Below are 55,478 nucleotides of genomic sequence, written 5' to 3' on the forward strand. Positions count from 1 at the left end.
TAGATGTCTTTAGCCCAGACATAGCCATTTTTTTGATAAGGGTTAGTCAGTGAATTCCAATCTGTTTCATTCAAATAATAATCATCCGTGCCAAGCTCACCCATGATTAATAGAGCATTAGCATTGAGCAAAGTAGTATTGTCCATTAAAGCATCTAAGTCTTTTAAAGTACTCGGTACCGCCAGCTTACGATTGGGTTCAATTTCCAAAAAATCCCCATAGCAGGCATTCATCAAGAGACTGAGTACACAGTAGCCAACCCAATATAGAATCGAATATATCTTTTTCATGTTGATAAATTTTACGTTTAAATTTTTCAAGTGTTACATGTCCATTTTAAATCCCAAAGAATAAGTTCTGATAGGAGGGAAGTCTGAGGTCGGGAAATCTGGGTCTAAACCTTGTTTATTGGCACGCCACAGTATCCCAACATTATTGACATACATGAAAACAGAAACATTGCTGAGTCCTAGTTTAGGAGCAGACAACTTATAACTAAGATTGATGTCTTTTAACCTAAGATGCGCTCCGTTTTCAATGAGTCTTTCATTGCTTAAATAAATATTATCCCGAGTAGTATTAGCAGTAAGCGTAACTGCTGGAACGGAAGTCTGTAATTCATCCCCAGGAGACCTCCATCTTGCTTCATAATCCCGATGACCCCCACCATAATTAATCAGATTGGAATAATTGATACTAGTTCTTCTGAACTGATAGCCAGTTTTATAAACCAGATTAACACTAGCAGTCAATCCTTTCCATGTAAAGGTATTTCGAAAACTACCAAAAAATACTGGTACAGTAACCCCCATTTCCTTGAGATTACTTTGCTGTAATGAAGCCCAGTAAGCCGCATAATTTTCGCCTAGTCCACCACTACCAGCTTTGCTATCATACACCTGCATAGCACCAGTGGTAGGATTTAGCCCATACCAAGGCAAAGCATAGAGTATATCCACAGACTTACCTTGGGTTGCAGGCGCACGCCCAGCGTTTGAGGCAGGAAGAAAGGAAAGCAAGGTAGGCGCTTCCGCCGCATTGTACTTGGTTACCTTGTTCTGTGTCCAAGAGGCAAGCAGCACTGCTGACCATTTAAACTTACCATTGGTAATAGCCCCATTGATTTCCAAATCTGCTCCTTTGGTAAGCAGATTGGCATAATTGATTCGGTTGTCAATGGTATATAAACCAGAAGAAGATTGGAAAATACCCGTCGTAGGATCCAGAAAATCATAGCCGATGAGGTCTATCCCAGCTTTCTCATAATACTCCAAACTTCCTCGAATTCTGTTATGAAAGAAAGAAAAGTCAGTAGCCATGTTCCAGACTACTACTTTTTCCCAGCGTAAATTAGGATTACCTGTAGTGGTTATACGTGCATAAGGATAATTGGTAATGACACCAGAAGAAAGAGAAATATTGGGAAGCGCACTTACTTGCTTGTTGATATTTCCATTAACCCCATACGTAGCCCTTAATTTAAGCAAGTCAACAGATTCAATGTCTGGCAACCATTCCTCTTTGATATTCCAAAGCAAACCCACCGACCAGAGAGGAACACCCTTTTGGTTAGTGGCTACCCCAAAAATATTAGAAGCATCCCAGCGACCACTGAGAGAAAGCGTATACTTCTTATCGTAAGTGTAAGCCAGATTAGCAAAGTAAGAGAGATAACGGTCAGTCAAATATCCAATATCGTTGATAGGAGAGGGGATTCTCCCCGAGGAAATAGGGCGTAATTGATAACTCGTCTCATAATTGAGATAAGGAGCACTGGTGAGTAGTTGGTCATCATAACCATATAGCAAGTATCCAGGGCCAGATTGAGAGCGGTCTTGTCTGACTTCTGCCCCAGCCAAGGCATCCAATTGGTGCAGCGGCTGAAAAAGCCCACTTTTCCCACTATGCCCACTATAACTATAATTGAGCTGTACTCTTCCATAATGACTATCTCCACTGCTTTGATTCCCCGATAGAATTCCACCCACAGGTATCACACTAGTGCCATTTGCTTGGGTGAATCGGTTCACAAGATCTCTGACATAATAGCTTTGTGGAGCGTAATGTTGGCGGGATGCTCCTTGCGCAAGACGAAACTGATATTTTACTTCTAAGGCTAGCGCTGGAATCAGTGCATAACGAATTCCTGCATTGATTCTTGTTTCATTATTTTTGGAAGTTTTATCAGCAAGAGCAAGTTCATCAAGGGGATTAAAAGCCCAATTGAGTAATCCTTGAGATTCTGCCGAAGCGATGTAAGGTTGGCGGTATTTATAAGGAATATATGTCGGCATTCCAGAATCATCTCTAAGACTTGTATAAGACTGAATGGCACCACCTTCCCTAGGAATGAGGTCTGTTCTCTCCAGTCCGTTATTGCTAAAATGCTGAAGGGCATAATACAGACTTGTAAAGAGTTCTAGTTTTTGATTGAATCGGTAAGTAAACTGATTATTGAGGGTTATTCTGGAAGAACTAAACCCAACGTTCCCAGAAAGATTTTTGTCAAAGCCAATAGCGGTAACATATTTCAGGCTATTATTTCCTCCAGCAATATTGAAAGCATACTGCTGATTCAGGCTGTTTTGATAAAGGTTAGCGAGCATGTCTTTTCTAATGTCTTTCGAGGCTAGCCCTTTCAATTGCCGCTCCATTTCTTCAGCTGAAAGCTTTCCTTCTTGTCTAGCAATCTGTATCTCAATCGCCTCAGGCAATAATGTCCAGTTATTTTGTTGAAAACCTCCCTGTGCAAATCGCAATCGCTGGAAATCAATCAGCTCCTGTGAAGCCAAGAAGTTAGGATTATAGAACAAATTCGGCTTTTCACCAATAGTGATATTCGACTGAAAGCTAACCGAAGTTTTTTGATTGTATTTTCCTTGTTTAGTGTTAATGACGATGACCCCGTTTCCTGCCCGAACACCCCAAATGGACGCCGCTGCGGCATCTTTCAAGATCGTAATATCCGCTATATCATTCGGATTGATGCTATTAATGTCTCCCTCATAGGGAAAGTTATCCACCACGATTAGGGGAGCCGTATCGGAGAAAATGCTACTCACTCCTCTGATTCTAAGCTCCAAAGTGGTTCCTCTGGGTGTGACAGTGCTTCTGTAAAACTGAAGAGCGGGAGTAACCCCTTCTAATCGACTGATGATGTCGGGGCTTACACTCCTGTTGATCAGCTCATTGCTGATGTGAGTGAAAGAACCAGTGGCACGCTCACGACTGATTTTAGCATATCCCGTAGAAACAACCACTTCATCAAGGGCAAGAGATTGCCTGTTCATCAACAGACTTTCAGGTTGTGAACGGTTATCAACCGCAATAACTATAGTCTTAAAACCGATACTAGAAATGACAAGGGTATCAACTGGGTATTTACTAAGTCTGAGTATCTCAAAAGAGCCATTGGCATCTGTGATAGTACCAGTGGCAGCCCGCAACAGCCTGACTGAGGCTCCTTGTATCGGGTGAGCGTCTGTAGCGTCCAGCACCCTGCTTTTTAATCGTTGGGCATAAAGCATGGCGCAATTTCCCATCAATAACAATAAGAAGAGTTTTTTCATTAGCTTGAAGATTAAGTGATAAGGATTAGATGAATGAATTAAAGATTAGCATATTTGACGATGATGACTGGTATTTCCTGCTGCTGCAATACCAAATCAAGCCCAATCTTATTAAGCTCCTGTTTGATAGCGGGGATGGTCAAGTTTGCTTTGTTTAGCCGAATAGATACCTTTTGCTTAACGGTAGTCCTGTCAATGATAGGATATGGCTGTTGTGCCAGTACAGCGATGATGTAATTAGTGAGTTGCTCAATGGCTTGGTTCTCCATCACAAAGTAGTTTTCAGCCTTTAAGTTTTCCTCCTTATCAGATGAGACGGAAACAGATAGAGAACTATCTCGATTGATAATCGCATAGCAAGGCAATTTCTTTTTTCCCAATACGGCGATGATTCCCTTTTCAAGCTTGAAATAGCGGTTGATGTCTTCTTCCATCAACTGATAGAGTGCTTTTCTTGAAATATTCAGGGAAGAGTCAATGGCTAGTTCGTAACAGTAGGAATGTTCTTTTAGCCATTGATAGTAAGCAAGATCCTTTTCATAAATACCTGTTTTCTGCTGCTGTGTGCCAATCAATTCTTCTTTGAGGGAATCGCTTATCTCCCAAACGATTCGGTTAAATCTACCAGCGTAAGGAATATCGAGTCTGTACATTTCATAAATAAGACTACGAAATGGTACATTATAAGCCCGAATATTAGTAGCACTTCTAGTGATTCCTCCGATATTGACGTTGATGCGTTTGGAGAGCAAAGACCTGATTCGAGTATCCTTTAGACTACCCCCGTTTCCATCCAAAAAGAGGGGAATATCACGGTTAAAACTGACAGGCGGAGTGATGTGTGAGAGTACAAAAGCTTCTCCGTTTAATGCACGGTGTAGATTATAGGTATTGGTATATTCTAAGGAAGCAGACGCTCCAAAAAACAGACCATTTCGAATCCATATTTGATGGGGGATACCTGTATGGGGGAAATAGCTTTTCAGTAAAGTATCTTCCACCACAGTAGGGAGGCTCCAGCCCCTTTTACGAAATAGAGGAAGAGCTTTACTACTGTTTTCGTAGGTTATGGGCAGGATTACCACGGCCGAGCCAAACTGCTTTTGCAAAGAATCCAGCTTACTAAGTGATTTAATACAAGGAGCACACCAAGTAGCCCAGAAGTCTAGGATGATTAGTTTATCCTTATAGTCACTTAGTTTCAGGTTTTGTTTGTCTTGGGGGTGGTTAGTGACTTTGAGGGACAAGTTCCAAAGCTCAGGTGGGATAGTGTCTCCCACCTTGAGTGCTTGGGCGGTTAGGAAATGTACAGATATGAAAAAGTAAAGGCATAGCAATGCCCTTACGCAGATTGTTGCGTTCATGGGTTTAGTTTTTAGATGAATGTATTAAAACATTAAAATAATAGCGTGAAAGCTACCTTATACAGGTGTTTTGATGATGTTCTTGTAGCGCTGTTTAGGGCATGCGCTGACATCAAGGCAAACTACAGCCTTAACATGATTGGGATAAAAAAAGGAATGTTTCATAACTCGCACCTATTTTACGAGTCTCTTTGCAGAAGGCTATAAAAGCAATGTAGCACAGGGAGAGCTACCGACCGCACAGCACGCTTCCGACGGCGACAAGGACGGTAAAACGGTAGAACCCGTGTGCTACACTGCTAAAATTACGCAAAAGTAGTCACACAGGCATCAAATCTACCGTCTCGCCTTATCAAATTGTCGGAATTTGCTGTCGAGACTCTTTAGTTTAATGCCAAAAAAATAATGAAATAGCTATTAGCTATAACTTACTCAAATATAAAATATATTTTTCGAAAAAAGTAAATATATGATAATTATTAGCGTAAATATTTTCATCCATTTACTGGATGAAAGAAGAAAATATTGAATATTCCGAAAAAATAGCCAATAAATTACGAAGGCTTATGGAAATCATAGATTTGGAAGTTCCGGGTTTTGCAGAATTTTTAGATAAATCTCCCTCACATTTATATGGTATTTTGAATGGCTCTAGATTTCTAAGTGAATCCTTTGCTAGAGAAATAGGTGATAAATTAGGGTTTGACGGAATGAAAATATTCAACTTAAATTCAAATATTCCCAATTATGTTAATAAATCGGAAGCTCTTATAAGATTCAAAAATGATAACAAAAAGAACGTTGAATATTTTTTAAGTGCTAAATCTAAACGAAGTATTGATTCATTTATTAATGAAGTTTTACTGAATTCAGGTCTTTTTAATGACGGTTACAAATACTTAAAAGAGATTACGAATTATTGTAAGGAAGAATTGAATAGAGAATTTCAACAAGACGAACTCTCAAAAGGGCTCAGATATGCTGTTTCTAAAGGTGTTCTAAAATCAATGAAAAGACCTATTTTATTAAATGATGGAAGCTTAGGGAGTAGGATGGTGGATGTGTATTTTAGATAACGGTATTAATGTGATTTTAATCCTAAGATAGGGTTGGGTATATCTTGAGAAAAATCCTCAAAGCAATCTAGCCTTTAACCATACCAAATAGGTAGAATATACATTTCTGATTTTGTATTGTTATTAGACAGAATTACCAAGATTATTAATATAATTGTTTGAAAATAAATAACTTATAAATTGTTGATAGCTAATAATAGCTTTGTTTATATCTATTACTTAGCTTTAGAGAAAAGTAGCAAACATGGGTATATTTACGAGTTAGCAATAATTGTATGACCGAGACAATAGACATATCACAAGAGAACACATTTGCAGTGATTATTGCAATTGAAGATTACCGTTTTAATGATGGCTCAATAGGAATTACACCAGTTAAGTATGCCAGAAACGATGCAACAAAATTCAAAAAAATGCTTCGTGAAGAATTTCAAATTCCCGAAGACAATATCACAATGTGGTTAGACAAAGATACTACAAAAAGTGCTTTTGAAAATGAATTACCATATAGCATCAGACAACTTTCAAAAGGCCAAAAATTTATTTTTTATTACGCAGGACACGGTTTCTTTTCTTCATCGCAGAACAAGTTAACTTGTTGGGATACTCACCCGGATAACCTTGTTGGTACAACTGTATCAATAAATGAAGTTCTACTAAAACCTCTTGAAGAAACCGAATGTCAGCAATCCATAATTTTTTTAGATTGTTGTTCAAATTATATCAAAGATAAGCTTTCGAGTAGGGACATAATTTCAAACTTTAATGACCGAGAATTTGAAGCATTTCTGAAATCTAAGGAATATAATGCTGTTTTTATGTCTTGCTCACCAGGTGAAAAGTCTTACTCAAATGATATTTTAAAACATGGGATTTGGACTTATCACCTTATTGAAGCTCTAAAAGGAAATATACCTGATGTCATTTTAAGAAAACAGTTTATTACAGATAATTCTATAAAAAACTATTTAGCGATTGCAGTACCTAGGTTCATTACAGAAAAGACAGAACATCGTGGTACACAGAGACCATATGCCAAGATTAATTCAACTGGAGATTTTCTAATTCGTAAGCTTCCTGTAGTTGAAGAAAAATTGAATAACGAATTTCCCAAGTTAAATCTAAAATTTGACAATGCATCTTTTAGAAAAGTGACATTTGTTCCAATTAAAAGAGCTAAAGGTTTTCAAAGAGGACATTTTATACCAGACAAAGTAAGTGCATCAGGAAACTTATTTATTCAAAGGGTGTTTAACGATAATCTTGAGGAAGAAATTCAAGAGATTTACCAAAATACTAAAGAAGTACTCTCTTTACGAAAAAGACACATTCAGATAGTTTCAGAAGTAGGCGGTGGTTCGGTGGAGTGTGACACTTACAGATATTTTATTGAAGTTGAGCAAAGTTCCGATAATCCTGCCGAAGCAAAGATGGTAAGACGATTAATTATTAGGGTTAGAAGAGAAGAACTAGTTGAAAACTTTGATGATATTTTTCCTCAGCAAATAGATGAAATTGTAATTCCTTATGAAGGTAAAATTGACTTTGATGAACTAGTTGAAAAGTTTGAAAACCTCAAAGATGAAGATAGGGGAAAATTGTATGATAATGAAATGAAAGGAGAGATTGAATACACAACGTACAGTGGACTGACAATTAAAGTTGATGTGGAAGATTTGGAAATTACAATTACACCGAACAAAACAATGAAGTGTCTTGAATTAATTGACACTACAATCGAGGGTCTAAAAAAAATAAGTATTGGAAAAGTAAATCTTCTAAAATGAGAACAACTACTGCTAATAATTAAGCATTCGCCATGGCTGCAAGCCATGCGATGAAGGAATGAGGGGCGCTTAGTCTTGAACTTACTTAAACTGCGCAGTCAGCTTCGGTGGTTTCTTTTATAGAGGTGTTCTTCAACTTGAAGATTTTGGAAGAGTAGGTTTTCGCCTGCTTTTTTTAAAGGCTTGTTTCTCATTTATAGTTATACCTATGTTCTAAAGTAAGTCTTTTCAAAATTGTTAGTCCATTTGATTAATTAATTTAAAATAGGTGAATTGTTTAGAATTGCAAGGAAAACAACTATTTTAGGAATTACAAAACTGACAGGACAATACAAAAAGTATTACAAATACTTTCGCATATTAGGGATTTAGCACCAAGTAACACGATACCCAAAAAATGGCATAAAATGATAAATAAAATAATCAGCATCAAAACTAAGAAGCAGAAAATTACTATGCTATTAGGATGGATTTTAATAGTGGTATTTACTTTAACCATTTTGGCGTATTTTATTTTATTAACAAGTTCAACAGAGTACTCATTAGTTACACTTGAGTACAACTTATGGTCAATTCCAAGAATTATCAGGAGAACAGTACAAATCTACATCCTTTTCTTGCTACTCGTTTTAGCATTTTGTTTGTCAGCAGACAAAAAAAATGTTGTGCTATACCTAAGAAAATTTCGTTTGAACACAAATGTTATATCACCTGATAATAAAGGAGGGTTGGGAAAAAAAATTCGTATTGTAACATTGCAAGATGAGTCATTTCCTTCTATGTCTTCAACACGAAAGGATAAACTCTTCGCTTATGTAATAACTTTTATAATTTTCATTTCAGCTATTTTGATTATTTACTATTTAGAGATTGTGAGTATTCCTGTCGTATCAGAAGGTAACAGCCACCTCATTGTAGTCATAGCCTTTATTATTGGATATATAATGTGGTTGTGTATAACACTATTAATTTTTATTTTATTCTATATAATTGTACACAATAAGAATAAGGTAATTCAAATAACAAAAACTCAAGACATCAAAATTGCAAGTAGTAAGGTTGCTTCGCTAAATTTTTTCATTAAACGACTCTCTTTATTAGGAACGAGATCCACCATTGTTGAAACACAAAACTACTTATGGCAGGAAACAGTTTCTTCACTAATTAGCGAATGTGATGTTGCAATAATTGATATAACTCAATTAACGGACAACATCACTTGGGAGATTAAAAAATGCTTATCTAATAATATTCCAATTGTTTTGATTTACTCAGCAGAAATCAAAACACAACTAATAGCAATTCTAAATCATCTGTCATTGCACTTGAATGTAGAAACTTTATCAAATATTCCTGCTTTAGAATTTCCTGCTAATGACAAAAGTCAATTGTCTGATTTTAGAATTAATCTTGTTAAGATTATAACTGAAAGTTATAGCTTTTCTAGACAACATGTGTCAATCAATGCTTATCATTTTAGGCGATTATTTATTTATCTATTTTTATTTTTATTAGCAATAGTTTTTGCCACTCTACTTACCTTAACTGTCGGGTTCCATATTGAGACTTTGATTCATCAACAATGTTATTATTTCATTCTTAATAATACCTAAAGCGACATTTTGATTGATTTGATAGGCATATTTGTTGGAAACTTTTTGTTCTTGGTCAAGTTGACTTTGAGCATCAGCAATCAGTAAAGAAGCGATATTGGAGGTTAATATTTTTACAAAAAAGTCCTGTTTTACTCCCTCTACTGTTTTAGAGGAAAAGTTTTCGAGTTGCATTTTTTCTTTTAATACACAATAATAACCCTCTACTCGCCATCGTAATTGATATAAATAAGCCAGTTCTTCAATGGTAAAATCAGTGTTAGTAAGTAGATATTCATACTCCCTCGTTGGGAATAATATACGGACTACCCTTGTTTGTACTTCATCTGGCACTTTAGAAAGTGTTTTAAAGAAAGTATTATGAATACGTTTATTGGTTATCTTTAGAGTAAGTATAGCATCTTCTTCATTGGGGTTTACAAAGTCAACAACTTCTGGGCAAAACACTGATTTACAACGAATAACATAAGAATTACCTGCCAATGGAATATCTATCATTTTTTTTAAAGAAGGATAGTTCCTATCCATTAAATAAATCGTGGGAGCGATTGAATATTTTGAAAACATATTGCTTCGATGTCAAGATGAGATTCATAGAGTTCGTGTTTGCAGACTTTACAAGGAGAAATATCAGAGGCAATCACTATTTTATTGAGTAAATCATAAGCCACAGAACAACGAGCCATAGGCATAGCTTTATCTGTTTGGTTTTTCCATGTGCCAAAAAAGTATGTACTGCCTCTGGTAATTGTAGTAGGCTTCCATCTACTGCGACCAATAAGTATTTCTCTTTATAGGTTTTAAAAGGAGGTCTTTGATAGAAGTTTTTGACTAAATCATTATTCAAAGCTATAAAGGCTCTGTATTTAAGCTTTTTACGTCCTTGACTAAATGCCTGTTTAGAATAAAAATTGCTACAAGATAACAACAAAAGAGCTTTATCTATCTCAACACTAAGGTTCTTAATGAGCATACTAACTTGGATAATAATGAAATCAGAAAAACCTAAGATTCTGTCTCGGACAAAACTTTTAGGGCTAATTCTATGGGTATCTTTAAAGTTTTTGCTCATGATAAGACTATGGATACTTGTAATAATTGCTTGGTTTTTTGCTAGCATAATATACAAAAATACCCGCATACCCTTAAATTGACGACATTACGACCAGTGGCAAATCGAAAAATGCTGTCCGCATAAACTCTTCCGTCAGAAGAAATATTCGAAGTCGTCTGGAAAGTGATTACTACTTTTATTGTTAGCATTTCAATGCAGTCCGGTTTATTTAATTCTTCTGTAAGTCGTATGAGTGTATTAGAGAATTGGAACGAAGATTTTTTTAACTAGTAAGTAAAGTTGAAATTCGCCATTTTCTTCGAGTTTAATATTCCCACCGGAGTATAGTAGATCTCTAAAGATCCAGACTCTCCTACAAAGTAAAAATAATGATCATTAGCAAAAAAGCCAATAGACCCAATAAGTCCGGTCCTGCCTTGGAAAGTTATTATGGAAGCACCTGATGAGTCATATAAATCAATACTTCCACTCTCGTTTACTTTTAGCTTATATAAGCCTGTTGAGGAGGTCAACAACGTTTTTTTAAAACCATACATTTGCTGAATTCCCACTGCTTTAGTTTGTTTTAACTCACTGGTAAAATTAAATTCAGATTTCATAACAGGGAACTTTTTGAAATCATGAAATCCCTGTTCCCAGAGTGAACCGACACAATCAATAATCAAGGATCTTGATTTTGTATTATACAAAACATTTTGAATCCTTACTAGGCCTTTATTTCGTACATCAATATCGATAAGTTTATTATTGAAAACTTCCCATTTATGCACTTGACTGTCTCCTAAGGTGTATACTATCCCACCTGTTACACAAAAATCGTGAATGCGTCCAGGACCCAGAAACTGGCTTAATTTAACTCCTGCAGTGTTAAACAAGTATAGCTTATCATCGTAATCTAAAGCAAGTACCTGGTCGTCATTCAAAAATTTTACTTTGTAAAAATTGCCATAAATAACTCCTAACTCTTGACCACTCGTTTCCCAAATCCTTGTGGTGCGGTCAGATAATGAACCGATAATTAAATATCCATTCGGGGCTATAGAAACATCATAAAAATGTGTTCCTCCTTCAAATTCACCTTGATAATCCTTGTAATTATATTTTTCGGGTTTAAGTACAAAAAAATCAAACAAATTCGAATTCTTAGTTGATATCTTGCCCTCGGACGCATCAGAACTATTTCTAACCCATCCATGAACCTCTCCTATTTGGTCAATACCCTTCACAATTAAATGATTGTTAGCCGAAATATCACATTGAAAGTAATCAGTTTTCCATGAAGTGTCGACTGGAAAATTTTTTACTTCATTAAGCTGAAGCAATTGGTTTAATTTATAAAGTTTAATCTCAAATCTGTTGTCATTAAAAAACGCACCTAATTGTATATAATTATTACCCCTGATTTTGATTTCCCCAATTCCATCAATGAGTCCCTTGCCATCAAAGACCTTTTTGATTTCATTTCCTTTATTATCATATAATTTAAGCATTCTGCTATCGCCTCCAATAATATAATTTCCAATAAATGCAAGGTGTAAAATAGTATCTGAAGTAACCTTTTTATTATTTATAACTTTCCCCTGTGGATTTAGAAGTGTAAAAGTTCCATTCTTATTACCGACTAAAATATTTCCGTTATGTTCTGATACATAGATACTATTGGCTTTTTCTTCAATATTAATGGCCATTGAATAAAAATTGAAATTGCCTTTATAGATTCCTTTTATTATTTCAGCGAAATTTTTGGTTTTGTGGCCAAATTTTAAGTTAAAATATTGAGCAAATCTAAATGCTTTTGTAGGATCGACTTTTTCTAATTTAAGATTTTCGAATGATAGCTCATTCATCTTCTTTTCTTCTTTAGCTGTATCACGTTGTCGGTTGGTTTCTTGTATTTGTGTCGTAAGTTGCATATTTTTAACTTTAACTTCCTCTTTTTGCAGGAACGCATAAAATGCAGCAAAACTGGCAGTTAAAAGAAGCAAGCAAAGCACAGTAATAGCAGAATTCCTGAGTATAATAACTTTTTTGTATTGTGTGACTTCTTCGCTAATTACATCAGCAACTTCCATTTTTTTTATTGTTGCGACTATGACTGCAATTTTTTCCTTAAAGAAAGGATTTCTTAAAGATTGATTTGCTTCATTTTTTGTCTCTTTAAAATCAATATAAAGTGGTTCATCAGTAAAAGCCTTGTACTTCATTTTAGGTAATGAAGTAGTTGCAGTCCAATCAAAATCATTTTGATTATTATCCCAAGTTATATTCCCCTTTGTAAGTATAATTATAAGATTTGTTACCCCTTTGTTTTCTAACCAAAATGTTAATTCACGCTTTACCCACTTGGAATCAGCAGCTTCAGGCGAAGCCAACAGAATGAAATAGTCAGATTCTTTCAAAGCATTTTTGATATTGTTCCATAATTGAGGACTTGCGCTCAAATTGGTTTGGTCTCTAAATACTTTCAATCCACGTATCTTATTCCAAGGTTTTCCAAGTTGTTGTATAGATTTTTGTATAGATTTTCCAAGACTTATATCTTCTTTGTGTGAGTAAGATATAAAGGCATTATATTTTTTATCCTGCATAATAATTTCATCTTTTTGTTTTCAAAAAATTCTCCTTTGTTAGCCTTCCGATTCGGTACGAGTACTCTCAAATTCAAGGTATGAGAAAACCGGAAATTAAATATATTAAAGCAAATATCTTAATCCAGACTGGTCACGACTTTTCCCCAGGAATAATATTTTCATTCAAAAATAAAAAAGAAAGAATATCAGGTAGATTTTTGTCAGTTATGTCTAGTTTCACTTGCTAAATAAACTGCCAGATAGTATCGGAGTTTTAATTTAAAATTGCTGGCAATGTTCGTATTGGCGAAGTAGTTAGCATCGCTGTTTATTTCGCAAATACATGTTGAACTAAACCTGTAGTAGCTTTTGCTTCTCAAGGTTCTATCTTTGCATAAATTACAAACTATTTCTAAGTTGACAAAAAAAGAATGTTGATGAATTACGAGTTGATACACTCATTCATAGTGCAAAAGTAGAAGTGGCTGACTTCGAAGCTCTTCTTTATCGTTTCAAGCGTAATATTTCTATTTTAGGTAGAAGTAAAAGCACTTTTGAGAATTACGCTCGCCATGTTGACGCCATTGCCCTTCACTATGGTTAAATCCCGACCCTGTTAGACCAGACCAAGAACAGATACATGAATACCTGTTTATGTTTCAAAAGCGGTCTCAAACTCCTTCACAAACCTAGACTAGGAGTCTTTTAGTAGAAGCTGTTTAAACTTTTGTTTTTTTAGCGACTTTACGTAATAAAATAACTGAGAATGCCATAAGATGCAATGAAATCCAATTTTGTACTAAAAATTCGAACCTGACAAGAAGTGCCTTGAAGCTATCAATCCAAGCATTGGTTCGTTCAATTACGTAACGTCCTTTGTAGAGTTCATCATCAAATATCTCCTGTCCTGTTTCTGGCACTTTGTTCTCTTGTTTATTTCTTGGATTCGGTTTGATATTAGCAATGATACCCTCTTTAGAGCAAGCTTCTTTTAATACTGTGGAATCAAAGCCTCCATCAGCATTTAAAAACAAGCCATCTAAGCTAATTTTTGCTTCTTTTAACATATCACAAAGTTCACCAAATAGTATGTTAATTTCATATAAATCATGATGATTACCATCTTGAGGTGTACTCATAGATAATGGAATACCCTGATTATCAACAACAAACAAAGCGTTGGTCGTCTTGCAAGATTTTCTACCTTGATAGGCAACCGCTTCACCACCATTTTTTGAAGGGGTGTGTGAACCGTCTAAGGAAAGTCTTGATAAGTCAAGATATTGCCGATTTTCTCTGAGTAAATTAACAAAAATCTTTTGCCAACAACCTGCCTTATTCCACTTATTAAAGTGGTAATAGACACTATTCCAAGACAAAATAGTTCCTCTAAAAAATCTCTCAGTTGGTAACTCTCTCCATTGACAGCCTGTTTTCAAGCGGTATAAAATAGCTTCTACAAGCTCGACTAAAGGTACTTTCGGCTCAAAACCTCGACTTCCAACGGATAAATTTGGGATAATCCACTTCTCTATTGTATTTTTACTTAGCATTCCCGGTAAGTGATATTTTATGATTAGACACCACGAAATTCGCACTTATTTGGGAATGTTTTGCATTTGTTTAAACAGCTTCGTAGTGAAATGACATACAATTCATAATTTTTTTGGTCAATTATACCATCTTGGATCACAATTTTTTGCCAGTTATTACTCACAAAATTCATGGGAGCATCTTGTGGAAACTTTTTCTTTTTACCGCTTTGCAAGTCTTTCACCAAAGTCAAAGCAGTTTCAAAATTATCTTTAGTAAATGCTACTTTAAAAGCTAATCGGGTCAATAAATTAGGCGCAAATTGCTTCATTAATGAATAATTATTTTTTAAAAACGATAAGTAAGAGGTGGTTTTTAGGGCTTTATTTGTCAATATTTGTAGAACTTGCTGAATATGTTCTTTGGGTAAATTCTCATAAATGGTATCTCTTAATTGTTCTTTTCCAATCGTTTCATCAATGACTATTTTGCCCATTTTGGTGAGTATTTTGATGGCTCGCTGTTGAGATTTTACTGTTTCTAATAAATATCCAAAGATTTTTTAGCTTTATTGATCATCTGTTGCCAATAATCGCAGAACATAGCCAAAATAATATCAGTAATATCTAACAAACTTTCTCTTAGAAAACATACCAACATGGGATAAAGTCTAACGGGATTTAGCCTTTTCAAATGAGTATTAGAATCAGGTCTTACGGCATTGGCTAAACGCTTTTGTCTATTTGATGAAATTACTGATAGCTCCCACGTTTTAGCTCCCAATTTTTCCAAATAGGGGTATCACCCAAATTTCGGGGAAATTCGCCACGATAATTATTTAATTGTTTGATTTTTAATCAATTACACTAATTTCATTTTTCAAAACTACCTTTTCAGGTACTTGTACAAAGTAGGTTTGGTCACTTTCAAGGTTTCACAAATCTCTTTAATGGTGTGATTTTTAGCATCATACATAGTTTGAGCGGTTTTTTGTTTTGTTGCATCCAGCTTAGGTTTTCTTCCCCCTTTGATACCTCTGGCTCTGGCAGCCGTTAATCCAGCATTAGTCCTTTCGACGATTAAATTCCTTTCAAACTCTGCCAATGCACCGAAAAGATGAAAAATAAGTTTTCCTGTGGGCGTTGTTGTATCTATACTTTCGTGTAAAGACCTCAAAGCAACTTTTCCTTTTTCCAGATAATTAACCCATTCAATTAAATCTTTGAGACTCCTTCCTAATCGGTCAAGTCTCCAAACAATAATTGTGTCCCCTTCACGAAGCTGTTCTTTGAGCTTATTGAGTTCGGGGCGGTCAGATTTTGTTCCACTTATCTTATCAATAAATATTTTTTGACACCCCGCCACTTTAAGAGCATCTGTTTGCAGATTGGGGTTTTGGTCTGATGTTGAAACTCTTGCGTATCCTATGAACATAAAATGATGGAGTAATTATTATGATGGGGGTTCAAAAAGTTAAATTACTCATTAAGAAGCGAATATATTTAACTTTGATTTATTAACCTAATTTATTTACTTAAAAACTATCTATATTTGATTTATTTTGAGCAATTAAAAAAGGTAAAGAAATCCCACGTTTAAGCATAGAGAACATATGAGTAATTTAGACATCCTAAACCAAGAAGAAATTAAGGAGTTTGAAAATCCTCCCGTGTTTTCGTTTCAACAACAGAAGGTCTTTTTTGATATTCCGCAATGGTTAAAGATTAAATTGCGAGATTTGGGTTCACCTGCCAATCAAGTTGGCCTTCTTCTCCAATTAGGTTATTTTAGAGCCTGTGGGCGATTCTTCAAATTGGGTACTTTCCGCCAACCAGACATTCGTCATACTTGCCGAAGCCTAAAATTTAAACTGGAACAGATTGATTTGACCAATTATTCTTACAGCTCTATGAATCGCCATAGTTATCTTATTCTAAATGAGTTAGGATTTCATTCTTTTAGCGGTTGGCACAAATCTCTGGCGGTTCAAGAAGCTAAATATTTAGTAACCAAACAAATTAGCCCTTCCAGTATTTTTAGGTCTTTATGCGATTTTATCAGAACGCACAGCATTGAAATTCCTGCCTATCATACGCTGGCAACTCTGATTACCCAAACCATCCGAAGCTCCGAAAAAAACCTTTTAGAAACTATCCAGACTCAATTAAGTTCCCAACAGAAGACCGCTTTGGATAGTTTATTTGATAAACTTCCCGATGATAAGAAGGGAAGACATACCTATAAAATTTCACGGTATAAATCACTGATTGAACTGATGAAACTCTCCTCAATCAGGTCAAATATGACTACTCTGAAGGAATTAAAAGAGCTCTATAATTTACTTATCTCCTTCATAAATAGCCTTTATTTATCCGAGGAACTCATTGAGTATTATGCTCAATACGTGCTTGCTGCCGATGTTTTCCAAATCAAACAACGTAATCAAAAATATTTACTCCTGATTTGCTTTGTCAAATATCAATATCTGGCTATCAATGATGTGATGGTACAAACGTTTATGTCCACCACTCAACAGACACTTCGTCAGGCGGATAATCGTAAAAATGAATTATTGATTGCTTGGCAAGAAGCTAATCAAATCAGCCAAGAACAAATTTTATTAGCCGTTTTGACAGAAGCTCCCCTGATAAAATTGCTCCAAGATACCGCCTTTTCTTTCGATAAAACCCAGGAGGATAAATACAAAATCATGATTGAAATCATCAAAGACCCTCAGCATGATGAATTCTTGAAATTAGTCCCTTCGGTTGAGAAATTATACCATGAATCAACAAAAAGTTTAGAGAAAAAATTATTGTATGATGCGATGGTAGAGAAGTCAAGAGCCTTCCAGAATCGAGTAGCGGAGATGCTTCGACACGTTGAATTCACAGCAACTCAGCCCGATGATAAAATTATGACTGCTTTGAATTTTTATCAAAAAAAGCGGGGAGATTTAACACCAAATGCTCCGATGGAATTTCTCAACAAAGAAGAGAAAGAACGCATCAAATCTGGCAAAAACAGCTTTAATGAGCCTTTATACAAGGTTTTATTGGCTAAATACATTCATAAATCGCTCAAATCTGGAAGAATAAACGTACAAGTTTCGCACCAATTTAAGGCATTTGAAGACTATATGATTTCTCAGGAAGAATGGTCTATTAATCGTGAGGGTTTATTAGAAAGAGCTGGAATGAACCATTTGAAGGATTGGGAGCCGATTCAAAAAATACTTGAAAACAAACTCACTACACAATTCAATGAAACCTTTGAGTCAATCAATAAAGGAACTAATTCATTCGTCAAGAAACGAAAAAATAATACCTTACAATTCATTACACCTAAAAAGAAAACCCAAACATCGAGTATAGAATTATACGCATTGGAACTATATGTGACTATTTTTGAGGTACTTCATACGGTAAATGAACACACCGAATTTACTAAGAAATTAACCCATAAAGTGGAAGAATATCGCCGAGATATTATGCCAAACGTTATCAATTTCGCTTCTATTATTAGTTGGGGGTGTAACTTAGGGTTAGGATTAATGGCTAAAAAATGCAAAAAATCCCCAAATATCACCTTAGCGGCTCTCGAAAAAACGTCTAATTGGCATTTATCTTCTAAAAATCTACTGGATGCTAATGATAGAATTATTCAAATCATGGATTCTATGCCAATCAACGCTGTTTTTAAGGAAGAAGAAAATCTATTGCGGTCTGCTTCGGATGGTCAAAAATATACGATGGCTCTCAATTCCATCCATGCTAATTATTCATCAAAATATTTTGGGAAAGAAAAAGGGATTATCATTTACTCATTTATGGAAGAGCATTACCCTGTTGTATATATGACAACCTTCTCGGCAGGTGAATTTGAGGCATGGTTTATCTTGGATGGTTTACTGCATTATCAACCTGTTTTACAGCCCAAGCCCAAAAGAAAAGAGAAAAATCAGGTAATTGATACTACAAATATCGATGAAAGTAGTGAAGAAAACGATGATGAAAGTAACCGCCTACATTCTACCGACCAACATGGCATTAATTACATCAATTCTGCCATCTGCTATTTGCTTGGTATTGAGTTTCAACCAAGATTTAAACAAATCCACAAGGTAAAACTCTACGGAGTCGCAGGAATGCCAATCACACAACAGCTTGATTATCAAATTAATGCAGGAAATAATATCAATACTAAAATTATTGCCGAACAATGGGATAATATTTTGAGATTGGTAGCCACACTCAAATTAAAACAAACAACTCCATCTATTCTACTAAAAAGGCTAACCTCCTATACCAATAAACACCCTTTAAATGTGGCTTTGCAGGAGTTAGGGAAACTTGTTCAAACAATCTTTGTTCTCAAATATATGCACTTAGAAGACCTTAGACGGATTATTAACCATCAACTCACTCAAATTGAAAGTATGCACCAGCTTTCGGATGAACTCAATTTAGGACACGATGGGCTGATTCAATTTGCCACCAAAGAAGAGTTATTGGTGATGGCTCGGAGCAAACAACTCTTGATAAATTCAATCGTCTGTTACAATTACTTGTATCAAACTCAAAAACTCATTGAGGCAAGTCCAGAAGAAAGAAAAGAAATACAAAAAGCTTTATCGCAATCGGCAGCATTCGCCTACAAACACATTAATTTTCAAGGAGAATATGATTTTTCTGATGAAGTAGTCGAAAATACCCTGAAAGTGGACTTAAACAAACCTATTGATTTAGAGGAAATGGATTAAACGTAATTAACTGAAAAATAATTAGTTATGTGCTTTTTGTGGCGAATTTCCCCGAAATTTGGGTGATGCCCCTATTGCCGTAATTGAACTAATTGTGTTTCTGGGTCTTGTCCTTTGTCAAGGGTTGAAACCCTTGCGTACAAGGCAACCCGTTTTGTGGTATTATGTTGATTTTTCATTTATTTTGTCTATCAAAAAGGAACTCCTTTACAAAGATAACTTTTTACCCCCAAAAACACGCTTTAAACCCATTTAAAGAGGGGTGAATTTTTATACCCTTTTTGATAACTCAGACATATCATGTCAACAACATTTCTAACCGCCCAAGAAAGAGTTAATTACAATCGCATTCCAAAATTAGAAGAAGACGAACTATTGAAAGGATTTTATCTGACTAAAACGGATAAAATATTTGTCAATGGCTTTAATGGAATTACCAATCGCTTTTGTATAGCGGTACAGTTATGTCTGATAAGATATAGTGGGTTTTTGGAAGAAGATTGGAGAACGCTTGTGGTAGAAAATATTGGTGAAATTATGGCATCTCAAATGGGAATAACTGAATTTGATAAAAACTTCTTTACTGATTACGGACAAAGAGCGATGTCTCGAAGTTTCCACCTTCAACAGATTCTCAAATACCTCTAATACCGCAGATGGGAGCCTATTATGGATGAGCCAGCCCTTGAAAAATGGCTCATTGAACGAGGGATGGAGTATGATAATGAACGGTGGCTTTTGGATAAACTTTGTCAAAAATTACAGTATGATAAAATTCTTCGTCCTGCCATCGGGACATTAGAAAGGATTGTTGGCAGTATAAGTGAACGACTAAACGAAGAAACCCATCGCCGATTAGCGTTCCTTCTGACTCCTGAATTACAACAAAAATTGGATAAAATTTTGGAATTTGATAAGACCTTAAGAATGCCAACTCATCGCTGGCTATGTTTACAACCTACGTCAAATACGGCAAAATCCATCAACCAGACCTTAGATAAAATTGCTTATTTACAAGAAATGGACATTCCTACTTGGGATTTATCGACTATTCCTATCAACCGAAAAAAACGTTTAGCCAATATCGTTCGCAACAATACCAACTCCTATTTGCAACGTATGAACCCTATCAAACGATACCCTTTGATGATTTGTTTCTTGTGGGAAACCCTCTTAGATACAACTGATATGGTTTTAACGATGTACGGTGATTTCTGGCAACAAGCTATGAATAATGCCAAGAAGGAATTAAATGAATACCAAATGGGACTCGTAAAAATTCGTGGACGTGCTTGGCAGACACTCATTAATACAACTAAAATGGTCATTAATGAAGAGATTGAAAGCCCTGATTTACGGCAAACTATTTTTACCAATTACCCCAAAGAAGAACTCCAAGAAGCTCTTATGATGGTTATGAAGGGGTCTAAGGAGGATTTTGAACATACACAACTTTACTTTCTTTACAAGCAATACGCCCGTTTTAAACAGTTTACGGTACATTTTCTCAATACTTTGACTTTTGAAATAGCCTTTGCCAAAGATTATTTTGAGAGCGGATTAAATTTATTGATTCAACTTCAAAGAGGCACTAAACGCAAATTATCCAATGACGTTTCTATGAATTTTATTACTAATTCATGGATGAATTTGATTGACCAATTTGAATATTCTCAGCCGCAAGCCTATGAGCTTTGTGTGCTTTCGGTATTGAAAGATAGGCTCAATTCGGGAGATATATTTGTAAAAAATTCCTGCAAGTTTGCTGATTTCAATAGTTTTTTGATACCTAAATCTCGCTGGTAAAAAGAAGCGGAACAACTCTGTAATGCTTTGGGTAGTTTTGATATTGTCAAAAGAATTGATGAAATGGCGGCTGAATTAGCTTCTCTACTTGAACCCCTGTCCCAACTTTTGGCAGAAGGTACACGTAATGGTGAGGGGATTCGGTTAGAAAATGAAGAACTGGTTATGCTTGGCGTGGTGGCAGAAGAATTAAGTCCATCTACCCTATTTTGAGAGAACAAATCAACCTTCGACTTCCCAAGGTGGGTTTAGTCGAAATGATGCGGGAGGTGGATTCATGGATAAATTATATGGGTGAATTTAGGGAAGGAATTAGCCGAAATACAGAACATGATGCCCTTAAATATGCCACCCTAATGGGAAGTGCGTGTAACATTTCTTTGGCAGATTTAGCTCGTTCATCAGAATTAGATTATAATTCACTTTGGTGGGTAGCCAATAATTATTTTAATGATGAAAATCTCAGAAGTGCCAATACCAAACTGGTAAATTTTCATCATAAACAGTGGCTCTGTGGTTATTGGGGCAATGGAGCTTTATCTTCTTCCGATGGACAAAGATTCCCTACCAGTGGTAAAATACGCAACGCCAGTGCTATCGTAAAATATTTTGGATTTGGTCAAGGGGTTACATTTTACACGCATACCTCTGACCAATATTCTCAATATGGTTCAAAAGTGATTACTTCTACCGAACGGGATGCTACCTACGTCTTGGATGAAATCTTAACCAATGAAACGGACTTGGAAATATTAGAACATACAACTGACACGCACGGTTACACCGATTTGCTCTTTTCAATTTGGTAGGTAAGCAATTAATCTCTCGATTGAGAGACCTTGGGTCTCAAAGGCTCTGCAAAATCAAATCCAGTTTACACCCTGAATATGATAAATTAGAATATCCTGCACTGAGATTTACAGGTTTTGTCAATATTGATTATCTCAAAAAACACGCTCAGGAACTGCAAAGAGTTGGAGCATCGTTAATGACTGGTAATGTAACTGCCTCATTATTAATGAGTAGGCTTCAATCATATCCAAGACAAAATAACTTGATGTATGTGTTGTTGAATTATGGTCAATTAGAAAAAACTATTTTTATTGGCAACTATCTACTCCGCCCAACGCTCAGAAAAAAGGTAAGTCGGCAGCTTAACAAGGGAGAACAATTACATAATTTAAAACTTATTTTGCGTTTCGGAAGTGATGGATTTATTCGTAAACAACAAGAAGAGCAACAGCAAATCACCGCTTATAACCTAACCTTATTAACCAATATTGTCTTGGTTTGGAATACGGTTTATATCCAAGAGATACTAAAAGAACTCAAAAATGAAGGCTATGAAATTAATGAGGAAGACTTAGAACACATTTCACCAGCCCCTTTTGAGCATATTAACCGATTAGGAAAATACAATTTCAGAGACGAAATCAAACTGGAAGAGAACGGATTAAGGGCTTTGAGAAAGCCAAAGAAATGATACAATTAACTAAGATTTTAGTTTGAAACCGCTACTTTTCGTCCAATTGTAATGAGAACCTCAATAGTGTATATTGCATCTGTGTTTTATTTTCTTAGCAGATACAGAAAAACCCCGAAAATTGCCAATATTGACATTCTTTCGGGGTTATTTTATTGTTAATTAAACGATTATACTCCTAAAGAAAAGCCCACGTAACTTTACCCTAGATGTTTAATTGTACCCACCAACATTTATAATTGCTTTAATCGTAAGCTTATTTAAATAAATGTTTATTATAATTTACTAGATTATTCAATACTTCTTTATCAATGAAGTTAATTGCATGTTCAGAGTTTGTTACATCCTTATTTCTATAATTATGTGTAATATGAATACTAAGATAGCAGGTAATTCCTAAATTCACGGGTAAATCTGACGAACTACCTGTTTCATAATATCTCATTAAAGATCTGAATTGATTTTTAGTCATAATTGTAAATGCCAGAATGCCTTGATCTACTTGACGATTATCCAGATAATCTGATGCTCTTACTCGTTCTTGGATTCCTTCTAAATGCTGAGGTGTCCCAGTTTTAGCAATTATCACTAATGAGTCTTGCAAAACATTGGTTAAGTTGCTTACCCATATTCCACCACTGCTAATATTAGTTGACATATCAGAAATGAACTTACCTTTTACTTGTAAATTATTCAAATCATGATGTGGTATAGATGAAAAAGACATTTTCTTGACATTAAAATTTGCAAAAACCTTTTTATTTGTTATCAGCCTACAATATGCCTCTGCCATTTTTACATTATTCCACCAGTTACTACCTGAGCCTAATATCCAAGGTATCATTTCTCCTCTAAATGAATTGCGATTGTTGCTGCCAATTAAATCACCTCTTAGACTAATCATTTCTGGGCTTATAAGGCTAAATATTTGTAAGGAGTCTTTATAATTTTTATTATTAACGTTGATATCTGGATTTTTTAACCAACACCGATAATCATAAGTACAAGTATCATATCTACTGACTGATATACTGTAATTTTTTTCAATATTTTTGGCTAATTGAGTTCCCAAAAATGAATTAATTAATGTTTTTGGAATTATTCTATCACGATGGAGAATTCTATCACCTTCTACAGATTTAATAAATAATGCTACTGGATATGCATCATTTGACCACCTGATATAATCTCTCATACCAATATTATTACCGAAAAAACCTGAACCCAAATTAAATTCTTTTTCTAAATCATAGCCAAGTATTCTATTTACATAACGTTTACCTGCGATTTCTGGGCCTGAAAAGTCATTTATAGAAAGATTGTAATCATACAATCTATGGTCTTGGTCTAATATTGCTGCTGTTAGAATTGGTTTGAAAGTAGAACCAATAGTGTGATTAATTAAATTGAAATTTTTAACCTCGCCGAGACGTTTCTGATAACTTTCAGTATTTTCGTAGAAGGGTGCCCCTAATATTTCACCATTTGATGTATTTAATACTGTCATACCCAACCTAATTGTCATTTCTTTGTTAATAGGTGTATTGGGATTCACTGCTCCACTAGTACTGAAGGTTTTAAGTTTAGTTTCTAGGCTTTGTGCCATTACAGCATTTTGACTAATAAAGACGTTTGAATCTTTATTTATTGTATGAATATTTTTATTTTGATTTGCTACAATTTGTTTAAGCATTTGTTGTGTATAAAAATCGCCTGTTTCAGAAATATAACGCTGTTTCCCTTTTGTAGAATTTACCACAAAACTTAATTTTTTAAAGGGTGATTCATCCGTTAGAGTATAGTTATAAGAAATATTATTAAGCACGTAATTTATTTCACAAGGGAAATCATCATTTTTCAATATTACATCACTAGCGATTTGGTCGCTATCAAATGTCATGGTTTTTTTTTGTGTATGTATATTTATATTAAAGCCATTGTTTAAAATAGCATCGATGTGTAACTTACTATTGTTCCCATCTCTAAAAAGTTTGACATTCAAATTGGATAAGTTATCAATGTGAACTAAGTTGATAACATGTAATCTATATAAATTTTTAAAAAATGTATTTAATGTATTTTGTTGTTGATTTTGACTATATTGATAGAGGGAATCAATAGAATAGGTTATAATGTTTGAGTATTCATTATGATTACGTGACTGAATCTCTAAAGGTATCCAACTATTACCTACTTTAAGAAAAAGGACACTGTCTAAAGCTGAAGGCTGATTAACGATAATGTTACCTTCCCAGATATCAGGATTGGCTGGAATAGGCGTGTTAATGATATGTTTATCTATGAAAATATTTTTAATTTTAAAATCACTCCCAGCGTCAGTAGAAGGCTCAATATCAACCTTGAAAATTTCTCTTTCAAGATTTTCTCTTTGCAGTTTAAAATGTTTTTCTAAATTGCTAGCATAATAAAACAGAGAATCTTCGGAGCTTTTAAATTTTCTAATACCAGTGACTCTAATACTTGAAATTTCATAGCCTATATAGAATATAAGTCCACCTTCTTCTGAACTATTATTAATCGTAAGTCTTCCTTGATTATCAATAGAACAACTATTATAATCACTTATATATTTATCCAAAAAAGCATTAACTTTATTTACATAGCCAGTTGTTTGATAGTAATCATATTCTTTTGTATTTTTATTTTTTGATATAAAAATGTACAGAAAAATAATAATAATAAATAGTAAACAAAAAAAAATATTAAAACTACTATAAAGTTGTTTCTCTAAGGCATCACCTTTGAGGACAAAAAAAGGTTTATATGCTTTTTCCATAATTACTTAATTGGAATTATAAGTGAGTCTTTGATCATAAGTGGGTTATTGTATATAATATACTTCTCAGTTAAGCTGTAAATATAATTTGGATAATTCTGTTTATTTATGTCTGTGCAACCCTGAACAACTATTTTTATATACTTACCATTAAAGTAAATATTATAGTTTTTTGTATTTTCATTTTTTTCAATACTTACCAGACCATTTGGAATTTTATAAGCAATAGAATCTAATGAAATAGAATCCATTTTTAATAGTTCTTGAATTTCATAATTCATTAAAAAATCTTTGGTTATTAACGGATTTAGAAACATTCTCTTCTTGATTAAATAATTAGAATCATTATTAATATTATTCTGAATAGGAATTATTTTATTTAAATAGAATGTAATAAGAATAATTAAAATAATATTAGTAATAGTGTAAAGTTTTATTGATAAAGATTTTTTTGAATCCATATTAAATTCAATTTCTTGTTTTTTAATATCTGTAGATGCTTGTTCTGTTTGTGTAGTTGAATCTATTTTATCAAGAAATGATTCTAACTTTTCCTTTATTGTATCATATTTTTTAATATTTGATAATTCTTTAATCAAAAATATATTTATTTCTTCATTTGAAATCCCAAATTGCTCTAATTCATTAATTATTCTAGAATCGGCTATTAATAAGTTATATTCCTCTTTTAATTTTTTTATTAATTTCTTCCTCTTTTTGTCATACTTTCTTTTTTTCCATGAAATAATTGGAATCGACATGAAGTTTAAAATTTCATTCCATACATTACTTTTGTCAGTATTAGATTGTATTTTATCTTTAGCTTCGTCATATCCACCATCAAGACCTTTTTCTTCTTTAAAATCAATTCCATCAAGTTTATCATCATTAGAAGATGGAAGACTCTTTTTAGATTCCATTACTGAATTATTAGGATCTTTTATATCAATTTGTTCCGATTTATCATTATCAGAAGATGGAAGACTCTTTTTAGATTCCATTACTGAATTATTAGGATCTTTTATATCAATTTGTTCCGGTTTATCATTATCAGAAGATGGAAGACTCTCGTTAGATTCCATTACTGAATTATTAGGATCTTTTATATCAATTTGTTCCGATTTATCATTATCAGAAGATGGAAGACTCTCGTTAGATTCCATTACTGAATTATTAGGATCTTTTATATCAATTTGTTCCGATTTATCATTATCAGAAGATGGAAGACTCTTTTTAGATTCCATTACTGAATTATAAATTTCTTTAAATTGTACCGATTCATCAGCAATAGGCTTAAATGTAGAAAGGGTTTTAACATCTAATTCATTTAGTAAATCATGAAATTTATCCTCAATTCTTATTATAATTCCTTCACTTTTAATAAACCCATACATTTTATCATAATATTTAGTATTAGATAAAGGATTATTATTAAAATAAGTTTTAATAAGTATTATTTCAACCATATTAGAAGAATTATTTTTAATATGTTGATTGTAATCTGCTAGGTGAGTTTCAAAATCACTTTTACCAATATCCTCAAGTAATGTGTTGATTATTTTTTTGAATGCTAATTCTGAGGCTTTCTTACTGATCGCATCAATACTATCTGATAGTGTTTTGGGTCTTATATATGATAATAGCTCTTGATCATTTTGTAATTCTTCAATGATATATTTCCACAAAGTGATATTTTTATAATTAATACTACGCTTATTCTCATCTTCGTAAAAATCAATATTTGATTCTATTGGACGTTGAAAATTCTTAGTCGTAGTTGAAAGTAGTCTGTCGAACCCTACTATTAGATGTGCATATTGTGGAACATTTGAATATTCGTTATCATAACCAAATTGAGCAATAATCTTATTTGATAAGATTGGAGGCAGATTTGAGAGAACATAAAAAAGCGTATGCAATACGGGTTCATTCTGAGCTAAATCGTAAAGACTTATCAACTTCAATTCATCTATTAAAAATGAATCTTTATCGTTTTTTACCAGTAAGAAACATTTACGTTTATTCAGCCAATTTTCAAATAACCAGTCTATAATCGGATAAATATGATCATCTTCAGGCTTCATTAGACTTTGAATTTCAATATCTAATTTAGTATCTTTTGTGAAACTAATTGGAGCTTTCCAAAAGTAAAGATCTTTAAAAAGGTTTTTCTCCTCTTTTTCATTAAACTCACCTCGTATATGTAGAAAATCAATATACCTATTTTCAGAATCTCGGTTATAATCTCTTATATAGGTACAAATACCAATAAAAATTTCTTGAGTGTCAGGGAAATTGACTCGAAAATGATAGAACTGTTTATAAGTATCCAGATCCACAGGATGTACATTAATAGCACTCAATATTTCGCGAGCTATCCAATCGTTATTCGAGTTTTTTAATGTTAAAATTTTATAATCATCGAATGAGCGATCATATTTTCCATATATAAACTGATACATATTATTTACTTTCTTTAATCCATGTTATAAAATCTCTCATTGTCATCAAATTTTCATCTTCACGATATCCAACACCAAGTTCTTTTTCATCAAGTAAACCTGAATGAAAAAGCAACCAATCTAAAATAATTTTAACTCCAGGAAAATAGTTTAAGGTATTTAATTTATTTTTATTATCCTTCTCTTCAGGGCCTTTTTCTTTATATTCGCCACCATCCCACATCAAGCCACCATCCAACCTGTTTATTCCAGATATCATTATTTTTCTTTCGTATCTTTTTTGGTTGGAATTTATAGAGTCGCCTAGTGTGATACTATGTTTACATGAATCATCATTTAAAAGCTCATTAATAATTTTTATACATTCTATATTATGTATTTGACTATTTCTGTGATGATAATTATTCATCTCTGTTTCAGATGATTCAAGGAATTCTCTAAATTTTTCTGAAATACTTAAATTATCATTTCCTTCTCTGGTCAATAATTGCTTGAGCACTGTATCAAATTTTGTTATTACCCTTAACCTTGGTATTTCTTTATTTAAGCGTGTCAATATCAAATGGTTAAATACTTTTTGTTCCTCTTTTAATATCTGTTTATCTATACTAAAAATTTTATTAGTATCATCGTATGCTATCGGATAGCAAATAATTACTATTGTACTATCTTTGATTTTTTTTATCAATTCTTCTAATCTTTCTTCTTGTATTTCATTGTTATCATCAATATTAAAGAAGCTACCTGATAGATTTAAAATTTCGATGGGAATCTCATTTTTACCTTTTTCAATTATACCCATATACGATTCAGTATCATCTAAATCTTTTGTAGGTCTAAACCTATTTCTTACAAACTCTAATTGCATTTGAGTCAGAAATTCATAAATGGACTTTGATGAACCTGAAGTACTAGGAGCAGCTTTGGATCTGGCTTGTGCTGCTTCCTCATTAGAGTCTAATGGTGTTAAATTATTTGAAGACATCACGCTTTTGTTAAAATCCGATGATTTTTCCTCTACTTTAGTCTTTAATGTCAATTGACTATATAGTTCAGATCTAACTATAAACTCATTGAAAATACTGTACAATAGTGCCGTTTTGCCACTTGCTGTTGGCCCAATTACACTTATTTTTATTTTTTTTGGGGGGACATCCTTAAAGAAATTCATCTTTTTTAGCATTTGGCTAATATTCGACTTCATAATATTATTTGATTAACGTTTCAAAAAGTAAAAAAATGTTAATAGGCTCATTAAACCACAACGAAACATCATAAAGTAAATATTTCTTTTTTTTACGGTCTATTGTCGATTCCAAAATAGGGTATCTGAATCCATATTTTTCTAGGATATCACTTAGAAAACGATTTGGACAAATACCAAAGTTTGTTATTAAAAAATGATGATAAGCCAACTTATCGAGCAAAGGATTTCGTTTAGAATCAATTAACATCGGAAACTTATCTAAGAAATCAATCAAAATACTTTCATCAAAATCTATGATTATTTTAACTTTTTTATCTCTCCAAGCAATTGTTTGTGATATTTGACTTAGTTTGAGGTGTTCCATCGTTGGAGCTTTACAAAGCCATTCATTTTCAATACATAAAATAAATATAACATGTTGATTATCAAATTTTTTGATCCATTTTGTCGTTTGGTCAAAAAAATTTTCATTTATATTATTTATATCAAAATATGTTAATCGATAGTTAATTAATTTAAGCCTACCATCATAAAAAACGACATCCTTTGTCGAACGATTTATTTTTGTTGTTTCTACATAGCCAAATTTTTGTAAATTATTTTGTTCAAATGCTTCAAAAAGACTTTCTACTATATTATTAGTGAAATCTGGATTGTGACCAAAAAAAATTAGCTCAACAGTTTTCATGAATTAGTTATACTTTTTTTGAAGACAGCAAATAAAACACCTAATATTAATGGAGAAAGATCTATAACTATACTAAATAGTAAGCTTAGCCACCTTATATCACTTACTTTATTATTCCATACGTCCAAAGATGTTTTAGGTATTCTAACTTTTATTGTTGGACTTTCTGATAACCCCATCTTTGATGCAATATCTTGTTTTATCGCAATTATAGCATCAATTTTGTTATCATTAATGGTTTTTATTTTATTTGTAAGTGAGTCAGGTTGTCCACAAATTTCAATGGTTTTGAGTAGGAGTGTTCGTACATTCTCTACATATCTAATCTGGCTTGTATCGATTACTATAAAATCTGCTTGATATTTGAGATGCTTTGTAATGATATATTTTATTTTGGTTAGGTTATTGCCTGCTTCTATATATTTTTCCTTTTTTAAGTAAATTGAATCCTTTTTGTCTATTTTTTTTTCTAATAAATTAATCTGCTTTTTATTATTCTTATTTTTAGTACTATCACTTTTATTTTGGGGATTGTCAATAATTTGTGATTCAAAAGTATTGATTGACTCCTCTGTATTCATTATATTGATAGCTGTATTTATATGAGATTCTAATACTTTACTTACCTTTTCTTCTGTATCAATTACACCTTCACGATATATATTAAGCTGATATTGCTGTTTAATTTTTTCATAAAAAAACAAATAATTAAATGGCATAACACAGGCTATATCTACTATTATAAAAACGATAACAAAATAGTGATTATCTTTCCCTTTAATGATAAAATAGGTTATCACAAATAGAGTGCACGTAATTAAAATAGAATAAACAAAAGCGAAATTTAAAAAACTCAGATAATCCACTTGAGGAAAAAAAAGTTCATTGATACCCAGTACATTATTTAAACCTCTGTATGTTCCTAAAAGACTCAAAAATAAGAACCCTAACTCAATAGCATATACAAAATATTTTATAATATTTAGCTTTTTATTTCCATTTGTGGGTTCACTAAAATTTTCAAGAAATCGTAGAAGTTCTGGTGGTTTTTGATAACTAATGAATATTCTGCTAATAATATAACCAACTATTATTAATCGAATCTCGATATTTACTCGAAATGAAATTAATAATAAAATAACAATGACTGGTAAATTCTCAAGAATGTATGTGGTAAAAAATTGTACTATATTTAATTTATCTTTTTTCATTTTTCATTAATTTTAGATTTTTGTCTATAACCCATGATACCAAAAAGCAAGATGGTTTCAATATATTCGCTTATAGAATCAATACCTAAACCATTGATAAGCCTTCCAGTAAAAGGTAATAATCCAAATTCGGAAAGTAATAACCAACACCCATTGCCTGATACCATCAGCCATGCAATTACTCTAACTAAGCCACCCGGTGTGATGCCTTTGCTTTGGACAGCATTGTAAGGATGGTCAGTTAATATTTTGAGTGTGAGTGTTCCGCTCAGACACCAATAGCACAATAATATAAGTAAAAGACCAAAAAGATGGGTAACGCTTAACAGCACAATTGGATTTAAATCATTTATTATTACTGGATATAGGCCTTTAGAGAAAATAGGCTGAAGTTGCTCACTAGCTTTTATTAATTGTGGCAGAGATGGTGGGTAAGACATTACATTATCAGCAGAATTGTTTTCCATGATAGTAATAAACTCCAAATATTCATCATAGTTACTGTAACCAACTTCTTCAACTTTAGCTTGATTAAAAAAAATGTTAATTCGTTCATTAAAGCGTTTATCATTTGGAGAAGGATTCATTAAAGTTCTAGTATAAAATATTGTAACACCAGCTAAGAGCAGTACAGGAATCAACAAAATAATAAGTTTGAAAAAGGAATTTTGTAGTATTGAGTTATATTTTATTATTTTATCTATATAACTATTTGAGTAAATAAACACAAGAAGTAAAGTTGGACATAAATACACTGTAAGTGAACCATTATCAATATAAAAATTAAAGCCAACAAAAAATAGTAAGATACCAAAATAGAAACGTGATCTAATTTTTTCATTAATCCTTACAGGCAATTGAGACATAATAAATTCTTTATTAATTAACATAAAGAAAATACTAACCATTATAAGTGGAGTAAATTTCCTCCAAAGAATTGGGAGGAAACATAGAAATACAATAGTCAGAGGTATCGCATGTTGAATTAATGAAGCCAATTCTAATTTGCTAATCACTCCCTTTGTCTTCTTTTTGAAAATTGTAGCTAGAAGTATCAACACAATAGCTAGCACACTAAATTCAATGCATTGGAATAGTTTTTGCCTTACTAAATCATTTTTAAGATAATCAAAAGGATTTAAAAGATTAAAATCATAAGCCAAAATATAAGGATAGTAATAGTAGTAAAAAAAGAATATTAAAATTACCATTACTGGTATTAAAAGGAGCCATGATATATGAAACTTAGGCATATACGTTTGTTGCACCCATATATATACTATAATAAATGGAGTAGTATATGCCAAAAACAAAGAAATTGGGAGAAAATGACTAATATAAGGATAGGTAAAGGATAATTTGAGGGCAATAAACAGTTTAAAATGTAAAAAGATTACTACTACTGTTATTATATTCAAGTAGTTTTTTTTGTAAACACTATCATCCTGATGAATACTATGTCCACCGAATTCATTTAGTTGTTCACGACGTATAGTATTATAATAGGTTCCAAATACTACTCCACAAACAATCCAAAGCCCAATAAAAGGAACAAGTAAAAATAGCCAATTAATGTAATTGTATGTTAAATGTAGTTTTGTAGTCTCTGTTGAATCCCATATCTCAATTTCACGAGGTATTATATCAGTTTGCCTTGATTTAAAAGAAGAAAGGTTTTTTGTCGTTGCATTAAAATAACTAAATTGGATTTGATTTTGGAATTGTGTTGCTTTGAGTAAAAGTCCGTTAAAGATATTTGAAAAGTTATCAAAATAATAGGATCTGGCATCAGGAACACTTTCATTTTGTTTAATAAAAACGCCTTTTATTACATTTATATTTTCGATGTCTGATACTGTCTTGTCACCTATTCCAAAAGAAAGTAGGTGAGAAAATAAAACTTGATAACTCTTATCTTTTAATATAGGTTTAATAAAAATGTGATTAGCATTCCACTCTGTTCTAATAGCTTTAATATCTACAATAGTACGAATTTCATTTCCATCAACAATCTTTTTACTTTTGGGCTCAAAGAATTCGATTTTGAAACCTTTACTTATATCTGATTGAACAAATTCTTTTAAAGCTGAAAACTGACTTCCACTGCTAGTTAACAGTACCTCTTTATCAAGTATAATGATTTCAGGATCAGATTTACCCTTTGCCCAATAAAATACAGTTTTAAGGTTTTCAGATTGCTCATTTTGTAAATTTTGAGGTATAGTTAGGTGAAGTGGATAATACTCATACTCCCATTTGTCTTTAAGAGTTTTTAGGTTTTCTATAATGATATTACAATCTATATTTTTACCATCAATTTGAATATTTGAATTTTTATTAAATGGATGTTTATTGATGTTTTTGCCATTTATTTTAATATATGTTGGGCTTTTAAAATAAAATAATGCAGAATTTACAATAAATCTAATCTTAATTTGATTGGTGTCTAAGTTCTTGAAGATAATATTATCATTCTTACCAATAGTTAACTCTTTGTTTTTAGTTGTAAAGCCAGTAATTGTAAAAAAGTTATAATTATCAGAGAAATGAATGGATGATGCGAGAATACATAATAATAAAGCGAATAATAATAGATATTTCTTCATTTAGGCATCTGTTTTTTTACTTAATCAATTAGCGTCTAAGTCATTAAGAGAACATTGGAATTATAAATAGGAATCAAAAAACTGTATAAAGTGTCTTTAATGACACAACATTAAGAAGAAATAACTAAGTGCACACAGCAATTTATACTTAGATTAAAATATATGTTTTATCAAAAGTAAAATCTATTGCTTTAATGAAAGCAAGTAAATAAAAAAAAACAAATATTCAAATGTTTTTAACTAAAAAACAGAGTATTTCTTAAAAAAAACTAAAAAATTTAACAAGTTGTTTTGAGTCTGTTCATCCAACTGTGTCAGTTTAAAATTAAGTTTATTTTTTTACTTTTACTCAGACACAATTTATTTATGGAGACTCCTGACAATTTTGATTTTGAGACTTTTAAGCAAGAAGCGATAAAAGGTCTTTATTCTGGCAAACCTCTCACTGGAGAGAATGGTATTTTTGCTCCCATGTTGAAGCATTTTTTAGAAAGTGCTTTACAAGGAGAATTGGATAATCACCTGAATGCTAACAAGGCTGAGGGAATTAAAAACCGTAAAAATGGTTTATCAAAGAAGACTATTAAGAGTAATAGAGGTAGCTTTGAACTAGAAGCCCCACGTGACCGAGACGGTAGTTTTAGCCCCCAAGTCGTAGGAAAGCGACAGTTAGTCTTAACAGATACTTTAGAGCGTCAGATTATCTCTATGACTTGGCGTCCCCGTCTCACATGGAATGAGTTATTCCTCTATCAATGAGCAACTGGAAGAACTTTATGGATATCATCTTTCAGTAGGAGAACTCTCAAACATCACTGATAGAGTAATTCCACGCCTTCAAGAATGGCAATCCAGACCTCTTTCAAGGGTTTATGCAGTAGTCTGGATGGATGCGATGTTTTACAAAGTCCGTATTGACGGTAAGGTATCATCCAGAGCCATGTATAGTGTAATAGGCTTAGGTTTAGACGGTAAAAAAGAAGTATTAGGGATATATTTAGCTGAAACAGAGGGACTGGGCGTCCCCGCACTAAATTTTGGCTGTCAGTATTAACTGACTTTAAAGCAAGAGGAGTTGAGGATATTTTAATCAGTTGTGTTGATGGACTCAAGGGTTTTCCACAAGCCATTGAAGCGGTATTCCCTAAAACACAGATACAACTTTGTGTAGTTCACCAAATCCGTTACTCTACCCGCTTTGTCTATGATAAGCATTTAAGAGAATTTGTAAAGGATTTACAGCTTGTTTACAAAGCAGAGAATCTTAATATGGCAGAACAACATTTAGGTACTTTAGCAGAAAAGTGGGGCAAATTATATCCCAAAGCAGTTGAAACTTGGACGAATAATTGGGAGAATATCTCTACCTATTTTCAATACTCCCCAGCAATCAGAAAAATCATATACGGGGACGCCCAGTCGACTAATACCATAGAAGGCTATCATAGACAAATTAGAAAAATCACCAAGAGTAAAGGAGCTTTTGCTTCTGATAATGCTCTTTTGAAATTAGCCTATTTGGCAATTCAGAACATGGATAAGGTTTGGAATGCAAAAATTAAGAACTGGAGAGAAATGCGTGCAGAACTAATCATTACATTTGAAGACAGAATTTCACAAGTTGATTTATTGAGTTAGGGGGCTAGCCCCCTAACTCAATAAATCAAATGACACAGTTCAGTGAACACTCCCTTATTTTTTATTGATAATCAATTTCTTATAAGTAATAAGAAAAATTTATTTAACACTATTTCTGTAATTTTGCCCAATAAACTAACAAGAATAATGGGCAGGGTATTAGATATAATCTTAACTACTGAGCAAGTAAGAGAACTCGAAGAAGAAATCAAACACAATTCTAACCATGTAATACGGCAACGCTGTCAAATGATATTACTAAAATCAAAATCCTGTAAAACATCGTTGATTTGTGAAATAATTGGAATAAAGAGTCAAAATCAAGTAAATACTTGGATAAAGGCGTATAAAAATATGTATGTAAAAGTAGGGCTATCATGCCTGAAAAATGCTGAGGGTCAAGGTCGTAAGCCAATCTTTGATAGCCAAACAGAGGCTGCACTAATCCAAACTATTGTTAGACAAGAACGTCAGAAATTAGCTAATGCCAAAGTCATTTTAGAAAAAGAACTTAATAAGACTTTTACGACTAAAACCTTAAAAAACTTTTTAAAAAGTTTGGCTGGCGATACAAACCAATAAGAGTTAGTCCCAAAGGTAAACCCAATGATGACTTACTAATTATTAAGAAAGAGCAGTTACGTTTGCTCGAAAATCAGTCTGAATTAGGCAATATTAATCTATTTTATGGTGATGAAACAGGTGCAAACGAATTGGCTTATGTCACTTATGGTTGGCAAGCAAGAAATGAAAATGTATCTATTTCAGCCTCCCATGGACAACAAATAAATTGTTTTGGTATTATTTCGAGAAAAAATGAATTTTTCTCGAAAACTAGCTTGCAAACTATAAACGCTGACTTTATTGTTGAGTTTATAGATAGTTTCTCATTCACAATTATCAAACCAACCGTCATAGTTTTAGACAATGCTCGTATCCATATTGCTCAGAAAGTCAAATCGGACCGCCGAAGCGGAACGTATGAAGTTTTGGCAAAAAAGAGGTTTGTACATTTTTTTCTTACCTCCATATTCCCCACATCTAAATCGGGCGGCGTTCCGCATTATCGAAAGAATATGGAAAGAACTTAAAGCTCGTTGGATAAAACCCGAAGATTATATTTCTTTCGATAATCTAAGATATGCAACAATAAATTGTTTGAAAAACATCGGAATTAATCTGAATATCAAATTCACAAATTATTGTTAATTAATTCTTTACCAATACTTATTAAAGATTATTATATCTACCCGTTGTGCATTTTAACAAATTCTGATTTTGATATTATTAATATTCCTATCAAAGATAAATTTGTTGATATACTGCACTATAGTTACTGTCGTTATCTTTGATAGGATTCTTGTTTTATAGCCTTCAATGGATTTTGCATAGTTTCTCTGTATCATAAATTGGTCGCATAGCTGAGAGAAGAGTGTTTCTATTCTTTTTCTCGATTTTCTAAAGATATAAGGCTATCGTTTATATTTGTGTTGATTCTTTCTCATGGGCACTTCAAGCCTTATCCGACAGATCTCAAAGAGGTTAAGCTGTTGCTCAGAAGATAAATACCCTTTGTCCGCCAGTAGTGTACAGTCTTTAAGCTGGTCTTTAACATCTTTTAGATAATGTATGTCATGTATAGAAGCAGGAGTCATATCAAAGCTTTTAACTACTCCTCTCAACGAACATACAGCATGTAATTTATAGCCATAATAATGTTTTGACTGAGCCGCACAATGTCCTTTATTGGGATAACTAACTAATAGATGATTCTTTACAGATTTTGCTTCTTGAACAACGAAGCTGTTTAAACAAATGAAAAACATTCCCAAATAAGTGAGAATTTTGTGGTGTCTAATCATAAAATATCACCTAATGGGAATGCTGAGTAAAAATACAATAGAGAAGTGGATTATCCCACATTTATCCGTCGGAAGCCGTGGTTTTGAACCTACAGTACCTTTAGTTGAATTAGTGGAAGCTATTTTTTATCGTCTTAAAACAGGTTGTCAATGGAGGGAGTTACCGACAAAAGAGTTCTTTAGAGGAACTATTCTGTCTTGGAATAGTGTCTATTATCGCTTTCAAAAATGAAATCGAGCAGGTTGTTGGAGGAAAGTTTTCATCAATTTATTGAAAGAAAATCGACAATATCTTGATTTATCAAGCCTTTCATTAGATGGCTATCATACACCTGCAAAGAATGGAGGAGAGTCTGTTGCTTATCAAGGTAGAAAATCATGCAAAACAACTAATGCCTTATTTTTGACTGATAATCAAGGAATTGTGCTGTCAATGAGTACTCCTCAAGCGGGTAACCATCATGATTTACATGAAATAAGTAGTCTATTTAAAGAGTTATGTGATATGCTAAATGAAGCAGATGTAAGGTTAGATGGACTATTTTTAAATGCTGATGGAGGTTTTGACTCAAAAGAGTTAAAAGAAGCTTGTTGTGGAGAGGGTGTTATTGCCAATATAAAACCAAATGCAAGAAATAAACGAGAAGAAACCTTACCTGTAATTGGGACAACTGTTTTTGACGAAGAACTTTATAAGGGACGATATGTAATTGAGCGAAGCAATGCTTGGATTGATGGCTTTAAGGCTCTTTTAGACTGTGCGTCGCAATCAGATTTGAATTCTTAGCTCAAAACTGGATATGCCTACATTTTATGGCATTCTCAGTCATTTTATTACGAAAAATCAATAAAAAAATAAAAGTTTAAACAGCTTCAACGTGATAGTTTACATATTTCTAAGGGCATACTATCGACAATGAAACAATCTTCAAATTCATTAAAACAATCCGATAGCCTTTGCCTTAGTGCTTCCAGATATGGAAACAGTCTAAGCTTTCTACGATTATAGACACTACGTTCAATCTTGGCTTTCAAGAAATCAGGCAAAAGCCTAAATAGATGATTCTCACTGTCAATACGTAAGACAAAGACTAATCACCTCAATATCCTTTAATTTAGGATTCCGTCGTTGATAGGGTAACAATTTTTCCTCGGAAAAACTGTATAAAACTTCTAGAATTTTCTCGTAATTTGCTGTAAAGTTGTGCATTTGTATTGGTGTGTCGTAACTACAATATACTGCTTTTTAGCAGTTTGCACAACTTTTAATCACATAAACCAAAATGCACAACGGGTATAATGATGTTAAATAATAGGAATAAAGCTTAAAATAAAATTGAAAAATGGCAAATTGGGGTTCATTAGCACATCGCTACGAAAAAATACAACCACGTAAAATTCTTTCGCTTGATGGAGGTGGTATTCGAGGAGTTCTTACTTTGGAAATTCTTTTGGAAATAGAAAATCAACTTAAAGCTGAATTGAAAAAGGATGAGAGTTTTAGATTAAGTGACTACTTCGATTATATAGGAGGAACAAGCACTGGTGCCATAATAGCAGCCGGACTATCTTTGGGCATGTCTGTTAATGAACTTCTCAAATTTTATGAGGACAAAGGCGAGGCAATGTTTGATAAAACATTTTTATTAAAAAGAGTAAAACATTTTTATAATGATGGTCCTTTATTGAAAGAGCTAAAAAATACATTCGGTAAAGGAGATATTAATATTGCAACGAATAGGTTTAAGACCTTACTATTAGTAGTAACTATGAATCGAACGACAGATTCTCCATGGCCAATTAGTAATAATCCAAATGCGAAATACAATAAGACTGACAGACCAGATTGCAATTTAAAAATACCACTTTATCAACTCGTTCGTGCAAGCACAGCGGCACCTGCCTATTTCCGGCCAGAAACATTGCAATGGGATCTCAATGACCCTGAAAAAACATTCGTTTTTGTTGATGGAGGAGTAACACCCTATAATAATCCATCTTTTCTATTATATAGAATGGCTACTCAAGCGTCCTATGGCCTTAATTGGAAAACAGGGGAGAAGAATTTATTGATAGTTTCAGTTGGTACTGGTTCAGCACCTTCTGTAGGAGTATACAACAACTTATTAGATACATTGAAAGAATTACCCACTAATCTTATGTACGCAATGCAAGTAGATCAGGATATAAATTGCCGAACAGTTGGTCGTTGCATTTATGGAGCACATATAGATAGTGAACTAAGTGATATGATTCCTCTTGACTCCAATGGTCAACCACTTAGTATGGATACTGATGCAAACAAGCACTTTCTTTATGTTCGGTATAATGCTGACTTAAGTGTAAGAGGATTGAAAGAAATAGGACTTAGTCACATTGATTCAGATGAGGTCCGAGAAATGGATTCTGTAAAATATATTCAACAATTAAGAACAGTTGGAAAAGCTGTGGGCACTAATCAAGTTAAAGTTAAAGAACATTTTAAATATTTTATACAATAATTCTCACCTAAAAATTAGGAACATGAACCACACGATTCTATTCACTGGTCACATGATTGACGAAAAGGAAAGACAAAAGCCTTGTTTCCCTGCAAGTAAAGAAACAGCAGTAAGGGCTGAACTTCGTAAGCAATTAGTTGAAGAAAAAACAAAAATAAATAATTTATTGATCGGAATTGCAGGAGGTGCTTGTGGTGGAAGGGTTTTCTTATAAAAATGAAAAGGCAAGGAAAGCCTGCATTACTTTTGTAGTTCTGACATAAAAAAGAACACAGATGCTACCTTGCCAAGAACAAAATAAGAGTTTTTTTGACCAATTACAAAATGTTGAAGGATTAGATTTACGAGATACGAGAGGTTTACGTCATGAACTTCGAGTAGTATTGTTGGGTGTAACGATGGCTATTTTGAGCAACAGAGACGGGAATTTATCAAGTATTCATCGCTATATTGTTAATCACAATACTCGAATATTAAGGTCAATAAACTATTCTAATCATAGTCCAATATCCCGTTCTCAACTTCCCAACGTTTTAGAGAATGTGTGTTTGAAGACATTTGAGGGTATATTATTTGCTAATTTTGGTGTTATTCTATCTGAGCAAGAACGTCAATGGTTTGCCCTTGATGGCAAGGATTTAAAGGGAAGTATTGAAATGGGGCATACCAGAGGAGAATCAATCGTTCTAGCAGTTACTCACAAGGATAGAACCGTTCAAAGTCAAGATTATTATAGTGGACGAAAGGACAGTGAAGTCATGACAGTACGTAATATTTTGAAAGATAATAATTTGGAAGGGCAAAAAATAAGTATGGATGCCTTGCACTGTAAACCTCATACACTTGAACCCATTAATGAGTCGGGTGGAATTTACTTGGTTGGTTTGAAAGAAAATCAAAGAGAGTTATTAAGTGAGTGTCTTGATCTGATTAGATTCTCAAAACCAACTTTCAATTTGATCCAAGCCGACTCCCACTTGGATGGAAGTATAAAAGCTCAACATGGTCGTATCGAAAAAAGAGAATACAATGTGTATGATATTTCCAGAGAACAAAAACACGAGCGGTGGAAAAATTGTAAAATTAGTACTCTGATAGCAGTTAAAAGGGATATTACAAAAGTCAAGACTCAAAAAAAGCACATCCAAACAAGCTATTATATTTCTAATCAAAATGATAAATATGTAGAATTATGCCATGCCGTTAGAGGACATTGGGCAGTTGAGGTCAATAATCATATAAGAGATGTAACATTTGCAGAAGATGATTTAAAGTCAAAAAAAACAATTTATCACGTTCAATCGCTGGTTTGAGAACATTAGCATGTGGAATATTAAACCATTCTAAATATTCAAACAAAAAAGCTCAATTAGATGATTTTGCTGACAAATTTGATGAATTAGTCCAGTTTTTAAAGGCAATTAAATTTTTATAGGAATGCCGTTCTTGTGGTGGTGACATACTTTTCCATGAACTATGTGAGGAAATAGGAATTAGCACTGAAATATATCTTGCTTTACCAGTTGAAGAATATAAAAAACAATCTGTTTCATTTGAGGGGAAGTTATGGGACAATCGTTTTAATAAGTTATTTAAAAAGCTACCTGTTCATATACTACCTGTAGAGAAAAGATATAGTGCCAAGAATAATATATGGGCTGTGACAAACCTAAGGATGTTAGAACATTCACTAGAAGTTGAAGGAAAAAGTATGACACTTATTGCTTTGTGGGATTATAAAGGAGGAGATGGGAATGGAGACACCGAACATATGATAAAAATTGCTGAAGATAAAGGAGCAAAGATAAAAATCATTGACATTAATAATTTAATATAAACTATGATACATCCAGATCTTTTGAAATTTTCACCAAAGCCAAGTCCACTTCTAAATAACAATTCATGGAATGTATTCCTATCTTATCGTTCAATAAATAGAGCTTGGGTTTTGAATCTTTATGATATTCTAATTGAATTGGGGCATAAGGTTTTCTTAGATCAATATGTTATTAAACCTGGTGATATTTTAATTGATAAGCTGGAAGATGCCCTTGAAAAAAGTCAAGCTGGCATTCTGATTTGGTCAAATGAGGCTCGGGATTCAGATTGGGTTAAAAAGGAATATTTTGTTTTAGAGACAAAAGCCACTAAGGATAAAGATTTCTATTTTATACCCGTGCGGATAAATCATGTTAATATACCCTTTTTTGCGAACAATAGAATCTTCGTCGATTTTACAGCATATCCTGATGGACCCAATGGAGGTGATCTTATAAGGCTTCTTCATGCAATTGTAGGATTACCTTTGAGTCCTGAGGCTATTAAGTTTTCGAATGAACTTGATGAGTCTTCCGAAATGGCATTTGCTCAAGTAAATGCATCTACAAGAAATGGTAGATGGGAAAGATTGATAGAATTATTTGGGCAAGGTGGACTTCCTTGGGAAACATCTGCAGCTTTGGGATGTAAAACAGCCAATGGGTTGATTAGTCTAAAAAAATACACTGAAGCTATAAATATGCTTGAAGAACTTGAAAAGAAATTCCCCAAATCATTAAGACCAAAACAGTTAAAAGCTTTGGCATTAGCTCGCAGGAGAATAGGAAAAGATATTGAAGATGCACAGGAAATATTGGGGACTCTAAATGATCTTAACCATTTAGATCCTGAATCTTTGGGTATTTATGCTAGGACATGGATGGATCGTTATATTGCTAGCAATGATATAAATGATCTAAAGCAATCACGTAAACTTTATGCCAATGCTTTTGAAAAATCTCCAGATGATTCTTATACAGGAATCAATGCTGCTACAAAAAGTTTACTAATTGGCACTGATTCAGATGTTGCAAGAGCATACGAATATGCAGATAAAGTTCAAAAAATTGTTGGCACTTCGCCAATTCCAAATGATTATTGGAAGACCGCTACGGTAGCAGAAGTAATGTTAATAAAAAAACAGTATAGAGAAGCGGGTGAAATGTATGCTGAAGCAATTCTCATTGAACCAAAATCATTTGGCAGTCATGAATCAACAAAAAATCAAGCCTTGAACTTACTAGATAAGTTGCAAGCCAATGATGAGGAAAGGTATGTAGTATTGGATCCCTTTAAGCATCTGTTGATTTAAGTATTGATTCTTCATTGTCGGTATGCGTCAATCATTGGTAACAAGTTATTCCGGAATGTGTAAATATTGAAGCTGTTTAAACAAATGCAAAACATTCCCAACTAAGTGCGAATTTTGTGGTATCGAATCATAAAATATCGCCTAGAGGGAATGTTAAGTAGGCTTCCCTTGAAAATTGTTTTTCGATATTGATTTAGAATAAAATCCACTCATATTCTGGGTGGATTTTTCATTTCACTTACGGTGACTTATTTAAAAAATACAATTTTGTTTGATTTTTGATTTTAGTCTTGATTTTCTGCAAAAACTGGTCAACGTTTTATCATACCAGCTCATTGAGTGGTTATTTATAGTCCTCTAATATTTATTGTTAGGCTGCTAGTTTCTGAGCTTGCTGAATGTTTTCTTGCCTTCGATTGCTAATCCTAACAGTATTGGCTATATATACGCCGAAATATAGCCAGATGAGTTCTGTCTTTTGACTCCTTGCCTTTATTTTGCGTAAAAGATAATGCTCTTTTTCAGTGCCAAAACTACCCGCATCGGCGGTCCGACTCTAGACGTGTACTCCGTTCTTTATTGAGAATGCCTTTCATTTGCTTGGTTTCCTTGTCATCTTTCCCTCTACCTTTTCTACAAAAATTATGTTGTATCCCTTCTTCTCTTAAAAATGTACGATTCTCATTGGTGGGATAAATTCCATCGGCTGCTACATGAGAACATTCTCCAATCATTTTTTTATGCCTTACTACACTATCTTTCAATCTCTTGCATTCATTGAAAGCATTGTAGCTTGCATGTTCAATGATGTTAATTCCGCCAACTTGATTGATGTGAACCTTGATACCATACTCTACTGGTTTATTTTCTTTGCCTCTAACAATAGGGCGAATATAAGGCTTATAGATACTTACAATACGGTCATTAACCTTTGCTCTAGGCACTTCAAAAAGATGTTTTTGTTGCTCATAAACCACTTTAATAGTTTGAAATAATTATGAATCCTTTCCTGAAAATCCCTTAGATTTAACTTTTTCTAAGAGTTCATTGAGTGTTAAAATACCTTTATTTAGTAGCTTTAAAAGTGAACGCTTTCTGGAGTAGGTCTTTCGATGAATCTTCTTTCTAAGTTTGCTGTAAGTCAACTGTTTTATCTTTTGGTCTTTGTATTTAGACCTCGGTAATTTGATTTTATTGCTTGTGCATAAAGCAGGAATCTGTTTCTCCCACAGCCATGTACAAGATTCCCAAAGTAACTTCACGTCGGTAGGAATTCGAAGATAAACTTCATAACAGGTAGCGTCCATCAATAGCACATTTTTATCAGGAATTTCAGCTTCCCAACTATTAATCATCACACTTTGGAATAGATTCAAATATAAATGGTTTCCCAAATAAGACCTTACCCTTGAAACAAAAGAATTATCTTTAATCCTTTCATTATCAGCAAGTAAAACCCCACAGAACATTTGCATTGCCCAGTTCGTGTGAAATTGCTCCAACAACTTTTCATCACTCAGACATGTATAATGTTTTAAGAACATGAGAGCAAAAAGACCTTTGGCTGGCAACCACGAAGGTGCTCCACAAACTTTAGTTTTATTGGGTAAAAGCTTTTCAAGAGAATCCCAATCAATAGTTTGGTGAATTTTTCCAAGAATAGTTATATTCTTGAATAAGTACCATTTTGAGAAATTTGGAGAATCGAAATCAAACAGTGTATATTGCATCAGTATTTAAGGTTTTCTAGCAGAAACAAAATACAGAAAAACCCCGAAAATTGCCAGTATTGACACTTTTTCGGGGTTATTTTATTAGCAATGTGTTGATTATTAAATATTTACAAGATTAAAGGGAAGCCTAAGTAAAAATACAATAGAGAAGTGGATTATCCCACATTTATCAGTCGGAAGTCGTGGTTTTGAGCCCACAGTACCTTTGTCAGAATTAATTGAAGCTAAGTAATAATTGGTTAAATCAATACGTTCCAATCTGACTTTTAGGCTACGCCAGCTTGACTAAAAATACCCAATTTAAAGAATCGTCCACAGGTTCTAAATATCCTAATTGAAGAAGAAATCCAATTTAATTTGTAGTTGAGTCCAAACCTCTCAATTTTATATTTAACCAACACGAAATATCAAAAAATACCTTTTGTTGTTGAAATGAAACACTGGACGATTTTCAAATGCCTTTATTTCTTCTGGCTTTAGGATGTCTAAATTACTCATAAGTTCTCCATGCTTAAACGTAGTATTTGCGACAAATCTTCTTTGTCAAGAAGATTAACAGAAAGAAGATAATTTGTAGATAATAATACTTTAGAGCAATATCATAATGAGTATGATTACAAAATGATTATGTGTATGGGGTATAGAATATCCATTATATATATCCTTGGAAATTATTCCGAAAAAGAATAATTCTTTGCAAAAAAACAGAACAAATATTATTGTGTGGATGTAAATTATTAGACTATTGTTAATCAGTAAAATATTGTTTTTTGTAAAGACTTCTATTTTTGAAAAAGAATCTTTTGCAAAATAGAAAACAATTGCTTCATTTTTTTATATAAAAGCATAAGCACTTATATATAATATTTAAATGCAAGAGGTGGAGCTTTTATATCCAGACTTGCAGTTAGAATTTCCCCTATTTTATCCGCAAATCGTAGTGTTACAGGTTCTCCGTCTGCATAGATACAGGCATTAAAATTAAGTTTTGTTAAAGATAAGATATCTTTTAAGACCTGTTCTATATCCGCTTTCCCTTTATTAATTTCTATAAAAATTGGATTAGGAACTTCCATTGATAAAGCTGATTCTGTTTTGGGTACATAACCAACAGTCCAAAGGAAAGCACTTTTTTCATTTACAACAAAAGCATTTCCTCTCATAATTGGATAACTTCCTTCTTTTTTGAATAATTTTAACGGTTTTGTCTTTGTAATAGTTATTCCTACAAGATTTGTTTCTGACGGGACAACCTCTTGAAAAGCCTCCCATTCAGTTTTATTAAATTTCGTTTTAGCATGTATGAAAATTTCTTTAGGGTTTTCTCCATTTTGTTCACGATATGATAATAATGCTTGACTTAATAATGTTTTTGCTTCTTTGGGCTTTAAATGGAATTCTCTATTATCTGGGTTATACCAAGGACCAACTTCTCCTTTGAAGACTGTGCCATCTCCATTATCAAGAAACATTTGAGCTGCACAACAAGCATTCTTAGGATTATTACTCGTATCTATTTTTTTGTAAACTAAACCTAGATAACATACGCCACTTCTAATATCAGATAGTTTCCAAGGTTTACCGCCAGCTTTATAAAAAGCAGCAGTAGAAATTGTCCAAGCTAAATGCCCTTCAATTTTTGAAAAATCACGCACTGGCATTCCAAATTTATTTTTAACGTCACGCCATGCTAAAGTGCTTTCTCTGATAATTTGCGTTGGAATAGTATATTGAAGTAATCTGGCTTTTAATTGGTCATGGAATTGAGCATCATAATGATAAGTCTTTGCTTCTTCTTCACGTTGTTTCAAATCTTTATCATAATCATCAAAAAATGATGGTTGATAATTATAGTTTTTTGCCTTCGATTTGCTTATTTTTGCTCTTGTCTCTACTAGTTCTTTAGGTAAAATAGAGTTTGGTCGGCAATATTTGTATATTTCCTCAGGAACTATTACAAACCAAACATCTACCTTTTCATCTTCATTTTTATTCGCTGTAACTATTTTATCAAGGAATAATGTTACTAAGTCATAGGTTCTTTTATGAGTGCTCTCATTATAAAGCATTTTGCCTATTTCTTCATTTTTCACCTCTTTATAAACAATACTTTCCTGCTCCCATTTACAACCAAATACTGCCTCGAATCCAGGAAACATTGGACGTGTTATGTTATTAGCATTGAAGATCGGTTTCTGTATATGTTGAATATAATTCTTAAATATTTGTAACCCATTTTGAGTCGAAATTACGCCACTTTTAATTCCATAAATCTTATTTAGCGGGCCAAATAATGTGAGACCATCCCTGGCATCAACACATTTTTGACCATAGGCAAATAAGATATTGGGTTCTTCTATAAAAATTAATTTTTTCATTCGTATTGACCCTTATTTAAGGAATGACATGGATGTTTTTTGTATGTAAATATCATTTTCTCACCTAAATAACACAAATAGGTGATGTAATTTAAACGTTTACTTAACTACTTAAATCATCTTCTGCATAATCAAGCATATTTAAATCAGCTAGTTCAACCTCATCTAGTAATGTATTTTTTTCGGGAATATTATAAGTTACTTCTGATATGAATTCCACAGACGCACTTGAAATTATTATTTTTTCTTCACTTCCTACTTCAAGACTAAATGAATCTTCATTATTTGCTAAATATTTTATAAATGCGTTTATTTTATTACGCCAATCATCATTCCACCAGTTTTTCCCTTGTTTTCTACGTGCAGAATGTTGAATGCTTTTTGATTCGATTAATTTTCTACCATCCTCTGTAAAGAATATATGGGATGAAATCATAAGTACAGGAAAGGGATATAATTTTCCAGCTCCCGAGATACCAAAATGCCAATTTTTATCTCTTTGTTTTCCCACTAATTGAATTTTATTGTACTTATCTTTGTCAAGTTCTCCTTTTGGGAACCAATAACCAAATTTGTTAGACATTTGATAAATCTGTAACTTACTTTCGTGCATTGTATTTTCAAATGCCTTATTTACCAACTGAACAATTAACCTTTGACACTCAAGGTTGTTTATAAATTCTGTATTGTATTGTCCTGATAAAACATCTTCCACTGACATTTTGATTGAATACTTATTATTATAAAGTTCTGTCTTAGGCAGTTGCTCCATAAAATCATACTCCCATGCGAACGTACAAACATATTGCTTATAGCGTATTGCAGGGAATGACAATTGACGTATATCATAGTTTTTAGGCATTAAATTCTCAAAGTAATGAAATCGTAATTCAGAGGGAAAAGAAATGATTGAGAACCAATTCGAATCATAAATTTCTTCTCGTTCAATTTTCTTTTTATTGTGAAGAAAAATCTGTTGATAAAGTTGATTGCTTTTGCTTGGATCTGGTGATTTTTTAGGCACTTTTGTTTTTTCTAATGATTCTATTAAATCTTGAAGTCCTTTTGCCCAAGATTTACGAAAATCAATATTACTCAATCTTACTAATTCGATATTCAGATCGTCATTGCGTAAATTCTCATCAATAATCAAAGGAATAATAAAAGTATCATCACATAATTCTCTTTTTACTTTATTCGCGGTTGCTAACTCATTTAACACACCCTCCTTTTTGTTGGAACTTTCAGAAACTACAACTAAAAATTTGACCGTATTCACCCTAATTTCTTTTTCGATAATTTTCCAAAAATCTATCCCTTTTTCAAGAAAAAGTAAATCACACCATATATCGTAGCCTAGTGCTATTAGTTTTAAAGCTAACCATTTTGTAAAATCATTCTCACTAGGAGATGCATGACTTATGAATATCTTTGTTTTCAAGTTGTTTTTAGTTTTTAATTAACTTGTAGTAGATGATAAATTATTGATGAATAAGCATTTAATTATTCATCATAGACAAAGAATGGCTCTTTGTCTATGCTTTACGTATCAAACCCAATTCTTCCGCTTGACCCAAAGAAATATATGCTTTGTATGTTTCAGTTATTTCAGAAGAATCTTGATTTAGGGATTGCCAAACTGAAACTAAATCATTTTCTATCAAAAACTCTCCTTTAATTTCAACTACAATTTGGTCTAGTTTTGCTTTCTTCACTTTTTCTCGCATTTGTTTTACTAAGCTATTTCTTTCTTCAACATCGGGCGATACCTCTATAGCAATATTACCTAGTTCCTTTGCAATATTATCAATCATCCTTGCGGTAATTACTTTACCAGACGATTGATTTTTCTCTAATGCCTTTTCCCACACTTGACTTCTAAATTCTTCTGGAACTTTACTCAAAGCGGCAGCATGAGATTCTTTTGTAGGAACAATAATTGACACTTGACTATCTTGCTCATTTTTGTCGGAAATTTCCGACAAAGTATTTACGACAGCTGCTGCATCCATTAATTCATAAGCTCTTTGTCTTTTTAGATTCCATCTATCTCGGCAATAGCTTTCAAATGTTGTAAATTTATCTCTGTATAATTTATTATTTCTAATTTCAAAAAGAGCATTTCCAACCTCAATAAAGGTATTTAAACCCTTCTCTATAACAGACTCACATAATGACAACCTATCTAGTTCAATTGTGTTCAAAGCTGAAAGAGTTGTCGATTCTTCTACCTGTGGGACAATATCTGTTAACAGTGATTCGCTATGCAAATCTCTTAATAAATCATTACTAAAGCTTTTCTTTGCCATTTTTATGCTCAATTAAACTACTAAATTTTCTACTTCTTTTACTGAGAGCTTCCCTCCTACTGATTGAGTACTTCTTCACAAAGTACCATATAATCGTTTGCTCCTCTTGACTCAGGTGCGTATTCGAAAATACTTTGTGCAAATGCTGTACATTCCATCAAAGATACATCTTGACGAATGTTAGATTTATAAAGTTTGATGTCGGAATTTTCCGACAATTTTGTATAAATCATCTGACTGAATTTTGTTCGCATATCAAATTTATTCAACAGAATCCCCCCTAATTGAATATTTGGATTCATTCGCTTTCTGATTTTAGCACATAATTGCAAAATTTCATCTAAACCAACATAAGCAAAGTTTTCTCCTTGAATGGGTACAATAAAATAATCGCTTGCTACAAGTGCATTCACTGTCAAAGAGCCTAAACTTGGTGGACAGTCAATCAAAACGTAATCATAATCTTTTCCTTCAAGTTGTTCTTGTAAGAAATAACCAGAGTCTGGCTCCATATTAATTCTATATTCAAAACTCAAAAGCAATCTACTAGATGGTAAAATATCCATCTTGTCCTTTTTAATCAAAGTTTGCTCGAACGTTGACTCTCCTACTAGTAATTCCCCTATGTGATTAGCGTTATTCTTGACCCCTAAGGCAATACTAAGGTTGCATTGGGCATCAAGGTCAATCAAGAGCACTTTGAAGCCTTTATGTGCCAAAGCTGCCCCTAAATTCAGCGTGGTGGTGGTCTTCCCTGTTCCGCCTTTATTATTGGTAATTGAAAATACTTTCATATAATTTTTACACTAGTCTTTATTTAATTAAATACTCCTCACCATTTATAAGCTCTAACCTAAATCCCTCAGCCAATAAAGATGCCAAATAAGTGTCAAAATCTTCTGCTGGTGCTACTCCCCTTTTTAACATTGCCGTAAATCCTTCTTCCTGTTCTTTTACTTTTAATTTAACAACTGGTTGGCTGACTTCTTTACTTTTTGTTGAAATTGGTTGCTTATATATTTTATCATTTTTCTGGCTAATGTATGCTTCCATTAAATGTTGCTTTGTAATGGCAGCGTAAATAGCTCCTGAAAGTGACTTAATACTTCCTTTACTTTTTTTATCTCTTACTTCTTTAATAACATAGTTAATATAATCTTCATCTATTTTTCCACTATTGAGCATTTCGCTAATTTCTTGCATAGAATTTAGACTCACACCAATTTCAGAAAGCAAACTCTGAAGATGATTTGGCAAGTTTAATTCTTCTTCCATTGGTAATGAAAGCTGTCTATTGATAATAAACTCTACTTGTTTTACAGAGCGTCCTTCTTTTATTTCGTTAAAAGAAAAAGCCATATCTGTTTGAGTTAACTCACGCTGCGAAACCAGTAATACCCATTTTTTAAAATCATAAAAATTAGGATACTGTCCTTCAATTCCCATCATTGTTTTTAAATCATCAACCTTTAAGCTAAAGGTATTTGAATTATAAGAAAATGACTTCAGTAACCAATAAATTCGATATGAATAATAGCTACGTAGTTGCAGTAGTACTTTGATTTCTGCAACAGTAAAGTTTCCTTTTAGTTGCAAAAGATAGGGCTTTACAAAGCTATTCAACTGAGCAACAATAAAACCAGAGCCGTCTTTATAACGACAAGTAGCCATCAACGGATCACTGATAATTTCACGTTTACCATTATGGTCAACAGTCTCAACTGTAATAACTTTACTAGATAATTTGATAACAGCTTCTTTAACATCTTGATATGCTTTTCCTCCATCAACATTTGAGGAAACTTCTGAGATAGGAATTCTACATAAAGAAAAATCTGTATCGCCTTTATTGATGCGACCTAATAAAGCGATGAATAGGCGAGTTTCCATCAACGACATATTGAATCTTGCTTTTACTAACTCATTGTGTTGCGCAACTGTTATATCTGATTCTAGAATTGTAGGTTTCTTTTGCTGTCTCATAGGTTCAAAAATAATATTTTATTACGAGAAAACACAAATGTACTCGTAATAAAATATTATAAATTTAATTGACGGGGTTTTCCTCGTAGTTCATAGGAATACATTCACTAGAATTACACAAAATAATCATCCTGGCTATTGATAATTAAGCATTTAAAAACTGACGGGGTTTTCCTCGTAGTTGACGGGGTTTTCCTCGTAGTTAGACGGGGTTTTCCTCGTAGTTGACGGGGTTTTCCTCGTAGTTAACGGGGTTTTCCTCGTAGCTAGACGGGGTTTTCCTCGTAGCTAGACGGGGTTTTCCTCGTAGTTTGATTTTGTAAACATTTGATTTATAAATACTTACAAGAAAGTTTTTTTATAATAGTATAATAGTATTAATAATAGAATAACTACTAATATTAGTTAGATTTTTATTTTTTTAAAATGTAAATAATTAAAATAAATGCTGACGGGGGTTTTCTCGTAGTTAGATTTTGAACAGCTTTATAAAATGAACCAAATAGGAGGGAGTAAATACAAAGATAAGTTACTATGTAAAATAGAATACAATTTCTATAGTAACTTCAAACATTGTGATTATTGATAAATAAACTTTTACCTTTTGCTGTGGTAAAATACTTTTGATGCTTACTTGTTGGCTTGTCAGGTTGTGTACGTTCAATAAGTCCTTTACTTATCATTGGTTCCAAGTATTGATGAAAATTCTTCGATTGTTTACTTAGGGAAATATGTTGTAGAATTTCTACCTTCGATTTCGCTGTAACACAATATTCCAATACCTCTAGCATTCGTATCAATACAGATTTTTTGATAGTTTGCTCTGGCATAAATAACTCATTCTCTAGCTTTTGAAGACTATATTCTTGACTTTCCTTTTTCTGTATATCTTGGTTACTTTCTGGCTTATCTTGGTTACTTTCTGGCTTATCTTGGTTACTTTGGACTGTTGTTAAAGGAATAAAATCTGGATGAACAGGAATAGTAACGATAAAAAAACGTCTATCGACTCCATCTGTATCAAAGTAAGCAGGTTGTGAACCATTGTTTTCAAGGGCCTTTCTAATCGTTGGAATGCCTGTACCTTTACCTTCTGTTAGTCGAAGTTCTTTTAAGTATTCGCCAATACGCCTATTTCTGTAGCGTCTTGCACGAATAACGCCATTATTAAGGTCATCTTTACGGATAGATGGGTCAGTGCCTCCATAACTAATAATTTCAAGAGCTTCAGGAAGAACTCGTATTTCTATGGGTTCTCTAATCTCATAATTTTTATGATAAACAGCATTAGCTAAAGCTTCTTCTATCGCAGCAAATGGATAATTATAAAAAGATTTTGCGATGGCTTCTCCCTTTATCTTAACCGTTTTTGATTTGATAACCTGATTTTTGATGTAACTTGATACATCTACTAATTGTTGTTGAATAGGCCCATCAAAATTCTTTTCAATGAAGCTTTCTCCTGCCAAACCATCAGGAAATTCCGTAAGATTAATGGTAGTAGCTGGAAAGAATTTCTCAGGATGAGGATTAAACATCATTAAAGCCACATTTTTTGGCAATACGTACTCGTCTGATCCTTCGACCAGATTCATTTGACGACATAATTCTAAATGAGAAATCCGAAACGATTCTTCATAAAGTCGACTATTAATACCCTTAAGATGCTGTTGTATCAAAATAGATGAAATATCAGCGATATTTGCTCGGTGGTTTACTCTGTCGTCGAAAGGAATGTTAGCTGTTAAATTGATTAGCTCTCTGCGTTCTTCAGTATTGGCTTGTACTGTACTTGAAAATCGACGAATGAAATAAGCGTATTCTTTTTGATTACTAAGTACATCTTTGGGTACTTCATAAGGACGATTACTCCCAGCATTCACCCAAATTAGTAATACATGTTTTCCATCAATTTCTTCAAGTGATAATTTAGGGAAATAGGTAGGACGAATTAAATTACAAAAACCTAGCATTTGCTTTTGCACTTTGTCGAAGTCCTCTGTTGGAAAACCATAAACAGGACGCTTGGGCATACCGTTTTCCTCTTCAATACCTACAACAATATATCCACTTCCTAAATTTTCAAAATCATTAGCAAATGCTCCAACAGTTCGCATGATAGCAGTTGGATTCCAGCTTTTTTTAAATTCTAATCGTTCTGACTCTACTGTTTTACCTTGTAGAATGATGGATATATTTAAGGGTATTGACATGTTTTAATATTTTTTAGCACTATCGGAAAAGTACAAAATATTATGTACTAATATACAGCCATATAAGCTTATCATCACTGTAAAGTTAGAACATATATTCTACATTAAAAAAATGAATGCTTAGGCACAAAATACCAAAGACATCAAAGAAACAATGAAAGAACATCCAGTAAGTAGGAAGAATTTTAATGAGATAAGAATAGCGTAAATACTGAGAGGATATAGCTTGCAGTATGTATGAGCCTTGTAGCTACTAAGCTAGAAAAAAGGGCTTAGATGGTTGTTTGATTAACAGCTCATTTACCTGCTTTATCCCCTAAAATGGAGATGATGATATGATATTTATATGAATTCGAGCAAAAAGATTCATAATGTAAAATTTATATCAAATTAGTATAAGATTAGTGTAAAAAAGGTAGTTAATATAAAATTTAGGACCAATTAGTATAAGATTAGTATAAAATTAGTGTAAGATTAAGGAATTGAGATAGCAGTATTGATTTAGTAAAGGATTAAACATTTTTTCACTACTTGAGTAGTGAAGCAAGATGGAGATTATGTATACATAAACTAACGTGCAAGCACTTTTGCAGAAGAAAGAATTTTACACATCAAGCTAAAAAATCCAATGACCAATGGAAGTAAACAATCAGGACGATTTAGACTAGAAGAAGCCTTGCAATGTGTTATTCCATCAAGACTCTCCCAGATACAACTTGAAGAGATTAAACAAAAGCGAAAGCTTAAAAATATCAAGGTTAGCTTATATTCACTCAAGAGGAAATTTCAAAATCTGTTTACAGAAGAAGAGCAAGTCCCCCAAAAACAATTGATAGGTATTGGCGATAATTTGAAACAATACTTAAAAAAATCGGCACAGAGAGAATGATAAAATAAGTGATTTTACCCCTAGGTAATATTGCTAAAATCTTAGATAAGTACAATCATGGGGTTCGATTAAAAAATACCTGGTGCTTCTAAAATTGAAGCACCAGATATCATATTTACCTTACATTCTGAGCAATACCCCCCAGATTAATCACATTATCAGGAATAGGCCAAGTATATAAATGCTCTTGAAGAGGGGACAATTCATATCTTTTGTTCCCCAGTACTCTAACAATCGTTTTTGCATAAGCAGCTTCAGTTCTTAGTCTTCTCAGGTCACTCCATCTTACTCCTCTGAAGATTAAACTCTTACGTCTTTCATTCAAAATCTCCGTGAGGATGTTTTTAGTATTCTCCATGGTTTTAGTTTGATAAGCCCCTTTTTGATAGCGATGAATCAGCAAGTGATTAAGGTCCTTGAGTGCATCCTCATGGTTTTCTAGTCTCTCATTACATTCAGCACTAATAAGATAGATTTCATCAAGGGCAGGAAAAGGATTGTAGGTGGCATAACCATTGTAAGTACCTTTAAAAACATAATATCCATTTGAGACTGAAAAATAAGTAGCCACTCTTAAATCTCCAGCTTCGTAGGAGCGTAATAAGGTAGTATCTATTTTTAGGAAAGAAGCAAATGTCTGGGTTCTAATCATGGCATCTAGCAAAGGTTGCTCCGTATTTCCACGGGCATACAAGGGAAAAGGAAAATTTAAACTACGATTCACCTCACTATAGGCTATTAATACATCAGAGATTGCTAAACACTTCTCCGCCTGCTCTTTGGCCAGTGCATATTCTTTCATTTGTAAATACGTTCTAGCCAGTAGTGCATGCACCGCTTGCTTAGAAGGACGAGTCTTCTCCTCTGAAATGGCAGGAAGCAAGGAAACAGCCTCAGTAAGATCCTGCACAATTTGTTTGTAAGTATCTTCAATACTCGCTCTTCGATTAGGCTGATTGATGTCGGAAGACAACCTAATTGGAATCCCCATTTTTTGCTTAGCCGTCTGCTTCTGATAATCATCACAGAAAATCTGAGCCAGTTGAAAGAACTGCCATGCCCTCCAAAACAAAGCAGTTCCCTTTATCCTGTTCCATTGCACTTCATTTTTTTGGTTTCGTTCAAGCTTAGTCATGCTTTCCAAGACCATATTGGCATAGAGAATTTTCTGATAGGCATTATTCCATCCCGGACATTGCTGTCCTTCGTAGATGTCTTTAGCCCAGACATAGC

General features: G+C 33.2%; 44 protein-coding genes and 4 pseudogenes. 21 read left to right on the plus strand and 27 right to left on the minus strand.

Annotation, left to right across the window (positions count from 1 at the left end):
• The 3 genes from VB776_RS21740 to VB776_RS21750 form a co-directional block, all read right to left on the minus strand.
• A partial coding sequence (locus VB776_RS21740) for a hypothetical protein (RefSeq protein WP_323698980.1) occupies positions 1 to 290 on the minus strand: 290 nt, incomplete at its 3' end.
• A gap of 33 nt (positions 291 to 323) precedes the next feature.
• Positions 324 to 3,542 (minus strand): SusC/RagA family TonB-linked outer membrane protein, encoded by a 3,219-nt coding sequence (locus VB776_RS21745; protein WP_323698981.1) that lies wholly within the window; start codon positions 3,540 to 3,542, stop codon positions 324 to 326.
• A gap of 65 nt (positions 3,543 to 3,607) precedes the next feature.
• The gene (locus tag VB776_RS21750; RefSeq protein ID WP_323698982.1) at positions 3,608 to 4,933 is read right to left on the minus strand and encodes a TlpA family protein disulfide reductase; all 1,326 of its coding nucleotides are present in this window, start codon (positions 4,931 to 4,933) and stop codon (positions 3,608 to 3,610) included.
• Positions 4,934 to 5,442: 509 nt separating this feature from the next.
• Between VB776_RS21750 and VB776_RS21755 the strand changes: the two genes are divergently transcribed.
• The 3 genes from VB776_RS21755 to VB776_RS21765 all read left to right on the plus strand — a co-directional run bounded on the left by VB776_RS21755 (position 5,443) and on the right by VB776_RS21765 (position 9,409).
• Positions 5,443 to 6,009, plus strand: a complete 567-nt coding sequence (locus VB776_RS21755; protein ID WP_323698983.1) for a hypothetical protein — start codon at positions 5,443 to 5,445, stop codon at positions 6,007 to 6,009.
• Between the two features lie 275 nt (positions 6,010 to 6,284).
• Positions 6,285 to 7,796, plus strand: a complete 1,512-nt coding sequence (locus VB776_RS21760) for a caspase family protein (RefSeq protein WP_323698984.1) — start codon at positions 6,285 to 6,287, stop codon at positions 7,794 to 7,796.
• Positions 7,797 to 8,203: 407 nt separating this feature from the next.
• Complete coding sequence (locus VB776_RS21765) at positions 8,204 to 9,409, plus strand: hypothetical protein (protein WP_323698985.1); 1,206 nt, start codon at positions 8,204 to 8,206, stop codon at positions 9,407 to 9,409.
• Here VB776_RS21765 and VB776_RS21770 read toward each other — a convergent pair.
• The 3 genes from VB776_RS21770 to VB776_RS21780 all read right to left on the minus strand — a co-directional run bounded on the left by VB776_RS21770 (position 9,338) and on the right by VB776_RS21780 (position 13,072).
• Entirely contained in the window at positions 9,338 to 9,976 is a 639-nt protein-coding gene (locus tag VB776_RS21770) for a transposase (protein WP_323698986.1), read from the minus strand. The genes VB776_RS21765 and VB776_RS21770 overlap by 72 nt on opposite strands.
• A gap of 76 nt (positions 9,977 to 10,052) precedes the next feature.
• Positions 10,053 to 10,529 (minus strand): hypothetical protein, encoded by a 477-nt coding sequence (locus VB776_RS21775; protein ID WP_323698987.1) that lies wholly within the window; start codon positions 10,527 to 10,529, stop codon positions 10,053 to 10,055.
• A 221-nt stretch (positions 10,530 to 10,750) separates the two neighbouring features.
• Positions 10,751 to 13,072 carry a TIR domain-containing protein gene (locus tag VB776_RS21780; protein ID WP_323698988.1) on the minus strand — a complete coding sequence of 774 codons (2,322 nt, stop codon included), beginning with the start codon at positions 13,070 to 13,072 and terminating at the stop codon, positions 10,751 to 10,753.
• Positions 13,073 to 13,535: 463 nt separating this feature from the next.
• Here VB776_RS21780 and VB776_RS21785 point away from each other — a divergent pair, with 463 nt between their 5' ends.
• The gene (locus VB776_RS21785; RefSeq protein ID WP_323698989.1) at positions 13,536 to 13,658 is read left to right on the plus strand and encodes a hypothetical protein; all 123 of its coding nucleotides are present in this window, start codon (positions 13,536 to 13,538) and stop codon (positions 13,656 to 13,658) included.
• Between the two features lie 115 nt (positions 13,659 to 13,773).
• Here the strand turns inward: VB776_RS21785 and VB776_RS21790 are convergent, their stop codons facing one another.
• The 4 genes from VB776_RS21790 to VB776_RS21805 form a co-directional block, all read right to left on the minus strand.
• On the minus strand, positions 13,774 to 14,607 hold the full coding sequence (locus tag VB776_RS21790) for an IS5 family transposase (RefSeq protein ID WP_323698990.1): 834 nt from the start codon (positions 14,605 to 14,607) through the stop codon (positions 13,774 to 13,776).
• A gap of 23 nt (positions 14,608 to 14,630) precedes the next feature.
• Complete coding sequence (locus VB776_RS21795) at positions 14,631 to 15,083, minus strand: hypothetical protein (protein ID WP_323698991.1); 453 nt, start codon at positions 15,081 to 15,083, stop codon at positions 14,631 to 14,633.
• A 44-nt stretch (positions 15,084 to 15,127) separates the two neighbouring features.
• Entirely contained in the window at positions 15,128 to 15,370 is a 243-nt protein-coding gene (locus tag VB776_RS21800) for a hypothetical protein (RefSeq protein ID WP_323698992.1), read from the minus strand.
• Positions 15,371 to 15,472: 102 nt separating this feature from the next.
• The gene (locus tag VB776_RS21805) at positions 15,473 to 16,021 is read right to left on the minus strand and encodes a recombinase family protein (protein WP_323698993.1); all 549 of its coding nucleotides are present in this window, start codon (positions 16,019 to 16,021) and stop codon (positions 15,473 to 15,475) included.
• Between the two features lie 178 nt (positions 16,022 to 16,199).
• On the opposite strand from VB776_RS21805, the gene VB776_RS21810 reads away from it, so the two are divergent.
• From VB776_RS21810 to VB776_RS21830, 5 genes and pseudogenes are all read left to right on the plus strand, one after another.
• On the plus strand, positions 16,200 to 19,349 hold the full coding sequence (locus tag VB776_RS21810; protein WP_323698994.1) for a Tn3 family transposase: 3,150 nt from the start codon (positions 16,200 to 16,202) through the stop codon (positions 19,347 to 19,349).
• 300 nt (positions 19,350 to 19,649) lie between these two features.
• Complete coding sequence (locus tag VB776_RS21815; RefSeq protein WP_323698995.1) at positions 19,650 to 19,997, plus strand: DUF4158 domain-containing protein; 348 nt, start codon at positions 19,650 to 19,652, stop codon at positions 19,995 to 19,997.
• 21 nt (positions 19,998 to 20,018) lie between these two features.
• Complete coding sequence (locus VB776_RS21820; RefSeq protein WP_323698996.1) at positions 20,019 to 21,155, plus strand: hypothetical protein; 1,137 nt, start codon at positions 20,019 to 20,021, stop codon at positions 21,153 to 21,155.
• A 27-nt stretch (positions 21,156 to 21,182) separates the two neighbouring features.
• A complete protein-coding gene (locus tag VB776_RS21825) occupies positions 21,183 to 21,368 on the plus strand; it encodes a hypothetical protein (protein ID WP_323698997.1) in 186 nt (61 codons plus the stop codon).
• 77 nt (positions 21,369 to 21,445) lie between these two features.
• Positions 21,446 to 22,638: pseudogene (locus VB776_RS21830) on the plus strand (Tn3 family transposase).
• A 256-nt stretch (positions 22,639 to 22,894) separates the two neighbouring features.
• Here the strand turns inward: VB776_RS21830 and VB776_RS21835 are convergent.
• The 6 genes from VB776_RS21835 to VB776_RS21860 are packed head-to-tail and all read right to left on the minus strand — an operon-like array spanning position 22,895 to position 33,609.
• Positions 22,895 to 25,435, minus strand: a complete 2,541-nt coding sequence (locus VB776_RS21835) for a hypothetical protein (protein ID WP_323698998.1) — start codon at positions 25,433 to 25,435, stop codon at positions 22,895 to 22,897.
• Positions 25,436 to 25,437: 2 nt separating this feature from the next.
• Complete coding sequence (locus VB776_RS21840) at positions 25,438 to 27,897, minus strand: hypothetical protein (protein WP_323698999.1); 2,460 nt, start codon at positions 27,895 to 27,897, stop codon at positions 25,438 to 25,440.
• Between the two features lies 1 nt (position 27,898).
• The gene (locus tag VB776_RS21845) at positions 27,899 to 29,101 is read right to left on the minus strand and encodes a hypothetical protein (RefSeq protein WP_323699000.1); all 1,203 of its coding nucleotides are present in this window, start codon (positions 29,099 to 29,101) and stop codon (positions 27,899 to 27,901) included.
• Between the two features lie 4 nt (positions 29,102 to 29,105).
• The gene (locus VB776_RS21850) at positions 29,106 to 29,792 is read right to left on the minus strand and encodes a hypothetical protein (protein WP_323699001.1); all 687 of its coding nucleotides are present in this window, start codon (positions 29,790 to 29,792) and stop codon (positions 29,106 to 29,108) included.
• Positions 29,789 to 31,003: a hypothetical protein gene (locus VB776_RS21855; RefSeq protein WP_323699002.1), complete on the minus strand. Its 1,215-nt coding sequence runs from the start codon at positions 31,001 to 31,003 to the stop codon at positions 29,789 to 29,791. The genes VB776_RS21850 and VB776_RS21855 overlap by 4 nt, the downstream gene beginning before the upstream one ends.
• Positions 31,000 to 33,609 (minus strand): hypothetical protein, encoded by a 2,610-nt coding sequence (locus VB776_RS21860; RefSeq protein WP_323699003.1) that lies wholly within the window; start codon positions 33,607 to 33,609, stop codon positions 31,000 to 31,002. Before VB776_RS21860 ends, VB776_RS21855 begins: the two co-directional genes overlap by 4 nt.
• 366 nt (positions 33,610 to 33,975) lie before the next feature.
• Here VB776_RS21860 and VB776_RS21865 point away from each other — a divergent pair.
• The 4 genes and pseudogenes from VB776_RS21865 (at position 33,976) to VB776_RS24605 (ending at position 36,456) form a co-directional block, all read left to right on the plus strand.
• A pseudogene (locus tag VB776_RS21865) lies at positions 33,976 to 35,247 on the plus strand (IS256 family transposase).
• A 147-nt stretch (positions 35,248 to 35,394) separates the two neighbouring features.
• On the plus strand, positions 35,395 to 35,829 hold the full coding sequence (locus VB776_RS21870; RefSeq protein ID WP_323699004.1) for a helix-turn-helix domain-containing protein: 435 nt from the start codon (positions 35,395 to 35,397) through the stop codon (positions 35,827 to 35,829).
• Between the two features lie 62 nt (positions 35,830 to 35,891).
• Positions 35,892 to 36,338: a transposase gene (locus VB776_RS21875; protein ID WP_323699005.1), complete on the plus strand. Its 447-nt coding sequence runs from the start codon at positions 35,892 to 35,894 to the stop codon at positions 36,336 to 36,338.
• On the plus strand, positions 36,229 to 36,456 hold the full coding sequence (locus VB776_RS24605; protein ID WP_407653865.1) for a transposase: 228 nt from the start codon (positions 36,229 to 36,231) through the stop codon (positions 36,454 to 36,456). Before VB776_RS21875 ends, VB776_RS24605 begins: the two co-directional genes overlap by 110 nt.
• 53 nt (positions 36,457 to 36,509) lie before the next feature.
• Here the strand turns inward: VB776_RS24605 and VB776_RS21880 are convergent.
• Positions 36,510 to 36,998: pseudogene (locus tag VB776_RS21880) on the minus strand (IS982 family transposase); the annotation flags it as partial.
• Positions 36,999 to 37,128: 130 nt separating this feature from the next.
• Here VB776_RS21880 and VB776_RS21885 point away from each other — a divergent pair.
• The gene (locus VB776_RS21885; protein WP_323699022.1) at positions 37,129 to 37,341 is read left to right on the plus strand and encodes a transposase; all 213 of its coding nucleotides are present in this window, start codon (positions 37,129 to 37,131) and stop codon (positions 37,339 to 37,341) included.
• 39 nt (positions 37,342 to 37,380) lie between these two features.
• Entirely contained in the window at positions 37,381 to 37,896 is a 516-nt protein-coding gene (locus tag VB776_RS21890; RefSeq protein WP_323699006.1) for a transposase, read from the plus strand.
• An 89-nt stretch (positions 37,897 to 37,985) separates the two neighbouring features.
• On the opposite strand, the pseudogene VB776_RS24610 reads toward VB776_RS21890, so the two are convergent.
• Positions 37,986 to 38,319 (minus strand): annotated as a pseudogene (locus tag VB776_RS24610) (IS982 family transposase); the annotation flags it as partial.
• A 133-nt stretch (positions 38,320 to 38,452) separates the two neighbouring features.
• On the opposite strand from VB776_RS24610, the gene VB776_RS21895 reads away from it, so the two are divergent.
• The 5 genes from VB776_RS21895 to VB776_RS21915 all read left to right on the plus strand — a co-directional run bounded on the left by VB776_RS21895 (position 38,453) and on the right by VB776_RS21915 (position 42,740).
• A complete protein-coding gene (locus tag VB776_RS21895) occupies positions 38,453 to 39,610 on the plus strand; it encodes a patatin-like phospholipase family protein (protein WP_323699007.1) in 1,158 nt (385 codons plus the stop codon).
• Between the two features lie 22 nt (positions 39,611 to 39,632).
• A complete protein-coding gene (locus VB776_RS21900; protein ID WP_323699008.1) occupies positions 39,633 to 39,824 on the plus strand; it encodes a hypothetical protein in 192 nt (63 codons plus the stop codon).
• 61 nt (positions 39,825 to 39,885) lie between these two features.
• Positions 39,886 to 40,923 carry an ISAs1 family transposase gene (locus tag VB776_RS21905; protein ID WP_323699009.1) on the plus strand — a complete coding sequence of 346 codons (1,038 nt, stop codon included), beginning with the start codon at positions 39,886 to 39,888 and terminating at the stop codon, positions 40,921 to 40,923.
• A gap of 362 nt (positions 40,924 to 41,285) precedes the next feature.
• On the plus strand, positions 41,286 to 41,447 hold the full coding sequence (locus VB776_RS21910) for a hypothetical protein (RefSeq protein ID WP_323699010.1): 162 nt from the start codon (positions 41,286 to 41,288) through the stop codon (positions 41,445 to 41,447).
• A gap of 3 nt (positions 41,448 to 41,450) precedes the next feature.
• On the plus strand, positions 41,451 to 42,740 hold the full coding sequence (locus VB776_RS21915) for a TIR domain-containing protein (RefSeq protein ID WP_323699011.1): 1,290 nt from the start codon (positions 41,451 to 41,453) through the stop codon (positions 42,738 to 42,740).
• A gap of 533 nt (positions 42,741 to 43,273) precedes the next feature.
• Here the strand turns inward: VB776_RS21915 and VB776_RS21920 are convergent.
• From VB776_RS21920 to VB776_RS21955, 8 genes are all read right to left on the minus strand, one after another.
• Complete coding sequence (locus VB776_RS21920; RefSeq protein WP_323699012.1) at positions 43,274 to 43,717, minus strand: hypothetical protein; 444 nt, start codon at positions 43,715 to 43,717, stop codon at positions 43,274 to 43,276.
• Positions 43,718 to 43,735: 18 nt separating this feature from the next.
• Positions 43,736 to 44,470, minus strand: a complete 735-nt coding sequence (locus VB776_RS21925) for a transposase (RefSeq protein ID WP_323699013.1) — start codon at positions 44,468 to 44,470, stop codon at positions 43,736 to 43,738.
• Between the two features lie 857 nt (positions 44,471 to 45,327).
• On the minus strand, positions 45,328 to 46,851 hold the full coding sequence (locus VB776_RS21930; protein ID WP_323699014.1) for an argonaute/piwi family protein: 1,524 nt from the start codon (positions 46,849 to 46,851) through the stop codon (positions 45,328 to 45,330).
• 103 nt (positions 46,852 to 46,954) lie between these two features.
• Positions 46,955 to 48,292: a toll/interleukin-1 receptor domain-containing protein gene (locus tag VB776_RS21935; RefSeq protein ID WP_323699015.1), complete on the minus strand. Its 1,338-nt coding sequence runs from the start codon at positions 48,290 to 48,292 to the stop codon at positions 46,955 to 46,957.
• A 94-nt stretch (positions 48,293 to 48,386) separates the two neighbouring features.
• Positions 48,387 to 49,160, minus strand: coding sequence for a hypothetical protein (locus VB776_RS21940; protein WP_323699016.1), 774 nt, complete (start codon positions 49,158 to 49,160; stop codon positions 48,387 to 48,389).
• 56 nt (positions 49,161 to 49,216) lie between these two features.
• A complete protein-coding gene (locus VB776_RS21945; RefSeq protein WP_323699017.1) occupies positions 49,217 to 49,954 on the minus strand; it encodes a ParA family protein in 738 nt (245 codons plus the stop codon).
• A gap of 19 nt (positions 49,955 to 49,973) precedes the next feature.
• The gene (locus VB776_RS21950; protein WP_323699018.1) at positions 49,974 to 51,143 is read right to left on the minus strand and encodes a replication initiation protein; all 1,170 of its coding nucleotides are present in this window, start codon (positions 51,141 to 51,143) and stop codon (positions 49,974 to 49,976) included.
• 566 nt (positions 51,144 to 51,709) lie between these two features.
• Positions 51,710 to 53,356 (minus strand): RNA-binding domain-containing protein, encoded by a 1,647-nt coding sequence (locus tag VB776_RS21955; RefSeq protein ID WP_323699019.1) that lies wholly within the window; start codon positions 53,354 to 53,356, stop codon positions 51,710 to 51,712.
• Between the two features lie 628 nt (positions 53,357 to 53,984).
• On the opposite strand from VB776_RS21955, the gene VB776_RS21960 reads away from it, so the two are divergent.
• Positions 53,985 to 54,245, plus strand: a complete 261-nt coding sequence (locus tag VB776_RS21960; protein WP_323699020.1) for a hypothetical protein — start codon at positions 53,985 to 53,987, stop codon at positions 54,243 to 54,245.
• 115 nt (positions 54,246 to 54,360) lie between these two features.
• Here VB776_RS21960 and VB776_RS21965 read toward each other — a convergent pair.
• On the minus strand, positions 54,361 to 55,478 hold a 1,118-nt coding region (locus VB776_RS21965), incomplete at its 5' end, for a RagB/SusD family nutrient uptake outer membrane protein (RefSeq protein ID WP_323699021.1).

The sequence above is a fragment of the Arcicella gelida genome, from assembly GCF_034931025.1.
Taxonomy (GTDB): Bacteria; Bacteroidota; Bacteroidia; order Cytophagales; family Spirosomataceae; genus Arcicella; species Arcicella gelida.

What these genes read in the sequence shown, in the direction of transcription:
- VB776_RS21745 (WP_323698981.1), bottom strand. Translation starts at nt 3,542, where the DNA reads ATGGGAAATTGCGCCATGCTTTATGCCCAACGATTAAAAAGCAGGGTG.
- VB776_RS21750 (WP_323698982.1), bottom strand. Translation starts at nt 4,933, where the DNA reads ATGAACGCAACAATCTGCGTAAGGGCATTGCTATGCCTTTACTTTTTC.
- VB776_RS21755 (WP_323698983.1), top strand. Translation starts at nt 5,443, where the DNA reads ATGAAAGAAGAAAATATTGAATATTCCGAAAAAATAGCCAATAAATTA.
- VB776_RS21760 (WP_323698984.1), top strand. Translation starts at nt 6,285, where the DNA reads ATGACCGAGACAATAGACATATCACAAGAGAACACATTTGCAGTGATT.
- VB776_RS21765 (WP_323698985.1), top strand. Translation starts at nt 8,204, where the DNA reads ATGATAAATAAAATAATCAGCATCAAAACTAAGAAGCAGAAAATTACT.
- VB776_RS21770 (WP_323698986.1), bottom strand. Translation starts at nt 9,976, where the DNA reads ATGTTTTCAAAATATTCAATCGCTCCCACGATTTATTTAATGGATAGG.
- VB776_RS21775 (WP_323698987.1), bottom strand. Translation starts at nt 10,529, where the DNA reads ATGCTAGCAAAAAACCAAGCAATTATTACAAGTATCCATAGTCTTATC.
- VB776_RS21780 (WP_323698988.1), bottom strand. Translation starts at nt 13,072, where the DNA reads ATGCAGGATAAAAAATATAATGCCTTTATATCTTACTCACACAAAGAA.
- VB776_RS21790 (WP_323698990.1), bottom strand. Translation starts at nt 14,607, where the DNA reads ATGCTAAGTAAAAATACAATAGAGAAGTGGATTATCCCAAATTTATCC.
- VB776_RS21795 (WP_323698991.1), bottom strand. Translation starts at nt 15,083, where the DNA reads ATGGGCAAAATAGTCATTGATGAAACGATTGGAAAAGAACAATTAAGA.
- VB776_RS21805 (WP_323698993.1), bottom strand. Translation starts at nt 16,021, where the DNA reads ATGTTCATAGGATACGCAAGAGTTTCAACATCAGACCAAAACCCCAAT.
- VB776_RS21810 (WP_323698994.1), top strand. Translation starts at nt 16,200, where the DNA reads ATGAGTAATTTAGACATCCTAAACCAAGAAGAAATTAAGGAGTTTGAA.
- VB776_RS21815 (WP_323698995.1), top strand. Translation starts at nt 19,650, where the DNA reads ATGTCAACAACATTTCTAACCGCCCAAGAAAGAGTTAATTACAATCGC.
- VB776_RS21820 (WP_323698996.1), top strand. Translation starts at nt 20,019, where the DNA reads ATGGATGAGCCAGCCCTTGAAAAATGGCTCATTGAACGAGGGATGGAG.
- VB776_RS21835 (WP_323698998.1), bottom strand. Translation starts at nt 25,435, where the DNA reads ATGGAAAAAGCATATAAACCTTTTTTTGTCCTCAAAGGTGATGCCTTA.
- VB776_RS21840 (WP_323698999.1), bottom strand. Translation starts at nt 27,897, where the DNA reads ATGTATCAGTTTATATATGGAAAATATGATCGCTCATTCGATGATTAT.
- VB776_RS21845 (WP_323699000.1), bottom strand. Translation starts at nt 29,101, where the DNA reads ATGAAGTCGAATATTAGCCAAATGCTAAAAAAGATGAATTTCTTTAAG.
- VB776_RS21850 (WP_323699001.1), bottom strand. Translation starts at nt 29,792, where the DNA reads ATGAAAACTGTTGAGCTAATTTTTTTTGGTCACAATCCAGATTTCACT.
- VB776_RS21855 (WP_323699002.1), bottom strand. Translation starts at nt 31,003, where the DNA reads ATGAAAAAAGATAAATTAAATATAGTACAATTTTTTACCACATACATT.
- VB776_RS21860 (WP_323699003.1), bottom strand. Translation starts at nt 33,609, where the DNA reads ATGAAGAAATATCTATTATTATTCGCTTTATTATTATGTATTCTCGCA.
- VB776_RS21870 (WP_323699004.1), top strand. Translation starts at nt 35,395, where the DNA reads ATGGGCAGGGTATTAGATATAATCTTAACTACTGAGCAAGTAAGAGAA.
- VB776_RS24605 (WP_407653865.1), top strand. Translation starts at nt 36,229, where the DNA reads ATGAAGTTTTGGCAAAAAAGAGGTTTGTACATTTTTTTCTTACCTCCA.
- VB776_RS21885 (WP_323699022.1), top strand. Translation starts at nt 37,129, where the DNA reads ATGCTGAGTAAAAATACAATAGAGAAGTGGATTATCCCACATTTATCC.
- VB776_RS21895 (WP_323699007.1), top strand. Translation starts at nt 38,453, where the DNA reads ATGGCAAATTGGGGTTCATTAGCACATCGCTACGAAAAAATACAACCA.
- VB776_RS21900 (WP_323699008.1), top strand. Translation starts at nt 39,633, where the DNA reads ATGAACCACACGATTCTATTCACTGGTCACATGATTGACGAAAAGGAA.
- VB776_RS21905 (WP_323699009.1), top strand. Translation starts at nt 39,886, where the DNA reads ATGCTACCTTGCCAAGAACAAAATAAGAGTTTTTTTGACCAATTACAA.
- VB776_RS21910 (WP_323699010.1), top strand. Translation starts at nt 41,286, where the DNA reads ATGTTAGAACATTCACTAGAAGTTGAAGGAAAAAGTATGACACTTATT.
- VB776_RS21915 (WP_323699011.1), top strand. Translation starts at nt 41,451, where the DNA reads ATGATACATCCAGATCTTTTGAAATTTTCACCAAAGCCAAGTCCACTT.
- VB776_RS21925 (WP_323699013.1), bottom strand. Translation starts at nt 44,470, where the DNA reads ATGCAATATACACTGTTTGATTTCGATTCTCCAAATTTCTCAAAATGG.
- VB776_RS21930 (WP_323699014.1), bottom strand. Translation starts at nt 46,851, where the DNA reads ATGAAAAAATTAATTTTTATAGAAGAACCCAATATCTTATTTGCCTAT.
- VB776_RS21940 (WP_323699016.1), bottom strand. Translation starts at nt 49,160, where the DNA reads ATGGCAAAGAAAAGCTTTAGTAATGATTTATTAAGAGATTTGCATAGC.
- VB776_RS21945 (WP_323699017.1), bottom strand. Translation starts at nt 49,954, where the DNA reads ATGAAAGTATTTTCAATTACCAATAATAAAGGCGGAACAGGGAAGACC.
- VB776_RS21950 (WP_323699018.1), bottom strand. Translation starts at nt 51,143, where the DNA reads ATGAGACAGCAAAAGAAACCTACAATTCTAGAATCAGATATAACAGTT.
- VB776_RS21955 (WP_323699019.1), bottom strand. Translation starts at nt 53,356, where the DNA reads ATGTCAATACCCTTAAATATATCCATCATTCTACAAGGTAAAACAGTA.
- VB776_RS21960 (WP_323699020.1), top strand. Translation starts at nt 53,985, where the DNA reads ATGACCAATGGAAGTAAACAATCAGGACGATTTAGACTAGAAGAAGCC.